Annotated in this window: 50 protein-coding genes and 1 pseudogene (2 of these 51 only partly in view); 43 read left to right on the forward strand and 8 right to left on the reverse strand. The window is 66.1% G+C overall.

The window, feature by feature from the left end:
* The 17 genes from ACFXNW_RS05765 to ACFXNW_RS05845 form a co-directional block, all read left to right on the forward strand.
* Positions 1-821, forward strand: the 3' portion of a protein-coding gene (locus ACFXNW_RS05765; protein WP_379416134.1) for an ABC transporter ATP-binding protein. Its footprint begins 943 nt before the window's first position; only the last 821 of its 1764 coding nucleotides appear in the window; its start codon lies beyond the left edge, outside the window; it ends in the stop codon at positions 819-821.
* A 252-nt stretch (positions 822-1073) separates the two neighbouring features.
* Positions 1074-3224, forward strand: coding sequence for a GNAT family N-acetyltransferase (locus tag ACFXNW_RS05770; RefSeq protein ID WP_379416136.1), 2151 nt, complete (start codon positions 1074-1076; stop codon positions 3222-3224).
* 12 nt (positions 3225-3236) lie between these two features.
* Positions 3237-5054 (forward strand): IucA/IucC family protein, encoded by a 1818-nt coding sequence (locus ACFXNW_RS05775; RefSeq protein ID WP_379416138.1) that lies wholly within the window; start codon positions 3237-3239, stop codon positions 5052-5054.
* Entirely contained in the window at positions 5051-7405 is a 2355-nt protein-coding gene (locus ACFXNW_RS05780; protein WP_379416139.1) for a penicillin acylase family protein, read from the forward strand. The genes ACFXNW_RS05775 and ACFXNW_RS05780 overlap by 4 nt, the downstream gene beginning before the upstream one ends.
* Before the next feature lie 106 nt (positions 7406-7511).
* A complete protein-coding gene (locus ACFXNW_RS05785; protein ID WP_379416140.1) occupies positions 7512-9056 on the forward strand; it encodes a pyridoxal phosphate-dependent decarboxylase family protein in 1545 nt (514 codons plus the stop codon).
* Positions 9049-10362, forward strand: coding sequence for a lysine N(6)-hydroxylase/L-ornithine N(5)-oxygenase family protein (locus ACFXNW_RS05790; protein ID WP_379416141.1), 1314 nt, complete (start codon positions 9049-9051; stop codon positions 10360-10362). The genes ACFXNW_RS05785 and ACFXNW_RS05790 overlap by 8 nt, the downstream gene beginning before the upstream one ends.
* A 124-nt stretch (positions 10363-10486) precedes the next feature.
* Positions 10487-10738: an acyl carrier protein gene (locus ACFXNW_RS05795; RefSeq protein ID WP_379416142.1), complete on the forward strand. Its 252-nt coding sequence runs from the start codon at positions 10487-10489 to the stop codon at positions 10736-10738.
* Between the two features lie 52 nt (positions 10739-10790).
* Complete coding sequence (locus ACFXNW_RS05800) at positions 10791-11273, forward strand: hypothetical protein (protein ID WP_379416143.1); 483 nt, start codon at positions 10791-10793, stop codon at positions 11271-11273.
* A gap of 60 nt (positions 11274-11333) precedes the next feature.
* A complete protein-coding gene (locus ACFXNW_RS05805) occupies positions 11334-12797 on the forward strand; it encodes a condensation domain-containing protein (RefSeq protein WP_379416145.1) in 1464 nt (487 codons plus the stop codon).
* Between the two features lie 105 nt (positions 12798-12902).
* Positions 12903-16391, forward strand: coding sequence for an amino acid adenylation domain-containing protein (locus tag ACFXNW_RS05810; RefSeq protein ID WP_379416147.1), 3489 nt, complete (start codon positions 12903-12905; stop codon positions 16389-16391).
* Between the two features lie 19 nt (positions 16392-16410).
* Positions 16411-17820: a condensation domain-containing protein gene (locus ACFXNW_RS05815; protein WP_379416148.1), complete on the forward strand. Its 1410-nt coding sequence runs from the start codon at positions 16411-16413 to the stop codon at positions 17818-17820.
* The gene (locus ACFXNW_RS05820) at positions 17813-18964 is read left to right on the forward strand and encodes an acyl-CoA dehydrogenase family protein (RefSeq protein WP_379416150.1); all 1152 of its coding nucleotides are present in this window, start codon (positions 17813-17815) and stop codon (positions 18962-18964) included. Before ACFXNW_RS05815 ends, ACFXNW_RS05820 begins: the two co-directional genes overlap by 8 nt.
* Entirely contained in the window at positions 18961-20241 is a 1281-nt protein-coding gene (locus ACFXNW_RS05825; protein WP_379416151.1) for a wax ester/triacylglycerol synthase domain-containing protein, read from the forward strand. Before ACFXNW_RS05820 ends, ACFXNW_RS05825 begins: the two co-directional genes overlap by 4 nt.
* Before the next feature lie 109 nt (positions 20242-20350).
* The gene (locus ACFXNW_RS05830; protein WP_379416153.1) at positions 20351-21991 is read left to right on the forward strand and encodes a long-chain-fatty-acid--CoA ligase; all 1641 of its coding nucleotides are present in this window, start codon (positions 20351-20353) and stop codon (positions 21989-21991) included.
* Between the two features lie 101 nt (positions 21992-22092).
* On the forward strand, positions 22093-22830 hold the full coding sequence (locus ACFXNW_RS05835) for an ABC transporter ATP-binding protein (RefSeq protein WP_379416154.1): 738 nt from the start codon (positions 22093-22095) through the stop codon (positions 22828-22830).
* Positions 22830-23618 (forward strand): ABC transporter permease, encoded by a 789-nt coding sequence (locus tag ACFXNW_RS05840; protein ID WP_379416156.1) that lies wholly within the window; start codon positions 22830-22832, stop codon positions 23616-23618. Before ACFXNW_RS05835 ends, ACFXNW_RS05840 begins: the two co-directional genes overlap by 1 nt.
* 134 nt (positions 23619-23752) lie before the next feature.
* Entirely contained in the window at positions 23753-24334 is a 582-nt protein-coding gene (locus tag ACFXNW_RS05845) for a Uma2 family endonuclease (protein WP_379416158.1), read from the forward strand.
* A 50-nt stretch (positions 24335-24384) separates the two neighbouring features.
* On the opposite strand, the gene ACFXNW_RS05850 is transcribed toward ACFXNW_RS05845, so the two are convergent.
* Entirely contained in the window at positions 24385-24771 is a 387-nt protein-coding gene (locus ACFXNW_RS05850; RefSeq protein ID WP_379416159.1) for a cupin, read from the reverse strand.
* Between the two features lie 11 nt (positions 24772-24782).
* On the reverse strand, positions 24783-26225 hold the full coding sequence (locus tag ACFXNW_RS05855) for an MFS transporter (RefSeq protein WP_379416160.1): 1443 nt from the start codon (positions 26223-26225) through the stop codon (positions 24783-24785).
* Between the two features lie 68 nt (positions 26226-26293).
* Here ACFXNW_RS05855 and ACFXNW_RS05860 point away from each other — a divergent pair, with 68 nt between their 5' ends.
* Positions 26294-26965 (forward strand): TetR/AcrR family transcriptional regulator, encoded by a 672-nt coding sequence (locus tag ACFXNW_RS05860; RefSeq protein WP_379416162.1) that lies wholly within the window; start codon positions 26294-26296, stop codon positions 26963-26965.
* Positions 26966-27073: 108 nt separating this feature from the next.
* On the opposite strand, the gene ACFXNW_RS05865 is transcribed toward ACFXNW_RS05860, so the two are convergent.
* The gene (locus ACFXNW_RS05865; protein WP_379416163.1) at positions 27074-29119 is read right to left on the reverse strand and encodes a M13 family metallopeptidase; all 2046 of its coding nucleotides are present in this window, start codon (positions 29117-29119) and stop codon (positions 27074-27076) included.
* Between the two features lie 300 nt (positions 29120-29419).
* Between ACFXNW_RS05865 and rplN the strand changes: the two genes are divergently transcribed.
* The 7 genes and pseudogenes from rplN to rpsN all read left to right on the forward strand — a co-directional run.
* Positions 29420-29788, forward strand: a complete 369-nt coding sequence (rplN, locus tag ACFXNW_RS05870) for a 50S ribosomal protein L14 (protein ID WP_379416165.1) — start codon at positions 29420-29422, stop codon at positions 29786-29788.
* 1 nt (position 29789) lies between these two features.
* Entirely contained in the window at positions 29790-30107 is a 318-nt protein-coding gene (gene rplX, locus ACFXNW_RS05875; protein WP_379416167.1) for a 50S ribosomal protein L24, read from the forward strand.
* Between the two features lies 1 nt (position 30108).
* Positions 30109-30672 (forward strand): 50S ribosomal protein L5, encoded by a 564-nt coding sequence (gene rplE, locus ACFXNW_RS05880; protein ID WP_379416168.1) that lies wholly within the window; start codon positions 30109-30111, stop codon positions 30670-30672.
* A gap of 4 nt (positions 30673-30676) precedes the next feature.
* Positions 30677-30862, forward strand: a complete 186-nt coding sequence (locus tag ACFXNW_RS05885; protein WP_014981705.1) for a type Z 30S ribosomal protein S14 — start codon at positions 30677-30679, stop codon at positions 30860-30862.
* A 331-nt stretch (positions 30863-31193) separates the two neighbouring features.
* The gene (locus ACFXNW_RS05890) at positions 31194-31454 is read left to right on the forward strand and encodes a hypothetical protein (protein ID WP_379416170.1); all 261 of its coding nucleotides are present in this window, start codon (positions 31194-31196) and stop codon (positions 31452-31454) included.
* Between the two features lie 2 nt (positions 31455-31456).
* Positions 31457-31819 (forward strand): hypothetical protein, encoded by a 363-nt coding sequence (locus tag ACFXNW_RS05895; protein ID WP_379416171.1) that lies wholly within the window; start codon positions 31457-31459, stop codon positions 31817-31819.
* A 17-nt stretch (positions 31820-31836) separates the two neighbouring features.
* Positions 31837-31926, forward strand: a pseudogene (rpsN, locus tag ACFXNW_RS05900) (30S ribosomal protein S14); the annotation flags it as partial.
* Positions 31927-32078: 152 nt separating this feature from the next.
* On the opposite strand, the gene ACFXNW_RS05905 reads toward rpsN, so the two are convergent.
* Both ACFXNW_RS05905 and ACFXNW_RS05910 read right to left on the reverse strand, forming a co-directional pair.
* Positions 32079-34577 carry a CHAT domain-containing protein gene (locus tag ACFXNW_RS05905; protein ID WP_379416173.1) on the reverse strand — a complete coding sequence of 833 codons (2499 nt, stop codon included), beginning with the start codon at positions 34575-34577 and terminating at the stop codon, positions 32079-32081.
* Positions 34578-34886: 309 nt separating this feature from the next.
* The gene (locus ACFXNW_RS05910) at positions 34887-35369 is read right to left on the reverse strand and encodes a hypothetical protein (RefSeq protein WP_379416174.1); all 483 of its coding nucleotides are present in this window, start codon (positions 35367-35369) and stop codon (positions 34887-34889) included.
* 72 nt (positions 35370-35441) lie between these two features.
* Between ACFXNW_RS05910 and ACFXNW_RS05915 the strand changes: the two genes are divergently transcribed.
* The 3 genes from ACFXNW_RS05915 (at position 35442) to ACFXNW_RS05925 (ending at position 37599) form a co-directional block, all read left to right on the forward strand.
* Positions 35442-36665, forward strand: coding sequence for a multiprotein-bridging factor 1 family protein (locus tag ACFXNW_RS05915; protein WP_379416176.1), 1224 nt, complete (start codon positions 35442-35444; stop codon positions 36663-36665).
* A gap of 329 nt (positions 36666-36994) precedes the next feature.
* Positions 36995-37249: a GntR family transcriptional regulator gene (locus ACFXNW_RS05920; protein ID WP_379416178.1), complete on the forward strand. Its 255-nt coding sequence runs from the start codon at positions 36995-36997 to the stop codon at positions 37247-37249.
* A 116-nt stretch (positions 37250-37365) separates the two neighbouring features.
* Positions 37366-37599, forward strand: coding sequence for a hypothetical protein (locus tag ACFXNW_RS05925; protein WP_379416179.1), 234 nt, complete (start codon positions 37366-37368; stop codon positions 37597-37599).
* Positions 37600-37762: 163 nt separating this feature from the next.
* Here the strand turns inward: ACFXNW_RS05925 and ACFXNW_RS05930 are convergent, their stop codons facing one another.
* Positions 37763-38026 carry a hypothetical protein gene (locus ACFXNW_RS05930; protein WP_379416182.1) on the reverse strand — a complete coding sequence of 88 codons (264 nt, stop codon included), beginning with the start codon at positions 38024-38026 and terminating at the stop codon, positions 37763-37765.
* Between the two features lie 169 nt (positions 38027-38195).
* A complete protein-coding gene (locus tag ACFXNW_RS05935) occupies positions 38196-38849 on the reverse strand; it encodes a Uma2 family endonuclease (protein ID WP_379416184.1) in 654 nt (217 codons plus the stop codon).
* 162 nt (positions 38850-39011) lie between these two features.
* Between ACFXNW_RS05935 and ACFXNW_RS05940 the strand changes: the two genes are divergently transcribed.
* From ACFXNW_RS05940 to map, 11 genes are all read left to right on the forward strand, one after another.
* Positions 39012-39782 carry an AAA family ATPase gene (locus ACFXNW_RS05940; RefSeq protein ID WP_379416318.1) on the forward strand — a complete coding sequence of 257 codons (771 nt, stop codon included), beginning with the start codon at positions 39012-39014 and terminating at the stop codon, positions 39780-39782.
* A 44-nt stretch (positions 39783-39826) separates the two neighbouring features.
* Positions 39827-40228, forward strand: a complete 402-nt coding sequence (locus tag ACFXNW_RS05945; protein ID WP_379416185.1) for a hypothetical protein — start codon at positions 39827-39829, stop codon at positions 40226-40228.
* A gap of 577 nt (positions 40229-40805) precedes the next feature.
* Positions 40806-41204, forward strand: coding sequence for a 30S ribosomal protein S8 (rpsH, locus tag ACFXNW_RS05950; protein ID WP_163823640.1), 399 nt, complete (start codon positions 40806-40808; stop codon positions 41202-41204).
* A 13-nt stretch (positions 41205-41217) separates the two neighbouring features.
* Positions 41218-41757, forward strand: a complete 540-nt coding sequence (gene rplF, locus ACFXNW_RS05955) for a 50S ribosomal protein L6 (RefSeq protein WP_379416186.1) — start codon at positions 41218-41220, stop codon at positions 41755-41757.
* A gap of 2 nt (positions 41758-41759) precedes the next feature.
* Positions 41760-42167: a 50S ribosomal protein L18 gene (rplR, locus tag ACFXNW_RS05960; protein WP_379416188.1), complete on the forward strand. Its 408-nt coding sequence runs from the start codon at positions 41760-41762 to the stop codon at positions 42165-42167.
* A 31-nt stretch (positions 42168-42198) separates the two neighbouring features.
* Positions 42199-42864, forward strand: a complete 666-nt coding sequence (gene rpsE, locus ACFXNW_RS05965) for a 30S ribosomal protein S5 (protein WP_379416189.1) — start codon at positions 42199-42201, stop codon at positions 42862-42864.
* Positions 42865-43044: a 50S ribosomal protein L30 gene (rpmD, locus tag ACFXNW_RS05970; RefSeq protein WP_040864898.1), complete on the forward strand. Its 180-nt coding sequence runs from the start codon at positions 42865-42867 to the stop codon at positions 43042-43044.
* 1 nt (position 43045) lies between these two features.
* The gene (gene rplO, locus ACFXNW_RS05975) at positions 43046-43489 is read left to right on the forward strand and encodes a 50S ribosomal protein L15 (RefSeq protein WP_379416190.1); all 444 of its coding nucleotides are present in this window, start codon (positions 43046-43048) and stop codon (positions 43487-43489) included.
* A 177-nt stretch (positions 43490-43666) separates the two neighbouring features.
* Positions 43667-44989, forward strand: coding sequence for a preprotein translocase subunit SecY (secY, locus tag ACFXNW_RS05980; protein ID WP_379416191.1), 1323 nt, complete (start codon positions 43667-43669; stop codon positions 44987-44989).
* Positions 44986-45531, forward strand: coding sequence for an adenylate kinase (locus tag ACFXNW_RS05985; protein ID WP_379416192.1), 546 nt, complete (start codon positions 44986-44988; stop codon positions 45529-45531). The genes secY and ACFXNW_RS05985 overlap by 4 nt, the downstream gene beginning before the upstream one ends.
* 32 nt (positions 45532-45563) lie before the next feature.
* The gene (gene map, locus ACFXNW_RS05990; RefSeq protein ID WP_379416193.1) at positions 45564-46364 is read left to right on the forward strand and encodes a type I methionyl aminopeptidase; all 801 of its coding nucleotides are present in this window, start codon (positions 45564-45566) and stop codon (positions 46362-46364) included.
* 124 nt (positions 46365-46488) lie between these two features.
* Here the strand turns inward: map and dtd are convergent, their stop codons facing one another.
* Positions 46489-46932, reverse strand: coding sequence for a D-aminoacyl-tRNA deacylase (gene dtd, locus ACFXNW_RS05995; RefSeq protein ID WP_379416319.1), 444 nt, complete (start codon positions 46930-46932; stop codon positions 46489-46491).
* 194 nt (positions 46933-47126) lie between these two features.
* Here dtd and ACFXNW_RS06000 point away from each other — a divergent pair, with 194 nt between their 5' ends.
* The 4 genes from ACFXNW_RS06000 to ACFXNW_RS06015 form a co-directional block, all read left to right on the forward strand.
* Positions 47127-47612, forward strand: a complete 486-nt coding sequence (locus tag ACFXNW_RS06000) for a hypothetical protein (RefSeq protein WP_379416194.1) — start codon at positions 47127-47129, stop codon at positions 47610-47612.
* 133 nt (positions 47613-47745) lie between these two features.
* On the forward strand, positions 47746-48063 hold the full coding sequence (locus ACFXNW_RS06005) for a hypothetical protein (protein WP_379416195.1): 318 nt from the start codon (positions 47746-47748) through the stop codon (positions 48061-48063).
* 18 nt (positions 48064-48081) lie between these two features.
* Positions 48082-48594 (forward strand): YbaB/EbfC family nucleoid-associated protein, encoded by a 513-nt coding sequence (locus ACFXNW_RS06010; RefSeq protein ID WP_379416196.1) that lies wholly within the window; start codon positions 48082-48084, stop codon positions 48592-48594.
* A 17-nt stretch (positions 48595-48611) separates the two neighbouring features.
* Positions 48612-57671: the beginning of a hypothetical protein gene (locus ACFXNW_RS06015; RefSeq protein ID WP_379416197.1), read on the forward strand. The gene runs 10146 nt beyond the window's last position; only the first 9060 of its 19206 coding nucleotides appear in the window; the start codon lies at positions 48612-48614; the stop codon falls past the right edge of the window.

Here is a 57671-nt window from a genome sequence, read left to right on the forward strand (position 1 = left end):
AACCTGTCACCGACGCTGCCGAGCAGCAGGCCGCGGAATCCGGCGCTGCCGGAGTCGAACTGCGCGGGGTGTCCTTCGGCTATGGGCACGACACCCCAGCGGTGCTGGACGGTTTCGACGTCGAGTTCCGTGCCGGTGAGGTCACTGCGGTGGTCGGCCCGTCCGGCTCCGGCAAGAGCACCCTGCTCGGTCTGGTCGCCGGGTTGGAGAAGCCGACTACGGGTCAGATCCTGGTCGGTGGCGTCGATCGTGGCGCCCTCGATCCGGCGCATCGTCCGGTAGTGACCAGCATGGTGTTCCAGCAGCCGTACCTGTTCGCGGGCACGATCCGGGAGAACGTGCTGGCGGGCAATCCAGGTGCGAGCGAGGAGGAATTGGCATCGGCGCTGCGGCTGTCGCGGGTCGAGGAGTTCGCCGATCGCCTGCCCGAGGGGCTCGACACCCTGGTCGGAGACGCGGGCACGGCGCTGTCCGGCGGTGAACGCCAGCGCGTTTCGATCGCACGGGCGTTGCTCAAACCATCATCGGTGCTGCTCGTCGACGAGGGCACCAGCGCACTCGACACCGAAAACGAGGCCGCGGTGGTCGCCGCGATCACCGACGACCCGCGGCAGCGCACGCGCGTGGTCGTCACTCACCGGCTGTCCACTATCGCCGGCGCGGCTCGGGTGCTCTTCCTCGAGGCCGGCCGCGTCGTGGAGGACGGCACGGTCGAAGAGTTGCTGGCTGCGCAGGGTCGGTTCGCCGAGTTCTGGGCGCATCAGCACGACGCTGCCGGGTGGCGGATCGCCTCGGATTCCACTCCGGTGGGCGCGAACTGAGCGACGGAGGCATCCGCCACCCGCCCCGGACACGGTTTTCGGGTTCCTCGCTCCGAGCCGACCCTGCCGGACGGCTGGTTAGTGTAGCCTAAGCTTGCCTGGGGTCCAATTCGAGAGCGGCGGTTGTTTGTCACAGTCGCAGCATGCTTGTCGTGCGGACACCTTTGGCTATGCTCTGTTGGCGAGTTAGTGCACCCTAATTTTTTAGGGTGCGCTAACCGGCGGAGTTCTTGATCTGCGGAAGGCGTTCTGATGGTGGTTGCTCGTCCAGAGCTGGGTACGGAGATCGATCTCCAAGCGGAGATCGGTTCGGTGCTCGGGATCCCATCCGACGAGGTCGATACCGGCGCCAACCTCATCGAGCAGGGTCTCGACTCGGTCCGCATGATGCGGCTGGTGGGCCGGTGGCGCAGTCTCGGCTATGACGCCGATTTGGCGCGTTTGGCGGCCGATCCGACGATCGATGCCTGGGCTGCCCTACTCGGCGAGTGCCGATCGGTCGACAGCGATTCCACCACTTTTGATTTCGATGATGCGGATCTTGCCGCCGCTTTCCCGCTCGCGACTACGCAGCACGCGTACTGGACCGGACGTTCACGCGATGACGCGCTCGGCGGCGGCGCCGCACATCTCTACGTCGAGTTCGACGGCCCCGCGCTGGATCCGGAGTGTTTCCGTGCGGCGGTGGCGGCGTTGCTCGAGCGCCATCCGATGCTTCGCGTCCGGCCGCTGCAGGACGGCACCCAGGTCATCGGGGCCGCGCCCGCGGACATGGTCGGCGTACACGACCTCCGGCAGAATTCGCCGACGTCGGTTGCCGACACCCTGGAACAACGGCGGCAGCAGGGTGCACAACGCAGCCTGCCGACCGGCGAAGCCGCCGTACTGCACGCGGACCTGACCCTGCTGCCCGAAGGGCGCGGACGGGTCCATCTGGCCGTGGACATGATCGCGGCCGACGCCATGAGTTATCGCGTGCTGGTGGATGATCTGGCGCGTCTGTATCTGGGTGAGGATCTCCCGGAACTCGGCGCGACCTTTCCGGCCCTTTCGGCGCGGCGCCGTGCGCGGGAAACGGATGTGGCCTGGTGGAAGGCGCGGATCGCCGATCTGCCCGGCCCGCCCGAACTTCCGGCGAACGCTGCCGGTGCCGATGCGGCGCCCGCGACGTTGCGCCTGCACCACCTGATCGACGCCGCGGGCAGGCAGCGGCTGGAGGAAGGCGCTCGTCAGCGTGGAGTGACACCCGCGGCAGCGATGGCAGCGGCGTTCGCCGAGGCCGTCGGCGCGTTCTCGGCCAGCAGGCGATTCCATCTGACGGTGCCGCTGCACGACCGGGACGCGGTGCACTCCGGCGTGGACGAGGTGGTCGGCGCATTCACTTCGACCATCGTCGTGGACGTGGACCTCGCCGAGGAACAGCCCCTGGCCGAGCGGGCAAGCGGTATGCGGACCGCGATGCACGAGGCGGCGGGACGGGGTATTGCCGGTGGCCTCGATGTCCTGCGCGAACTCGGCGAGCCGGTGCTGTCGCCGGTGGTGTTCACCAGTGCACTCGGACTCGGCGAACTGTTCTCGCCGGTGGTGGCCGAGGTGCTCGGCGAGCCGTCCTGGATCGTCTCGCAGGGTCCGCAGATGCTGCTGGACGCCAAGGTCGTCGAGGTGCCGGGCGGACTGCTGGTGAACTGGGGTGTACGTACTCCCGACCTGGCGCCGAAGACCGCACGGTCGATGTTCGACTACTACGTGCGCCTGCTCGATCTGCTGATCGAAGGGCAGTGGGACAGTCCCGCACCCGGCCCCGAGACCGTGAGCGCGCCGGTGTACCACTTCGAATCCCGGCCGATGGACATCGAGCGTGATGCCGTCGTCGCCCACGGTTGGCTCAACCATCCGAAGTCGGCGTACTGGGGCATGCTCGACAGCAGCGTGGCCGATGTGCGGGAACTGATCCGGGAGGCAGGCGCCGATCCCGATCCGCGCTTCGGTATGCGCATCGGCTATTTCGAAGGCGAACCGCAGTTCCTGTTCGAGCTGTACAACCCCGCGACGAGCGATCTGGCCAAGCCCGGCACCGGGTACGAGCACGATCCGGGCGATGTAGGTATGCACCTGCTGGTCGCGAGCACCGATCGCAGGCTTCCGGCGTTCACCGGGAACGTGATGCTGCACATCATGCGGACCGCGTTCTTCGAACTCGGTGCGCAGCGTGTCGTGGTCGAGCCGGATGTGCGCAACCTGGACGTGCAGGCGCTCAATGCCGCCGTCGGATTCGTGGTCGCCGGTGATTATCCGGTGGCGGACAAGGTGGCCCGGCTCAGCTACTGCACTCGGGCGAGTTTCATTCGCGTGACGGACAACGGGCGGTCTCTCGCAGCCGTCGATCAGCGTTCCAATCTCTGAGAAGGCAGCGTTTTGAGTAGTACCGAGGCTTCGGCCGACCATCGTTCGTTCTGGCAGACCTACAACGTCAGAATCGCGAAGAAGATCCTGTCCGAGTTCTGTCATGAGCGTTTCGTCAATCCGGTCGAACTGTCGCCGGGTCTGTACGTGGTCTATTCCGACGACGGCCGCACCGAGTACCGGTTCCGCGCCGAGGTCCTGTCCCTGGATAGTTGGAGCATCGACGAATCGTCGCTGCGGCGGGTACGCGACGGCGCCGAACTGCGGCTCGACTCGATCGACCTGATCATCGATCTCAGTGATTCCCTCGGCATTTCCCAGGAAGTACTGCCGGAATATCTCGAGGAATTCACCAATACGCTCGCCATCAGCACGAATCGCCCTGATGGGCGGCGCATCACGGCGGCGGAACTGGCGGAAGCCGATTTCCAGACGATCGAGCGGACGATGACCGAGGGGCACCCCTGCATCGTCGCCAACGCGGGCCGGCTCGGCTTCAGCGCCGACGATGTGGAGCGCTACGCACCCGAATCGGGCGGGCGATTCCCGCTGACCTGGGTGGCTGTACTGCGGGACAACACCGATTTCGCCGCGGTGGCCGGCCTCGACTACGACAGCCTGGTGCGCGAGGAGCTCGGCGCGCAGACGCTCACGCGTTTCGACGCCGTGCTCATCGCCCGAGGCCTCGACCCGGCGGCGTACTACTACCTGCCGGTGCACCCGTGGCAGTGGGTGCAGAAGATCGCGCGCATCTACGCGGTCGACATCGCCGAGCAGAAGATCGTGAAGGTCGGCGACGCGCCGGATCTGTACCAGCCGCAGCAGTCCATCCGGACGCTGTTCAATGTGTCGAATCCGGCCCGCCACTACGTGAAGATGGCGCTGTCGATCGTCAATATGGGCTTCACCCGTGGTATGTCCGCGGATTACATGCGCACCACGCCGCTGATCAACGACTGGGTCCGCGCCCAGGTGAACGGCGATCCGTACCTGAAGTCGCTCGGCTTCGAGATGCTGTACGAGGTGGCGGCGATCGGCTATCGGAGCACCACCTACAACGCCCTCACCGAGCCGGGTTCGGAGTACCGCAAGCTGCTGTCGGCGCTGTGGCGGGAGAGCCCGGTTCCGCTGGTGGACGACAACGAGCAGCTCACCACCATGGCCGCGCTGCTGCATATCGACCATCACGGGGAACCGCTGGTCGAGGCGATCATCCGGCGTTCGGGTCTACCCGCCGAGGAATGGCTCGCCAGATACCTGCGCTGCTATCTCCAGCCGATCATGTATCTGCTGTACAAGTACGAGTTCAAGTTCTCCCCACACGGCGAGAACTTGATTCTGGTGCTCGACGGCGGTGTGCCGGTACGCGGCATCCTCAAAGACATCGGCGAAGAGGTCTCCATTTTCGCGGCGCCGGAAGGTATTCCGGACACCTGCCGTCGCGCGGTGACCGAGGAAGCCGACGAGATCCGCAATATGGGTGTGCTCTCGGACGTATTCGACGATTACCTGCGCCATCTCGCGCTGATCCTGCATTCGCGCGGGCTGGTCGCGGATCAGGAATTCTGGGCGACTGTCGCGCGCGGGGTCATCGAGTTCCAGCAGCAGCATCCCGATATGGCGGAAAAGTTCTGCAGATGGGATCTGTTCGCACCGACGTTCAAGGCGATCCACATGAATCGTCTTCAGCTGTCGAACAACCGGCGCATGGTGAATCTCGGTGATTCGTATTCGACCCTGGTCGACGCCGACCACGAACTGGTGAACCCGATTGCGGGCCATCGGCCGTCGGCCGATTCGGCGCGCGCCGAGGAGGTGGCGGTCTCGTGACGACCGGCAACGCCGTGACGGCGGACCTGGAGATCATCCGGGACGCTCAGGGCATCCCGCATATCATCGCGGATTCGGCCGAGGGCGCGCTCTTCGGTCAGGGGTATGCGTGCGGCGTCGACCGCGCCTGGCAGCTCGAGTTCATCCGCCTGCGGGCCGAGGGCCGCAGTGCGGAGGTCTTCGGCGCCGACGGCGTCGGCTGGGACGAATTCGCCCGTCGCGCCCAGCTCGACCGGGCCGCCCGCCGGATCTACGAGGCGTCCTCGCCGCGTTCGCAGCGGTTGATCCGCGCCTACGTCGATGGCGTCAACGCCACGGTCGACACCGCCGACGCCATCGAGCTGACCGAACTGGGTCATCGGCCCACCCCGTGGCAGCCCTGGACTCCGATCTCGGCTTTCCTGTTGCACCACATCCTGTTCGGACGCTTCACCACGAAGCTGTGGCGCCTGCATGCGGTCCGCGCGCTCGGCGCCGACGCGTTGACGCTGTTCGACTGCGAGGGAGTGGACGCCACCTCGGAGACCGTGCCCGATTACCCCGACGAGGCATTCCTCACCGACCTGCTCGCGCGGTTCGCCGAGGATGCGCCGGGGACCGAGGCGCCGCGCGAATCGTTCGGTGAACCGCTGTCCGGAAGCAACGCCTGGGGTGTGGCCGCGACACGCACCGCGACCGGCGCGCCGCTGATCGCAGGCGATCCGCATCGCTTCCTGGAACTGCCAGGCGTCTACCAGCAGTTCCACCTGGCCTGCCCGGAGTTCGACGTCGTCGGATTCTCCTTCGCCGGTGTTCCCGGCGTCCCGCACTTCTGCCACTCCGGCACGGTGGCGTGGGGGATCACCAATGCCATGGCCGACTATCAGGACCTCTACCTGGAGCGGCTCAGCAGATCGGGCGCGCAGGTGCTCGCCGAATCGGCCGACGGTGTGCGCCCGGCCGATATCCGGCACGAGCAGATCCTGGTGCGTGACGGCGATCCGGTCGACCTCGAGATCATCAGCACCGGCAACGGCCCGGTGCTGTTCGGCGGCCCGGAGCAGTCCTTCGCGCTGACCCTGCGCAGCCCCATGCTGAACGACTCCGAGGTCACCTTCGACGCCGCGCTGGATGTGTTGTTCGCCAAGAACGTCGGCGATGTCGAGCAGGCCATGCGGGAGTGGGTGGAGCCGGTCAACCGGATCGTCATCGCCGACACCAGCGGGCGGGTGGCCCACCATGTGGTGGGCAAGATTCCGGTGCGCGCGCACGAGAACTACTGGCTGCCCGTCCCCGGCTGGGACGCGCGGTTTCAGTGGCGCGGTTACGTCACGCCCTCGGTGACCGATGACGGCTTCGACGCGGGCGTCTCCGACTATTCGGTGATCGCCAACCAGCGCATCGCGGATTCGCTTCCGCTGCAACCGGTCACCACCGAATGCGCGGCCTCGGCCCGCGGGGCGCGGATCGGCGAACTGCTCGCCGCCGATCCGGCCGTTTCCGTGGACGGCTGCGAACGCATCCACGGCGATGTCGCCAACGAACACGCCGACGTCATCCGAGGCCTGCTACCGGCGCTGACCGAACTGAGCCCGGCCGGTGACGACGTCCGCAGCAGGCTGCTCGCCTGGGACGGCGCCATGCGGGCCGACAGCACCGACGCCTACGTGTTCGCCGAAGTGCGCACCCGCCTGGTGCGCGCCATCGCCCGACATGAGGCCCTCGGCGGACTGTCGGTGCCACACCTGTTCTCGCCGGTGCTCAACCCGTGGTTCGTGGTGGAGACGCGGCTCGCGGCGGCACTGGATTCGGTGTTGCACCGGGCGCCCGGTGTCGGCGTGGATATCGACCGGCTGCTCGCCGAATCCGTCGAAGCAGTCGCCACGCATCTGGCCGAGCTGGAAACCGTTCCGACCTGGGGCAGCGTGCACGTGCTGCACCCGCTGCACGGTATGGATCTGGCCGGGATGTCGCCGAAGCACCCCGAGATGTCGGCGCGTGTGCGGCCGAGCAGACTGCCGCTGGGCGGTGATTCCGAATGCGTTTTCGCCAATGCGAGCGCCGTCGGGTTCTCCCATGCGTGCAGTCTGGGATCGGCCGCCCGATACGTCTGGGATCTGGCCGACCGCGACGCCGGCCGCTGGATCGTGCCGCTGGGCGTCAGCGGTGATCCGCGCTCGCCGAACTTCGAGGATCAGGCGCCGCAGTGGGCGCGCGGGGAACTCATTCCCATCCTCAGCGACTGGGCGAGCCTGCGCGCATCCGCCCCCCGGCGTGAGGTCTTCGACCGGGCCGCGACCTCCGAGATCGGTTCCGAGACCGCGGCCTACACGCTCGCGCGAACGGCGGTGGTGCCGCTACGGCCGGGGTAGCCACGGCGAGGTGATCGTGCGGTCGCCGCGAGCATGCTCGCGCGCGCAGACCATCTCGGCCGAAACAAGTTCGTTCTCGCAGTCATTCAACGTAGTGGGGCTTTCCGTGTCACATGAATCCACTTCCCCTTGGGGAAGGTCATCCAAGTTCGCCGATCCGGGCGAGGGTTGGACCGCCGCAGGTGGCGGTCTCGCACAGCTGGCCGCGGCGGTCGAGGACAGCCGCCACCACCGGTCCCCGCTGCCCTCCGGTGATCCCGCCGAGGTGCTCGACATCGTCGCGCAAGCGTTGGGGCCCGAGCGCATTCCGGACAGCGGGGTGGGCGAATCGGCCGCGTTGACGCAGCTGGCCGATCTGATCGCCGCCTACGGCCTCGACCTGACCCACAAGCTGTGCGCCGCGCATCTACAGCCGCCGCCGCTGACCGTCGCGGTGGTCGCCGATGCACTGGCCAGCGCCACCAATGCCTCACTGGACACCTACGACTCCGGCCCGGCCACGCTGGCCATCGAGAAGTGGACGGTCAGCGCACTGGCCGCGCTGGCCGGACTGCCCGACACCGCCGGTGGTGTCTTCGGCCCCGGTGGGTCCTACTCGAACCTGTTGGCGCTGCTGATCGCCCGTGACTACGGCGCGGCACAGCTCGGCATCGATATCCGCCAGAACGGTGTGAGCGCGCTGCCACGGCCGGTGGTGCTGTGCTCGCGGGTGGCGCATTTCTCGATCCACCGGGCCTGCGCCACGCTGGGTCTCGGTGAGGCGGCGACGATTCCGGTGCCGGTCGACTCCGAGCACCGGATGATCCCGGAAGCCCTCGATCAGCTGCTGACCGAACTCGCCGAGAGCCACACTCCGGTCGCGGTCGTGGCCACCGCGGGCACCACCGATTTCGGTTCGGTCGATCCGCTGCCCGAGATCGCCGAGATCACGGCCCGGCACAACGTGTGGTTCCATGTCGACGCGGCCTACGGTTTCGGTTCGCTGTTCTCCGACAAGCTGTCCGGTCTGTTGACCGGCATCGAACGCGCCGACTCGGTCACGCTGGACCTGCACAAGGTCGGCTGGCAGCCTGCCGCCGCCAGCGTGCTGCTGCTGGCCGATCAGGAGCGTTTCGCCTCGCTGAATCGTTCGGTCGCCTACCTCAACCCCGATGACGACGTGGAAGCCGGTTTCGGCGGTCTGCTCGGCCAGACTCTCCAGACCACCCGTCGCCCGGATGTGCTCAAGGTGGCCGCGACCTTCCTGGCCTACGGTCGCGACGGCCTCGGCGAGATGCTCGACACCTGCCATGAGCTGGCGCGCTTCGCCGAGCGCCGGATCGGTACCGAACTCCAGCTCGAGCTGGTGGCGCCGGTGACTCTGACCACGGTGGTGTTCCGCTACCGCTGCGAGGATCTGGATCTGGACCAGGTGAACGGTGAACTGCGGCGTCGCCTGATCAGCTCGGGCAAGGCGCTGATCGGGCGCACCCAGGTACGGGTGCACGGCGAAGGCGAGCCGCGCACCTGCCTGAAACTCACGCTGCTCAACCCCGAGTCGACCGAGCAGGACATCGATTCGCTGTTCGACGAACTGCTGCGCATGGGCCTGGAAGTGGAGTCGGAAGGTTTGCGCAGTGATCGCGATGAGATGGTGAATGTTCATGAGTGACATCCAGAAGGTCGACATCCTGGCGATCGGATGCGGTCCGTTCAATATCGGGCTCGCGGCCTTGGCTTCGACCGTCGACGACGTCGAGGTGCTGGTTGTCGACTCGGTCGAGGAGTTCCGCTGGCATCCCGGCCTCATGTTCGAGGAGGCCAAGCTCCAGGTCAGCTTCCTGTCCGATCTGGTCACCCTGGTCGATCCGACGCATCCGATGTCGTTTCTGGCGTACCTGGCCGACGTCGACCGGCTGTACCCGTTCCTGGTGCGCGAGGACTTCTTCCCGACCCGGCGCGAGTACGAGGCGTACCTGCTGTGGGCGGTCGGCAAGCTCTCGTCGCTGCGGTTCTCCACGACCGTGGAGGCGGTGCGCTGGGACGAGCAGGCACAGCACTTCGAAGTGTCGGTGACCAGCCACGGCAACGCCTCGGTGATCCACGCCGGCCATGTGGTGGTCGGGGTCGGCACCGAACCGGCCATCCCGCGCGAACTCTCGACCACCTCGTCCGCGCTGGTGCACAGCTCGCAGTACCTGTTCCATCAGGATGCCGCGCACAAGGCCGATTCGGTCACCGTGATCGGCTCCGGCCAATCCGGCGCCGAGATCGTGATCGATCTGCTCGAAGCGAACCTGCGCGGCGGACCTTCGGTGCAGTGGTGGACCCGCACCCCGTGGTTCGCGCCGCTCGACTTCACCAAGCTGTCGCTGGAAATGACCACCCCGGCTTATATGGATTACTTCCACAGCCTGCCGGAGGAGACCCGCGACCAGGTGCGCGCCGGCCACTGGCAATTCCACAAGGGCATCTCCAGCGAAACTCTGGCCCGTCTGCACGATCTGCTCTACCGGCGCAGGCTGCTGGAGAAGCTGCCGCCGGTGCAGCTGCGCAACGGTGTCGCGGTCGAGGGCCTCGATACGCTGGCCGACGGCCGGTTGCGTATCCGCGGCCGGCATCTGGATACCGGATCAGCGCTGGCACACACCGCCGACCTCGTCATCGCGGCCACCGGGTACCGGGAACGGGAGACCGATTTCCTCGCCCCGATCGCCGACCGGCTACGGCGCGATTCGCGCGACCGCCTCGTCATCGAGTCGAACCACGCCATCGCCGCCGATGCGGCACTGTCCGGGCGGATCTTCGTGGCCAATGCCGAGGCGCATGCCGTCGGTGTCTCGGCGCCCAACCTGGACATCGGCGCGGTCCGCAACGCGAAGATCCTGAACTCCGTGCTCGGCCGCGAGGTGTACCGACTGCAACGCGATACCGCGTTCACCAGCTTCGGCGTGACCGACGAGGAGGTGTTCGAATAGGACACCCACCGGCGCCCGGGTCCACTGGACTACGCGCCCACACCCGCTGACCACGCACCCGGGCGGTGCGCTTCCGGGGCCAAGCCTCGGCAGAAGTAATCGTTTCGTCTCTGAGGAGTACCCGATGTCCGATCACATCCGCGACACGCTGAACAGCATTCTGGAAGAAGATCTCGACCTGCCGCTCGCCGACGTCAGCCGGTCCTCGCTGCTTGTCGAGGATCTCGGCATCGACTCGGTGGCCTTCGCCATCGGCGTCGTCGCCATCGAGGAGCGGCTCGGCGTGCAGCTGACCGAGCGGGAGATGTCGGAGGCCGCCTCGGTGGGCGATCTGGAAGACCTCATTCGCTCGAAGGCCGAAAGCGTTGCGCCGTAGTCGCTGCTGTCGATCCCAAGTTTCTGTTTCACCCTGCTCAATGAAGGTTCTCATGACAAAACTCATCAAGGTCGCTGTCGTCTCGGTGCTCGCCGCTCTGCTCGGCTTCGGCCTGGCCCACCCGGCCGCCGCGGATGTCTCGATTCGCGACGCCACCGCCGCCGACCTCTACATCCGCGACGAGGTCCCCTCGCTGGCGCAGCTGGAGCGGTTGTACGCGGCGTTCTACAACCCGAACGTCTCCATCGATCAGAAGGTCGAGGTCAGCTACGGCGGCGACAAGGTCCGCCCGGTCGTCGAGCAGGCCATGTCGTTCAGTCAGGCCTACGATTTCTTCACCATCCAGGGCCGCGCGGTCGGTCCGGTGCAGATCGACGGCAACCGGCTCACCGTCCGCGGTGAGGGGCTCATCGCCGGCTTCCCGGCAACCTCGGCGACCTACTACCTGGTGCGCGACGGCGGCCTGTGGAAGTTCGACTGGAAGGCGTTCTGCCAGAACGTCGCCTGCGCGGGCGACCCGCAGTTCGACTACTGATTCGGCACGGCGGGGGTGATCCCCTCGCCGCAGAGCCGTCCCACCATGGCTAGGAGAAGCATGAACGTACTGACCGACGCGCAAATGGAACTCATGCGACGGCGGCTCGCCGACGCAGGCATCGCGGGCGATCAGGGCGCGACCGCCGCCGCTCCCGCGCGGCCCGAGCCATCGGACGGCGGCCTCGGCATCGCCGAGCGGCGGATGTGGAAGATCTACGAGCTGGACCCGGAGTCCATCTCGCACAACTACGGCGTCCTGCTGGAATTCGACGACTCCTACACCCTGGACGAGGTCGTCGCCTCCTACGTTCGGCTGGTCGACGCCTCCGAGGTGCTCAGTTCGGTCATCGCCGTCGGTGACGACGGCGTGGCGCGGCGCGAGCCCAAGCACTGGGACGGCCGTTGGGTCGTGCCGGGTCAGGTCTGGGAATGGGGCTCGATGCCCGAATCCGAGGAGCCCACCGAGGGGCGTTCACCCGAGCAGATCGTGCGGGCCGCCGCCACGGCGCTGTCGACCGCGTCGTTCCGTTTGCGGCAGGACCCGCCGATTCGCGCCCGCGCTTACGCGGGCGCACACGGCGGCGTCTCCATGGTGCTGGTACTGCACCATCTGGCCGGTGACGAGACCGCGCTGCCCCCGATTCTCAGTGAGCTGGTCGTGCGCGCGGGTTCGGCCACGGCAACTCCGTCCACGCCGCAGGCCCCGGCGCGTCCGGTTGCCGCACTGGAGCGAGCGGTGCGGCACGCGGTACAGACCTGGGCGGCCGAGGGCATTCGCTATCCGCTGTCCGGTGAGCTGCCCCAGACCACGCCGGAGCAGAGCTGGTTGTCAGTGATGGGGGAGGGGCCCGGCGCCTACCTCACCCGCCCCATCGGCCAGGCCGATGTCACGGCGCTCGCCGGTGTCGCCCGCGAGGTCGGCGCGACGCCCAATGCGGTGTTCATCGTCGTATCCGCGCTCAGTATCGCCGCGCTGACCGGCGCCGACGACTACGTGCTGCTGGTGCCCGCCGATAACCGGCAGCCGGGCGAGGCTGCCGACAAGGTGGGCTACTGCGGCAACGTGGTGCCCATGCGCTTCACCTTCGATCCGGCCGCGAGCACGAAGGACGCACTGCGCGAGGCGGTCTCGACGGTTTACGGGTCGATGGAATTCTCCTCCGTCGACTACGGCCCGATTCTCACCGCGCTGCGCGGTGACGGCAGACGCTTCCCGGTGGCCGAGGTGATGGCGCTGGTGAAGAACACCCCGCTGCGCGGTGTCCCGGTTCCGGGTGGCGCGCGCGTGACCTGCGAGACCGTCTTCAAGGGCGTCGTGCACTATCCGCTGGCGTTGGCCTTCGAGATCGGCGAGGACGAGCAGGTGCGCCTCGAGGTCGAGTACCGCACCGACATCCTCGACCAGACCTACGCAGAGCGTGCGGCGACGGTGGTCGCCGAACTCGTTGCGCGCGTGCCGGATGCGCTGGACCTGCCGCTGTCGGACCTGTTCGGCGCGCTCCGTGCGGCGGCGGACGCGTAGCAGCGGTGTCCATAGGGGCACACCCGGGTCATTTCGGGTGCGAGATTTCATGATGTTAAGCTAGGCAAGGCTAGCCTAACTAACAGGTTTGATCTGAGGAGTCACGTGTTTTCGAAAGACCAGCTACGTGCTGATGTCGCGGACCTGCTGGGTGTTCCCGGTGAGTCCATTGGCGACAGTGACGATCTGGTCCGCCTGGGCCTGCACTCCATGCTGCTGATGAAACTGTCCGGCAGGTGGCGTCGCCAGGGTTACCGGGTGCAGAGTTCACAACTGGCGCTGGAACCGACGATCGAGGCGTGGGCCGGGTTGCTGTCCGGCGGTGAGCCCGCCGCAGCGCCCGTCGCCCCGGCCGAATCCGCACCGGCTCCGGCCGAATCCGCACCGGCCGCCGAGGGTGCCGAGGGCGACGAATTCGCGTTGGCCACCATGCAGCACGCCTATTGGGTCGGGCGTCAGTCCGGGCAGGCCCTCGGCGGTGTCGCGGCGCACCTGTACGTCGAGTTCGACGGTGCGGGCGCCGATCCCGACCGCCTGGAACGCGCTGTCGTGCAGGTGGTCTCGCGACACGACCAGCTCCGGGCCGCCTTCGGTGAGGCCGGTGGGCAGCGCATCCTGGCGCAGCCGCCGCGGTCGGTATACCGCGTGGTTGATTTGCGTGCGGCCACCGACGCCGACGCCGAACTCGAGCGCATGCGCGACCGGATGAGCCACCAGCTCCTCGACGTTGCCACGGGCCGGGTGGTCGAGTTCGTGCTGACCCTGCTGCCCGGCGACAAGCATCGCCTGCACCTGGACGTCGACATGCTCGCCGCCGACGCCATGAGCTACCGGCGCATCCTCGACGATCTCGCCGCCGCCTACGAATCCGATGGCGCCCTGCCGCCGGTCGGCTACAGCTTCCGGCAGTACCTGGCCGAGCGCGGCGACCGCATTCCCGCCGATGAGCACGAGGCCGCCCGGCAGTGGTGGACCGATAAGCTGCCGAGCCTGCCGGAGACCGCCGAACTGCCGACGATCCCGGAAGCCAGGCGCACCGACCCCTCGCGCAGCGTGCGCTTCCACCACCGGCTCGAGCCCGAGGGCAAGACCCGGCTGTACGCACTGGCCCACGGCCACGGCCTCACCCCCGCGGTGACGTTGGCCTCGGTGTTCTCCGAGGTGATCGCGCGCTGGTCGGCGCGGCAGCGGTTCCTGCTGAACCTGCCGCTGTTCAACCGTGAGCCGGTGCACAACGAGATCGACCAGGTGGTCGGCGATTTCACCAACTCGGTACTGGTCGATGTCGACGCCCGCGCGAGCGAATCGCTGGTGGAGCGCACCCGCCGTTTGCAGCACGAACTGCACAGCTGCGCCGCCAACGCCACCTACGAGGGTCTCGACGTGCTGCGCGATCTGGGCAAACTGCGCGGTTCGGCGGTCACCCCTTCGGTGGTGTTCACCTCCGGCCTCGGTCTCGGTGAGTTGTTCTCCGAGCGCGTGACCCGCCTGTTCGGCAGCCCGGTGTGGATTCTGTCGCAGGGCCCGCAGGTCGATCTGGACGCCCAGGTCGCCGAGGTCGACGGCGGACTGCTGGTGAACTGGGACACCCGCCGCGACGCCCTGCCCGACGGCGTCATGGAGTCGATGTTCGCCGAGTTCCGCGCATTGCTCGACAGCCTGCTCGCCCCGGGCGCCGACTGGAACGCCCCGCTGTCCATCGCCCTGCCCGCCGCGCAGCTCGCCGCGCGCGAAGCCGCCGAGACCACCTCGGCGTCGATCGCACCGCGCAGCCTGCATGCGGAGTTCTTCGAACAGGCTGCCAAGCGCCCCGAGCGCGTCGCCGTCGTGACCTCGCAGGGCGAGGAACTGACCTATGGCACGGTCGCCGAGCAGGCGCTGTCGCTGGCGAAGGCGCTGACCACCGCAGGTGTGCATCCCGGCGATACCGTCGCGGTCATCGTGCCGAAGGGCCATCAGCAGGTGATCTCTGTGCTCGGCGTGCTCGCCGCGGGCGCGGTGTACCTGCCGGTCGGCACCGATCAGCCGGTCGCGCGTCGTGATCGCATCCTCGCGCGCGGCCTGGTGCGCGCCGTGATCACCGGTGCGACGGTCGAGGTGCCCGAAGGTATCGAGCGGATCGTCTTCGACGAGTCCGTCGCCGGCCCACGCGCCGAACAGGCCGTCGTGCCCGATCCCGACGCGCTCGCCTATGTGCTGTTCACCTCCGGGTCCACCGGCGAACCCAAGGGTGTGGAGGTCAGCCACCGCGCGGCCGCCAACACCCTCGATGCGATCGCCGAGGAATTCGGATTGAACGCCGACGACCGCACTATCGGTCTCTCGGCGCTGGAGTTCGATCTTTCGGTGTTCGATATGTTCAGCCCGCTCGCGCTCGGCGGTGCGATCGTCTGCATCGACGCCGACAAGGTGCGCGACGCCGCCGCCTGGGCGGAACTCGTCGCGGCGCACCGGGTTTCGGTGCTCAACTGCGCGCCCGGCCTGATCGGCATGCTGCTCGATTCCGCGACCGCCGAACAGCTGCGCACCCTGCGCGTGGTGATCACAGGCGGCGACCGCGTGGATGCCGGTGTGGCGGCCCGGATGCGGGCGCAGGTCCCCGGGCTGCGCTTCGCCGGTCTCGGCGGCACCACCGAGACCGCGATCCACTCCACCGTGTACGAGGTCACCGACGAATTCCCCGCCGAATGGACCGCAGTGCCGTATGGCCGCCCGATGTCGGGCGTGCACTGCCGAGTGGTGAACGATCGCGGCGAGGACGCCCCCGACTGGGTCACCGGTGAGCTGTGGATCGGTGGCGTCAGCGTGGCCGACGGCTACCGCGGCGATCCAGAGCGCACCGCCGACCGGTTCGTCACCGCGAACGGTATCCGCTGGTACCGCACCGGTGATCTGGCGCGCTACCTGCCCGGCGGCACCATCGACTTCCTCGGGCGCGCCGATCATCAGGTGAAGATCCGCGGTTACCGCGTCGAACTCGGTGAGGTCGAGGCCGCGGCCAAGACCCTGCCCGAGGTCGGCGAGGCGGTGGCGGCGGTCGTCTCCGGACGGCTGAGCCTGGCCGTGGTCGGCGCGGAGTCCGGGCAGGTGGTCGACACCGTCGCGGTTGCCGCCGCCCTGGCCGATCTGCTGCCGGAGTACATGGTTCCCGACGTCCTGCACTTCCTGGCACAGGTGCCGCTCACCAGCAACGGCAAGATCGACCGAGCGGCCATCCGTGCGGTGCTCGAACGCGAGACCGAGGGTCTGGCCGAGGCCGAGTATGTGGCGCCGGAGACCGCGCTGGAGGCGGCGGTCGCCTATATCGCCGCGCAGGTGCTCGAGATCGAGCGGATCGGCGTGACCACCGACTTCTTCGACGCGGGCGCCAACTCGATCCTCGCCACCACCTTCGTAGCGAATGTGCGCGGGCTGCTCGCCGTCGACGGTGTCGGGGTCACCGATGTGTTCGGCGCGAAGACGGTCCGCGGCTTCGCGGCCCGGCTCGTCGAACGCGAACAGGTCCCGGGCCAGCTCACCCAGGTGGCGCGAATCCTGTTGGAGGTCGCCGGAATTTCCGACCCGTCGGCCGATCTGGCCGCGGCGCGAGCCTGATCGGCGAGGGACGATCGACGTGGCGTCATTAGAGGACCTTCAGGCCGCGATGCGGGCCAGGCTCAGCGATGCGGGCATCGCGACCGCGCCAGGCGTTGCGCCCCGGCGCGATCCGGGCCGGGCGCCGCTGTCGTTCGCCCAGCGCAGCGTATGGGCGTACCAGCAGGACACGCCCGACAGCACGGCCCACAATCTCTGTCTCGCCTTCACTTTCACCGGCGAGGTGGACGGGCCCGCGCTGCATCGCGCGTTCCTCGCGCTTGTTCGCAGGCACGAAGTGCTGCGCACCACCTACCACGCGGACTCGGATGGCACGCCGTACCAGCGCATTCACGAGGATCTACCGCCGCGTACGCAATCGCTGGATCTACGTGGGGAGCCGGACGCGGACGGGCGGCTGCGCGCGGTGATGGCCGCCGCCGGCACCGAGCCGTTCGATCTCGCGGCCGAATCCTCACTGCGGCTGACCTTCGTCGAGCTGCCTGCCGACGATTCGGGGCGGCCGAAGACGGCCGTGGTGATGGCGTTGCAGCACATCGCCTGGGATGGCATGACGCTGCCCGTTCTCTCGCGGGACCTGGAACGCGCCTATGTGCGCGCGAAGGAGCGTCCGGGTTCGGAAACCGATGTCACGCCGCTGTCGTTGCAGATCGCCGATTTCGCCGAGTGGGAACAGAAGCGTTTCTCCGAGACCGATCACGCCGACGATATCCGTTTCTGGGAGCGGCAATTCGGCGGACTCGAACCACTGGGGCTGCCGTATGACCGGCAGCCCGATACCGTCTCCGAACGCGGCGGGCGCTGCGATCACACGCTGAGCGTGGCGGCCGACAAGAATCTGCGCGCGCTGAGCACGACCCTGCGCACTCCGGCCTTCTCGGTGTTCCTCGCCGCGTACTATCTGACGCTGCACCGGATCACCGGTCAGCGCGATATCGTCATCGGCACCGCGGTCGCCAATCGCGAGGAATCCGGCATGGAATCGCTGATCGGCAATCTCAGCAATTCCATCGCATTGCGCATCGGCGCCGACGACGTTTCTTTCGCCGATCTGGTCGCGCAGGTTCGCGCGGTCACCGACGCCGCGTTCGGTCACCGGAGCTTCCCCCACGACCACATCGCCGAGGCAGCGCGACGGGTCGGCGGGCAGACGAGGCCATACGAATCGCTGGTGCTTTTCCTGGAGCAGAAGATCGACGGCCCACAGCTTCCCGGCTGCACCACCACCTGGGAACTCGCGGAGAAGGGGTACGCCCTGCTCCCACTGATCGTGGAAGCGTTCCTACACGCCGACCACACCGATGTGCAGATCGCCTATCAGGTCGATCTTTTCGACGAGCAGACCGTTGTGCGCATTCATGAGGAACTCGACCTGGTCCTCGCGAACGCGGCCGCGGACCGGCAGGACAAAGGGCTCACCAGTGACTGACAATTCCTATGATGACGTGCTCGCCAAGGCCTTCGACGACCGTGTGGTCGCCTGGACCGAGCAGGCCGAGCTGGACAAGAGGTTCCCGCGCCAACTGCTCGAGCACCTCGGTGCCGCAGGGGTGTTCGCGCGCAAATGGGAGGATCGCAAGCTCACCGAGCTCGAGCACCACTTCGCGCTGGCCCGTCAGCTCGGCACGCTCGGCTCCGCGGCCATCGGCGTCGGGGTGAGCCTGCACGATTCGGCCATCGCCATCCTGCGCCGCTTCGGCCGCAACGACTTCCTGCGCAACCTCGCCGAGGAAGCCATCGCGGTGGAGAAGGTGCTGTGCATCGGCGCGTCCGAGGAGTCGGGCGGCTCGGATCTGCAGAACGCCCAGACCATGATCGAACCCGAGGGCGACGGCTACCGGGTGGTTGGCCACAAGAAGTTCGTCTCGCTTTCCCCGATCGCGGATTACATTCTCGTCGTCTGTCGCGATGCGACCAGCGGATCGGCCGGGGAGTCGGGCAGTGTCGCGCTCGCGGCGGTGCCCACCTCGCAGGTGCAGGTCGGCACACCGTACGAGAAGCTGGGCGCAGGCCCGCTGGACACCGCCCCGGTGACCATCGACACCTGGATCCCGCAGGAGGCGCTCATCGCCCGCCCCGCGACCGGTCTCGCCGTCATCAGCTGGGGCCTGGCCCACGAGCGCTACTCGGTGGCCGGACAGATCGCCGCGGCCTGCGAGGTGATGCTCGGCCTCACCCTGGCCCGAATGTACGACCGCACCCAGTTCGGTAAGCGGCTCTACGACCATCAGGCGCTGCGGCTGCGGATCGCGGATCTGCAAGCGCGCGTCGACCTGCTGCGCTATGCCCTCGATGGTGTCGCGGCCGAAGGCAAGATCAATCTGCGCACGGCCGCCTCGCTGAAGGCAACCTCGGCCAAACTCGGCGAGGAAGTGGCCTCGGAGTGCCTGCACATCTTCGGCGGCATCGGCTATCTGCAAGTCGGCCTGCCATTCGAACGCTGGTACCGCGATATGAAGCTGGCCCGTGTCGGCGGCGGCGCCGACGAGGTGCTGCTGGAGCTGGTCGCCGCGGCCATGAAACCCGATAACGAACGCTATGAGCAGATGCTCGCGAAGGTGGAACAGGCATGAGTACCGAGACCACGTCCGCCGTCACCGAGCTGACGCCGTCGGATCACACCTACCTGCATCTGGACACCGACAGCCATCCGATGCACTGGTCGATGCTGTTGGAGCTGGCGACCGGCGGCCCGCAACTGGCAGTCGCGGATGTGCGCGAGCGGGTGCGTGAGCGCAGCGAGCTGTTCGAGCTGTTCCGCATGGGCATCCTGAACGGCCGGTGGCGCAAACCGCAGGTCGTGCTGGCCGAAAAGGTCGACGTGGACCGGCATCTCACCGCCGCCGACTACGCCGACGAAGCCGATCTGCGCAAGCAGGTGGCGACCCTGCTGGAGACGCCGCTGCCCCGGCCACAGCCGATGTGGCACATCACCATGTTCACCCCGCGCGGTGAGGGCCCCCAGTTCTTCCTGCTGCGCGTGCACCACGCCGTATCCGACGGTATCGCCGGTGCGGCCTTCGCCGCGCTGCTTGCCGACGGCACACCGGAAGAACTCACCGAATTCGAGCGATTCGCGACCAGTCCGCGTTTCCGCACCCCGGCCGTCGACGCCGAGGTGCTGAAAGAGTCCAAGGCTGCCTTCAACGAGCAGTGGGCCGCGGGCCGTAAGGGCCGCGGTTGGCCGAAGCTCACCAAGTCCGGCGAACGCGAGTACGCCCTGTACAGCGCGTCCACCCGCGACCTGCGCCGCGCCGCCAAGAAGAACGGCGCGACCGTGCACGAGTTCCTGCTCGCCGCGATCGGCCGCACCGTGAGCATCGCGCCGCCCGCTGCTGCGACACCGGCCGAGGTCATCCGGGTGACGCTGCCCGTCACCAACGACCCGGCCTTCCGCCACACCGGTAACGCGGTGCTTGTCTCCCCGCTCAACCTCCTCGGCAACGAGGCCGATCTGGCGCGCCAGATCGAGCGGACCCGGTCGCAGCTGGCCACCATCGAGAAGCGTCGTCCCGAACTGGCCACCGCAGCCCCCGCCACCGCTCCCGGCCTCCCGTGGGCGATGCAGCGGATGATCGCGGGTGCGGGCATGGCGCATATGAGCCCGGATATCCATATCGGAATCAACCCCGGTTTCTCTCGGATTCGCGCCGTGCTCGGGCAGCAGATCGCGGCACTGACCCCGCTGTCGCCGCTGGCCGGCTATTCGCTGTCGGTGACCGCCCTGATCCTCGGCAACAAGACCTCCTTCGGCATCGTCATCGACCCCGCCGCACTGCCGGCGGGATACGCCGACACGTTCGTCGAGCAATTCGACCGCGTGCTCAACGAAGCGGCGATATCGGAATGATCCGGCCGTACGCCGACGTCGGCGGACACGAATTGCCGGAACCGAATCCAGTTCGACGCCGTGGTGCGCTGCGTGCGCAACCGCAGTGCGGGAAAAGAATGGAACACCAATGAGCAGAATTACCGAGTTGCTTTTCGAGCAGCCCGCCTCCGAGGTCAACGGCCTGTGGAGCGGTATCGAGTCGTCGGATCTGACGTTTCGATCCTGGGACCAGGTGCGGTCGGTGGCCCGCCGGGTTGCCGGCGGTCTGGCCGAAGCCGGTGTGGTGCCGGGCGACTCGGTCGCCATCCTTGCGGGCACGCCGGGCGATGTCGCCGTGACCGTGCAGGCCATCTGGATGCGCGGCGGGGCCTTCACGATGCTGCATCAACCCACCCCGCGCACCAACCTCGAGACGTGGGTTGCCGATACCCGCGCGGTGATCGAGATGCTGAACGCCCGCGTCGTCGTGGTCGGCGCGCCGTTCACCGAGGCGGTGCAGGGTCTCGATATCGGCGTCCCCTTCGTGTCGATCGACGAGCTGGCCGCTCGCTCCGAGGAACTGCCGCATGTGCCCACCGATGAGGAGGACATCGCGATCCTCCAGCTGACCTCCGGTACGACGGGTGTACCGAAGGCGGTCGCGATCTCCTACGCGAACATGCATCAGAACCAGGTGGCGATGACCGCGGCGGCCGGGGTCGAATCCGGCGACGTGATCGTGAGCTGGCTGCCGCTGTACCACGATATGGGCATGATCGGCATGCTGATGACACCGATGTTCGCGCAAGCCACATCGGTCATCATCACCCCGCTCGGTTTTCTCAAGAACCCGCTGTCCTGGGCCGAACTCATCACCCGCTTCGGTGGAACCCTCACCGCGGCCCCCAATTTCGCCTACTCGCTGCTCGCCCGCCGGTTGCGCCGCGCCGAGGACGGCGCATACGACCTGTCGTCGATGCGCGTCGCGGTCAACGGCGCGGAGGCCGTCGATGAGAGCACACTCGTGGAGTTCGTCGGCGAGACCGCACGTTTCGGCTTCCGTCCGGAAGCACTGATGCCGTCCTACGGCATGGCCGAGACCACGCTCGCGGTGTCGTTCACCGCCGCCGCCGAGCGGTACACCGTGGACGTCATCGACGCGGAGCGGGTCGAGGCCGACGGGGTCGTGCAGCGCGAGGATGTCACGCGCTCCCGCACCATGATGCGGCTCGGTGTGCCGGTCCCCGGGATCGAACTGAAGGTTGTCGACGACAACGGCGAGACGCTGCCCGCCGATCACGTCGGCAATATCCTGGTGCGCGGTGAGGCCGTGACCAAGCGCTACCTCGGCCCCGACGGCTACGTCTCGGCCAACGATGCCGACGGGTGGCTGTCCACCGGCGATCTCGGCTACGTCGTCGCAGCCACCGGTGAGGTCGTAGTGTCCGGCCGCAAGAAGGACGTCATCATCGTCGCGGGCCGCAACATCTCCCCGACCGTGGTCGAGCGGGCGGCGGGCGTCGTCCCCGGTGTGCGGCCCGGCAGCATCGCGGCTGTCGCCGTCCGGCTGTCGCATATGGCGAGGGAAGGCATAGCCGTCATCGTCGAATCCGATGTGGCGGCCGACGCCGATGAGAGCGAGCGCATCCGCAAAGAGGTGGCCCGCGCCGTCTACGACGATGTGGGTATCGCGCCCGCGGTGGTCACGGTCGTGCACAAAGGCGCGCTGCCCAAGACCCCGTCCGGCAAGCTGCGCCGTGCCTCGGCGGCAAGCCTTATCCCCGCCTGACGCAGATCCACACGCGCACCACCCGCGGCGACTCTTCGGCCACACGGAGAGTCGCTGCGTCGTGTGTGGCATCCCCAGCAACACCTACCAGGATTTCTCTCATGATCAGCGTTCACGGCGTTTCCAAACGCTTCGGCGAGAACGTCGCCGTCGACGATGTCAGCTTCGAGGCCGAAGCGGGCTCGATCACCTATCTGCTCGGGCCCAACGGGGCAGGCAAGACCACGCTCATGCGCATGATCGCAGGCCTGACCCGGGCAAGCTCCGGTTCGGTCCGCATCAATGACAAAGGGCTGCTGGACTTCCGGGATGCGAGCGGCGAGATCGGGTTCAGTCTCGGCGCGTTCTCCCGCAATCCCAAGCACACCGCTCGACAGCATCTGCTCTGGCAGGCGCGACTGGGCGGCGTGCCTGCCGTAAATGTCGGGCGGGTGCTGGAACGGGTCGGACTCGAAACGGTGGCGCGCCGCTCGGTCGGCAAGTTCTCCTACGGCATGTTGCAGCGGCTCGGTATCGCGTCGGCGCTGCTCGGCGATCCGCGCACGCTGGTGCTCGACGAGCCGGCCAACGGTCTCGATGTCGAGGGCACGCTGTGGTTGCGTGAGCTGGTCGTCGGCCTGGCAGCAGAAGGCAAATGCCTGCTGATCGCCTCACACAATCTCACCGAAGTAGAGATCACGGGTGACCGGATCGTCGTCATGGGCAAGGGAAAAGTGCTCTCCGATACGAGCAAGGACGAACTGGTGGCCAAGGGATCCGGTCCCCGCCGCCTGGAATCGGCCTACATCGACCTCACCCGCACCAGCGTCGAATACTCTGCGGGCGGGGGTGAGCGCTGATGCTCGGCACCTACCTGGCGCGATCGGTGCGCAGTGAACTGGTCAAACTCTCCTGGCGGAATCCGCTGTGGTACACGGTCGTACCGCTGGCGATCCTGATCCCGGTACTGATCAACTTCGGTATCGCGAAGGCCACCGAGGCGCAGTCCTTCAACGGCAGCGGCGGCATGGAGACCAACAACTCGACCTACTGGATCCTGATCTTCGCGACCTTCATCCTGATGTCGGGCGGAGTGAGTTCGCTGTGCGCGGAGTTCAAGGACAAGACGGTCGAGATCGCCTTCGGCATCCAGCCGCGGCGCTGGCTGCTGCCGGTGGCCAAGCTGATCGTGTTCGGCACGATCACCGGCGTGGTCGCACTGGTGACCACCTTCCTCCTGCTCGGCGGTTTCCCGCGGATCTTCCCGGAGGTCTGGGGCAAGGTCGACGCGTTCTCCGGCGAGGGCATCCGCCTGCTGATCTGCGTGCCGGTCTTCGCCATCCTGATCTGCGCCCTCGGCCTCGGCCTGTCGGCCCTCATGCCCAAACCGGGACTTGTGGTCATGGTCGTGCTGCTGTGGAAGTTCGGCGTCGAAGTATTCGTCACCTTCATCCCCGGCGACCCTGGCATCCTGCTCCAGCGCCTGTCCCCGTTCAAGAACGGCGAACTCGGCGTCGGCCAGATGTCGACCATCAAGACCCTGTTCGGCGGCGAAACCGGTTCCCTGCTGTACTTCGGCGCGATCTGCGTCGCGATCTTCGTGATCGGCACTGTGCGGCTCGCGGTGGGGGACACGAAGACGGAGTAGTTCCGCGGCGGCGCACGCCGACCGCCCTCGTCGCCGGGCTTCTGTCCCGGCGTCTTCGGCAGCCTCGCGGTCCGGGCTGTCGCGAGGCCGCGGAGAGCTGAGCCTCGGTTGGCACCAGCCAGTAGGCTTCGGTCATGACGATCAATCCGTCGTACGACCTGCCGCATGAGATGACCGAGGAGCAGTACCGACTGTTGCCCGCGGACGTCGCCCGCGAAATCGAGGTCGTGCACGGCCACGTGATCATCTGCGAGTCACCCGTGCCCGAGCACAACCGAGTGGCACGGCGCCTAGCCGGAGCGATGGAACAGCTCCCCAGCACCGAGCCATGCGTCCGGGTCGAGACGGACATCGACATGGTCCTGTGGCGGGTGCCGAAGTTCACCTTCCGACGCCCGGATGTGATCGTCTACCGGTGCCTGCCCGAACGCGGTGCGAAACCGGAAGCCAGCGATGCACTGATCGTTGTCGAGGTGTCCTCACCATCCACGGCCGCAGAAGATCTGCTGGATAAGAAGGTCCAGTACGCCAGGGCAGGCATCCCGCTGTACCTGGTGATCAGCCTCGACCCGAAGTTCGAGATCGAGGAAGTGCGCGAGTTCCGGCTCGACGCGCATGCCGCCGAGTACCGATTGCACGGCCTGCATCGCGACGGGTTCCTCAGGTTGGAGCACGTCGTGCTCGGTGAAATCGCATTCGAGGACCTGACCCGCTAGCGGGCGGCTGCGGCCCCATTCCGCAGCCGCCGCCGGTTCAGGTGTGGTGCTTACCCCACGACGGGCTCCAGCTTGCTACCTGCGCGCACGCCTATCGACATGATGTCGCTGGGCTCGTCCAAGGTCAGCCGGTGCCAGCGGCCGCGCCCGACGATGGTCGCGGTACCTGCGGTGAGGTGCACGGTGCTCTCCGGCTCGCCGTCGCGTTCCTGCCTCAGGTGCAGGCGCAACGAGCCGGACAGGCAGCAGACAGCTTCTTCGGAGTCGGGATGCATTTCCCAGTGGTCGGCGTGCAGGTCGGCATCGGTTTCGACATGGAAGACGCCGAGGTGCCAGCCGTCCGAGCCACCGGCCATTCGGCGCTCGCCCTCGCCGACCTTGCCGTCCGGGTGGAAATACAGTGCGCGAGCGAACATATCGATCGGTGCGATGGTCATCGGGATTCCTTTCATCGGGTGACCGGCGAGAGTTCGTCGCCGGAGTTTTCGGTGGCCGCAGCGGCGCCCGTGCGCTCAGCGGGGAGCACGATCGCGGCCACTGCGGCAGCGGCGAGGAACAGCAGTGCGGCAGTGCCGAGCGCTGAGGCGTAGCCGCTGTTGAGGGCGGAGGGATCGGCCGGGTCGGTAGTTCGGCTCGCAGCCAGGGTCGCGAGCACGGCGACGCCGACGCTGCCGCCGAGCTGGCGGGAACTGTTGAACACCCCCGAGGCCATGCCCGCCTCACGACCGGTGACCCCGATCGTCGCCGCGCCGGCGACCGGCGCCAGACACAGGCCCATACCGAGCCCCGAGACGATCGACGGCCCGAGCACATCGGTCAGCACGCTGCCGTCAGGGCTGATCTGGGCGAACCAGCCGAAGCCGAGTGCGGTGACCACGCCGCCGAGGATGAGCCAGAACCGCGGCGAACGGCGCGATCCCGCCTTGGTGACGAGCACAGTTCCCGCGATCACAGTCAGCGAGAACGGCACAAAGGCGATACCGGTCGCACCCGCACTCAGGCCGAGTACCTGCTGCATGTACAGCGACATCAGGTAGAACGTGGCGAATTGACCTGCGGCGGCCAGAAATACGAAGATATTTGCCCCGCTCACCCAGCGGTTGCCGAACAGTTCCAGCCGGACAAGCGGCGACGCCGCGCGCCGTTCGACCACCAGGAAGCAGCTGAGCAGTGCCACGCCCGCGGCGAGGGTCGAACCGGTCGCCGGGGACAGCCAGCCATAGTGGTCGGTGCGGACGACGCCGACCAGCAGCAGTCCGATGCTCACGGTCGCGGTGATCGCGCCGAGGTAGTCCAGCGGTTCTCGCTCGCTCCGGCGCATATCGGGCGTCACGCCCGCCGCGACAGCGAGTAGCGCGACCGCCACGATCGGCACATTGATCAGCATGACCCAGCGCCAATCGGCGTATTCGGTCAGCAACCCGCCGAACAGCACCCCGCTCGCACCGCCCGCGGCATTGACCGCGCTCCACACCCCGAGGGCGCGCAGCCGGGCGGGTCCTTCGGCGAAGGTGGTGGTGAGCGTGGCAAGTGCGGCGGGTGCCACCGCCGCGGCGGCAACTCCCTGCACCGCCCGCGCCGCGATCAGCTGCCAGGGCTCCTGCGTCAATCCGCCCGCCGCCGAGGCGATGCCGAACACGATCAATCCGCCGGTGAAGATCCGCCGTCGCCCGAACAGATCGCACGCCTTGCCGCCGAGCAGCAGGAACCCTCCGAAGGTCAGCGCGTAAATATGCACCACCCAGGACAGATCCAGCGGCGCGAAGCCGAGATCGGTGCGGATAGCGGGCAGTGCGACATTCATTACCGCCATATCCAGGGCAACCATGAACTGTGCGACCGCGACGGCGGTCAAGGCGGCGCCGGGTCGGCCCGAGTTATTTTTATACACGTACAAAAACTAACCGCAGCGAGCGAGGCTGTCCACACCTACGGTTGTGGATAGGTCAGGATGGGGACATGCCGAAGACGTCGTCGCAGCCCGCCCGCACCGGCCGTCCGCCGAAGATCTCCCGGCAGGACATCGTCGCGGCCGCCAATGCGGTGATCGATACCGACGGCGTCGAAAAGCTGACGATGCGCAGGCTGGCCACCGAATTGGGCTGCACCGCGATGGCGCTCTACCATCACGTGCGCGATAAAGAAGATCTGCTCCGGCTGTTGCTCAACGACTACGCCGATCGGGTGGAATGGCCGCAACTGCCGGATGATCCGCGCGCACGAATCATCGTGGCCGCCACTGCCATGCGCGATGTGCTCGCCGCGCGACCGTGGATCGTCGAGATTCTCGTTGCCGACGACCTACTCGGTGTCTCTGCGCTGTGGGTGGCCGAAAGCATTGTCGCCGGTGCCATGGACTGCGGCCTGTCAGCCGATGAGGCGGTGCGCGCCTACCGGGCTATCTGGCACTACACCGCGGGGGAGATCATCATCCGGGCGCGCTCCGCCGCCCGCGCCGCTGAAGACCGCCCGACCTACCGGGAACAGATCTTTGCCGACCTCGACCCAGGGGAGCTACCGCGGTTGGCCGAGATCGGCCCCCGCTTCCTGACGCTGGCCGCCGAGGACACCTATGCGCAGGGTCTGGACGCCCTGGTCAGCGGACTGCTCCTGAACCGTTCCGTGCACTGACAGTGCTGCTACCGCACGGCCGACCGGTGCGCCGGAACCCTCGGCATATGCGGCCGCCTGCTCGATCGTCCGCGCCGGCGATGCGGCGCGGACATCGATCATCGGAACTCACAAGCTGACGCGCTGGTCCTTCGGCAGGAACAGCTCATCGCCCTCCTTCACCCCGAACGTCGTGTAGAACTCCTCGATATTGCGCACCACCTGATTGGCGCGGAATTCGTTGGGAGAGTGGGTATCGGTAGCCAGCAGCCGCTCGGTGACCTCGCGGGTCTGCATGTCGCGCCAACCACGCGCCCAGGACAGGAACATGGCGTGGTAGTCGGGATTCTCGACGCCACGGCGCTTTTCGGCGATCCGGAACGCCGCGAGCGCGATCTGTAGACCGCGCAGATCGGCCAGGTTCTCGCCGACGGTGAGTTCGCCGTTGACGTGCTGCTCGGGATCGAGGCCCTCGGGCACCAGCACGTTGTACTGGTCGATCAGCTGCTGGGTCTTGGCATCGAAGGCGGCGCGATCGGCCTCGGTCCACCAGTCGCGACGGTTGCCGTCGCCGTCGAACTTCGAACCCTGATCGTCGAAGCCGTGACCGATCTCGTGGCCGATGGTCGCACCGACGGCACCGTAATTGACCGAGGCTTCGGCGTCCTTGTCGAAGAACGGGGGCTGCAGATAGGCGGCGGGGAAGGCGATCTCATTGGTGGAGGCCATGTAATAGGCGTTCACGGTCTGCGGCGACATCGCCCATTCGGAGTCGTCGACCTTCGTGCCGAGCCGGTCCAGAGCGCGCTTGACCTCGAAATCGTTGACCGCGCGCAGTGATTCGATAAGTTTGCCTCTGGTGATAGTGAGCTTGGAGTAGTCCACCCACTTGTCCGGGTAGCCGATCTTGGGGTTGATCTTGTCCAGCTTCTCGATCGAGGCTTTCCTGGTCTCCGGTGACATCCACGTGGAGTTGGTGAAGTTGTCCCGGTAGGCGGCGAACAGGTCGTCCACCATCTCCATGGCCCGTTCCTTGGCCTCCGGCGGGAAATGCTTGTCCACGTACAGCTTGCCCAGCTGCTCGCCCAGATTCGAGTCCACCGTGCCGACCGCGGACTTCCACTGCTCGGGGCGCTCCTGGAGCCCCGCCATCAGCCTGCCGTTGAAATCGAAATTGGCGTCGGAGAACGCCTTCGGCAGGAACCGTGCGTACTGGCGCAGCAGGGTGAGCTTCAGATAGTCGCGCCACAGGGCGATATCGGTCTCGGCCCAGATCTTGCCCGCCTCGGTGACGAAGGAGGGCTGATTGACCACGATCTCGGCGAACAGGTCTTTCGGCAGGTCGAGCGTGGAGGAGGACAGCCACGGCTCCCAATCGAATTCTGTGGCGAGCGCCTTGGTCGCGTCCCAGCTCATCCGGTTGTAGGTGGCGTCGGTGTCGCGGTTGCGGACGTTGTCCCAGTGCGCGGCGGCGATCCTGGTTTCCAGATCGAGGTTGCGCTGGGCCAGGCCCGCGGGGTCGGGCAGGCCTGCCGCCGCGGCGAGGCGCTCGTTGAAGGTCCGGTACCCGGCCAGCTGCTCGGCGTACTCCGGCTTGCGGTAGTACTGCTCGCTCAACCCGATGCCGGACTGGCCGACCGAGGGAATGTAGGCGTCGGAATTCTTGCGATCGATGCTGATGCCGATCCCGATCAGCCCGCCGATCGGCAGCGCGCCCATCACCCCGGCCAGCTCGGCCTTGGTTTTCGCGCCATCGATCTCGGCGAACATCGGTTCCATCGGCGTGAGGCCGAGCTGCTCGATCTCGTCGAGGTTCATCCTGGCGTCGAACAGATCGCGGATCTGCTGCGCCTCCGAACCCGGTTCCGGGTCGGAGATGGACTCGATGATCTCGCGCAACTGCAGCTCGGTGCGGTCGTTGGCCTCGCTGATCGCGCCGAAGGCGACCTTGTCCGGCGGCAGCTGGTATTCGCGCAGCCACTTGCCGTTGACGTGTCGGTACAGATCGTCCTGCGGCCGGATCGCGGGGTCGGAGCCGGCCATATCGACCTGCTTCAGCGGCTGCGCCGCCTCGTCTTCCGAACAGGACACCAGCAATGCCGCGGCAGGCACCACCCCAAGGGCCACCAAGAACGCGCGGCGGTCCAAGACGAACGGACGACCCGACGATGTCACAGAGCTTCCTCTCCCCGATCAGACAATGCGTGCGGCCCACGTCGTCAACGATGTGAACCAGCTCGCACGAGGCTACCGGCGTCAAGCCCGGATGGCCCGGTTTGGGGATGACCTGGGCTTTCACCTACACTAGACCGGTTGCCTGCGGCAGCTGTGCCCGCAATCCGGCCGCGAACCCCCGGTGGTTGGTCCGTCAGGATCGAAGAAACCGCTGGCAGGCGCGCGTTCGGGTGGTAACGCGACCACGCCCGTCGGGTCGGAAATCCGGCGTGCTTTTACATCCAGGTCAAGGAGGCTGAAGTGATTCAGCAGGAGTCGCGACTGCGCGTCGCCGACAACACGGGAGCGAAGGAAATCCTTTGCATCCGCGTTCTCGGTGGCTCGTCGCGTCGCTATGCCGGTATCGGCGACATCATCGTCGCCACCGTGAAGGACGCCATCCCCGGCGGCAACGTCAAGCGGGGTGAAGTCGTCAAGGCCGTGATCGTGCGCACCACCAAGGAGCGCCGTCGTCCGGATGGTTCCTACATCCGTTTCGACGAGAACGCCGCCGTGCTCATCAAGGCGGACAACGATCCGCGCGGCACCCGCATCTTCGGCCCGGTCGGCCGTGAGCTGCGTGAGAAGAAGTTCATGAAGATCGTCTCGCTGGCTCCGGAGGTGCTCTGACATGAAGGTGCACAAGGGTGACACCGTGCTCGTCATCTCGGGCAAGGACAAGGGCGCCAAGGGCAAGGTCATCCAGGCCTACCCGGCGACCGAGAAGGTCCTCGTCGAGGGCGTGAACCGGATCAAGAAGCACGTCGCGAACTCCGCCAACCAGCGCGGCGCCTCCTCGGGCGGCATCGTGACCCAGGAAGCCCCGATCCACGTGTCCAACGTGATGGTCGTCGACTCCGACGGCAAGCCGACCCGTATCGGCTACCGGACCGACGACGAGACCGGCAAGCGGGTTCGGATCTCCCGTAACAACGGGAAGGACATCTGACATGACCACGACTGAAAACGTGCAGCCTCGGCTGAAGCAGCGCTACCGCGCGGAAATCAAGGACGCGCTCAACAGCGAGTTCGACTACGCCAACGTGATGCAGATCCCCGGCGTGGTGAAGGTCGTCGTGAACATGGGTGTCGGTGACGCCGCCCGCGACGCGAAGCTGATCAACGGTGCCGTCAAGGACCTCGAGCTGATCACCGGCCAGAAGCCGGAGATCCGCAAGGCCACCAAGTCCATCGCGCAGTTCAAGCTCCGTGAGGGCATGCCGATCGGCGCGAAGGTCACCCTGCGTGGCGACCGCATGTGGGAGTTCCTGGACCGCCTGGTCTCCATCGCGCTGCCGCGTATCCGCGACTTCCGTGGTCTGTCGCCGAAGCAGTTCGACGGCAACGGCAACTACACCTTCGGCCTGAGCGAGCAGTCGATGTTCCACGAGATCGACGTGGACTCCATCGACCGCCCGCGCGGTATGGACATCACCGTGGTCACCACCGCGACCAACAACGAAGAAGGCCGCGCGCTGCTCAAGCACCTCGGCTTCCCGTTCAAGGAGAACTGAGCATATGGCTAAGAAAGCACTGGTCAACAAGGCCAACGCCAAGCCGAAGTTCGCGGTCCGCGCCTACACGCGCTGCCAGCGCTGCGGCCGTCCGCACGCGGTCTACCGCAAGTTCGGCCTGTGCCGCGTGTGCCTGCGCGAAATGGCGCACCGCGGTGAGCTGCCGGGCGTGCACAAGAGCTCCTGGTGAGCGCGTACGCCTAGGCGAAAACTGAACGAGGGCATGGACTCCACGGAGTCCGTGCCCTCGTTTCGTTCGATTGCATGCCCGGGACAGCTGGAAACATGGCTCCGGAGTGATTACACGGGACGACCGACTGGCTCGGCCCCGGTTGCGCTGGCTCGGCCCCGGTTGCGTGCCCACTAGGCTCCAGGCGCGACCACTTCGCCGACCCAATCGGCGGGAACCCGGGCGGGACATCGACGCAGTTCAGGATTCGAGCTCGAACGAGGGATGTGGATCGGGAACGGGCGACTGGAATCCGGTATGAATCGCTTCATACTCTGGGTATGATTGCAGTATGAAGCGTGTGACGATCTCTGTTCCCGACGACGTAGCCGAGGCTGCTGCCGCTGCGGTGAACGCCGGAGAGTTCGCGTCGGTGTCGGCATATTTCGCCGCTGCCTCGGGCAAGCTGGGGGACTGGCTGGCCGCACGGGCCGCGCTGGACGAGATGATCACTGAAGCGGGTGGGCTCTCGGACGCGGATCGGGCAGCGGCCGCCGAGATGATGACTGAGATCGCGCGAGAACGTGCGGCTCGCAAGCAGGATGTCGCGTGATCGTGTTCGACGCGGGCGCGCTGATCGCTCTCGAGAAACGACAGGGCCCGATGCTGGCGATCATGGATCAGCTGCTCCGTAACGCCGAGGCGATAACCATCCCCTCCACGGTGCTGGCGCAAGTGTGGCGCAATGATCCTCGGCAGCATCGGCTCGCGACTGTGACCCGATGGGCCGACATCGCCGACCTCGATGTTGCCTCTGCTCGGGAGGTCGGCACGTTGCTCGCGGAGTCCGGTACGCGCGATGTGGTCGATGCGCATGTCATCGTCACTGCTCGTACGGCGCATGCCGACCGGATTATCACCAGTGATCCAGAAGATCTGACGGCATTGGATTCGACTATTCGATTGTGGACCATATAGTCGCGACTTCGGAGTTCGTCTACCGCAAGTTCGGCCTCTGCCGCGTGTGCCTGCGCGAAATGGCGCACCGCGGCGAGCTGCCGGGCGTGCACAAGAGCTCCTGGTGAGCTCACGCTGAGCGCAGTCGCCTAGGCGAAAACCGAACGAGGGCACGGACTCCAGGAGTCCGTGCCCTCGTTGCGTTCACAGCACCCGACGACCGAATACGGCTCAGCTCCTAGGACATGCTGCAGCACCGTAGGCAGTCCATAGGCCGGTTTCAGCTACGTCGAGCCGCCATGAGTGCGTAGGCACCGTGATCGTGGAAGGCCGGAAAGGCAAGCGTGTCAAGGCCCTCCAACGTGCTTGTTGATTCTGGAGGTTCAATGCCAAGTTCTGACAGCAGCGCTTTCAACTCTTCAACGGTGAGCTCTTGTAGTCGCCGTACGGCTATGAAGAAAGCACGCTCGATATCGTAGGAGCAGTCGGGTAATGACCGGTACAGAAGAAAACCGAATGTGAAAGCGACGATATCTCGAACAGGCCAGAGGGTTCCGATTACGACAGTTGTGCCAGCGTAAAAGAATGCTGATTGCAGGCTTAGGTGTTCATCCTGCCGATCGAAATTTAGCGATAGTCCAGATTGGCAGGAACTCAGGACGCAGGCGTGGAGAGTCAAATCGAGTTGAAGTATTTCGCGTGCACTCAGGCTTCCGCCATGAAGGATAACCGATGAATCCAGTGGATCGGCGCCAGCTTGGGAATGTCCGGAGAAATGGATAGCGTCCAGATTTTCAATTTCTCGGACGAGGTCTACCGAGGTCCCAGTAATGGTTGAACAATCCAGGTGCGGAAGTGAAGAGCGTATTACCGCCTCCTCCTGCTGCGCCCAGAATAGCGCCGCTGTGCCCGCCACATCATGTGCTGAGCAAATTCCAAATTTTTGAATGGATGACGAACCGGGGTGCCAGTTATTGGAACACGCCGTTAGAGAAGGGGCAACGGCAGCTCGAGTATCCATAGTTCTAGCAAGGCTTTCTAGATACACCTGCGTCGCAATAGGGAAACTTTGATAGTACCCTCCGGGTAGAATGGTTGGGTTTCGATTTCCGGTGATCGTTATGATCCACTGGGATATCGGTTTGGTCGCGTCCATAACTTTCTGGACCGCTGCTCTTGTCTTGCTTGAAGCGTTCCTCAGCTGGGTACTCAGCAAGCCATCGTAGCTGGAAAAAAGTTCGGCTAGGTTGGCGCCGGAGAGGCTCTCAAATCTTTCTCCGACTGTTGTTTCTGCGGTGCCGTCGAAGTATCGAGCGATGCAGTACGTTGCCTTCGGGCTGTGTGTTAGATGTATCCAGACTCGCTGCGGATCTGAGACTTCTGGGATCGCGCGGTATCGCGTCATCCGTCCAGATGTCAATCCACGAGATTGCTCCAAAATCTGGAAGCTCCAGTGCCAGTCTTCGCGTTCGGCGAGTTCGCACGCGATAAATCTAAATGAAACTGGATTGCGGCGAAGGAACCGCTCGATATCGCGCTCACTCCACTTGTTCCGAATGTACTGCATACTCCGGCATAGGAGTACAAGAATACGGTGGTAGGTCTCGGAATGCGCCGGACATTGACCAACGATCTTCCTTGAACGTATGAAGAACAGCTCGACCTCTCCCTGCTCGAAGGTCGAGATCAGCGTTTCCAAAAGTTGTTCGGATGGCTCTGTGTGGCCGAATATTGAGGCGCTTAGCTCGTACGCTTTCCAAATAAGATGTGCGTAGTTGCCGCTGTTGGCATTGTATCTGCTGAGTTCTGATTGTATGCGTTCGAGTACTTCGCTAGGACTAGAAAGTTCCGGGTCTATTGGCGTTGGATCTACGGGGGAATTCGCCCAGTCGGGAATTGATTCAAATCCGAAAGCGGCATGGTTTGAGTGCAATGCGTTATATATCAAAACTGGATCAGAGCCAGCGGTGTCCAGATACGGAGACGGGAGGTTGTCCAGGTTGGACAGGATCAACTTCTTGATGTTCTGCTTTCGCATCGAATCCCACCAGTCGATGAGGACCTCTGCCGTGTTCGAGAGAAAGTAATACTCGAATGATTCGCCCTGGTCGTGGCGCTGGAATACGCGCTCTGCGCTCCGAAATCGCTTGTGGGCGAGCTTCAACTTATCTGGATCGGAGTTGGCTAGCATTCGTTCACACAAACCGATATTTGCCTCACTGTACGCCCAGTCGACGGTATTCTTGCTCTTGAGCGATTTTCCTCGCTCTAGAATTTTACGGGCCCGAGCCAATTTTGCAAAACTTGGATTGTGCATCTCAAGAATGAGTAGTGAGGCATTTGTGAGCTCTATTCCAGCGGCTCCTCGGTTTCTGATCCTGAGATACTCGTCGGCGCATCGCTCAAGCAGCTCTGCGCCGCGTTTCCGGGCTTCGTCCCTATTCGGTACAATCAGATACTTGAGTATTTGCCCCAAGCGAGATTCGCACAGTATTTCATTGTCGTCGATATTGTACCTTCTGGCGATTCCGGCGCATCTACCGTACAGCTCGGACATACGAATTGCTTGCTCTGGCGTTAGGCGTGTGTCCTGTGCCGTGTCAGCGCGACGTAGTAGTCTCGCGGCTATTTCTATTGCTGAATTCTTATTCTCGAAATCCATCCTGGCGTACGTGTCTTTGTTTGTCTCGTACACCGTCATAATAACGTTGATAGTTTCTTGAGATTCGGTCGGCGCTTCGGTTGCATTCGGTGTGGGAACAGGCGTGTTGTCAAGCACTGCGTCTCCTCGTCGCGATGATTACGTTGAGCGGATGCACCTGCTGCGCGGTGTTGTGCGCGCAGGTGCCGTCTAGGTGATTCTGCGGCCTTTATCGGTCTGGAACGGCCGGGTTCGAGCAGACGAGAGCCAGCAATCGAGGGGCGCGCGCTCCGGGCCGGTCAGAGCACCCCCTCAGGGGAAGCGGTGCAAACGCTATGCCTGTACCCGTCCGCGGGCCTAGACGATGCTTGCCTGCGGAGGTGTACTCGAAGCGACGCCACCGCAGTGCGGATTGCATGGACGGATGAGTTTGGTCGAGGTATCCGTCTATGTGCGTTTGGAATTCGGCGGCCACACCACCGTTACTTTCCGGCCGGTCTTGCTGGCGTAGCCCACTGCATCTGCTGTGCCACCGCGACCGTCCGGGGGGCTTCCATCCCAGACCACGATGAGCCGGTCACTGCGGTTGATGAGCTCCTTGCTGGCGGCAAAATACGCATCGGGACCTGAGGCGGCGAATGGAAGCTCGTGTACAGCTCGAGCATTCGCGATGAACTCGTCGACACGCCTGCGGTCGGCGGGTTCGCGGATTCCCGATACGTAGTCCGCTGCGGGAATCACGGCTTCGATGGCGCCGCCCAGTTCGAGTACGATCTGGGCGAAGATCTGATCTGCACCCCGTCCCAGGCAGGTGATGCCGACGAGGCCGGTGCTCGCATAGGGGCGCAGGACGGCGCGTATCTCATCGCCGACAAGCGCCTGAGTCGCTGCGCTGAGGTTCGAGTGACCGGTGATTCCGATTGTCGTCATTGCGGCTCTTTCGCTGTCGGCGTTAGTCTGGCCGCCTACTTTCTACGCTGTGCATCGCAAAGGTGGATCATCGTGGACTTCTCGGGGTTGACTACGGGCGAGCGTATCCGTCTCCGGCGCGAGGGGCGTGGGATGAGTCGCGCCGTGGTGGCGGGGCTGGTCGGGCGCAGCACGGATTGGCTGAAGAAGATCGAGCGAGACGAGCGCCAGCTGCGATCGCTGCCTTTGCTGCTGCAACTGGCGTCCGTGTTGGGGGTATCGGATCTGTCCGAACTGACCGGTGAGAGTCCGGTGCAGGTGGCGGCATGGGCGAAGGTTGGGCACCCAGCGGTCCCGGAAATCCGGCGGGCCATGCGGGAGGTCTCCTTCGGTGCTGTGGAGTCCAGTCAGCTGACGCCGAACGAATTGCATCGTCGAGTCGACGCGGCGTGGCTGCTCTGGCACTCGTCTCCCCGGCAGCGAACGGAAGTCGGCGCACTCCTTCCGGGCCTGATTCGGCACGCGCACGCGTGCGTGCGGGCGAATGAGGGCGTGGAGCGTCGACGTGCTGGCGCTGCGGCCGGAGACCTGTATCGACTTGTGCAGAGGCTTCTCGCCCACATCTGCGAACCTGAGCTGCACGCGCTAGCGGTGGAGCGTGGTCGAGCGATGTCCGAGGAAGCGGATACTCCACTTGCACGCGCATCAGCGGCATGGTCATCGGCAGTCAGTCTTTGCGCGTCCGGGCACTACGAGGATGCTGTTCAGCTGGTGGACGTGGGCACGGACGTTCTCCGACCACTGGTCGAGAACGGTTCGCCGGCGGCCATGGGCGTGTATGGCGCTCTTCAGCTCGAAGCTGCGGCGGCGTACGGGCTGGCGGGGCGCGACGGGGACGCGTTCCGATACCTCGACGCGGCTGAAGTGACTGCGAGGCGTTTGCCGGAAGGCTATTGGCACCCCCAGACAGCATTCGAGCGCGGGAATGTGCAGATCCTGGCTGTCATCGTCAACAGATCTCTGCGTAAGCCGGGCACTGCGATCAGTACCGCAGGCCGGATCGATCTTCCGGCAGTGCCCTCAGCGATGCGCCGGTCTCGCCTGCTGCTGGAGACTGCCGAGGCCTTCGCCGACCGTCGCGAGATTTCGACGGCTGTAATGTATTTGGACTCAGCCGCGAGGGTCTCGACCGAGGCCGTAGCCCTCATTCCGTGGGCACGTACCCTCGCCGATGAATTGGCTGCGAGCGCAACAGGTGTGGAACGACGACAAGCGACCGAGCTGGCTGCGCGGTTCAAGTCCGTCGTTCTGGCTTGAACAGTGGGGGACAAGCAGTCCCCGATGGGGTGATCCAGCCGTCATAGCGTCGTGCAATGACCGCACGAACAACATCCGAAATATGTCCGGCAGCACCGTCATTCCTGAACCGTTCGATCGGATTCGTACGCTCTGGTGGGGTACTCCCACGGCGATCGCCCGCCCGGCGCGATCCCGGAGGTTCATTACACGACCGCTCGGCCGATGCTCGGCCATGGGCGACTGATCTGACGACCTTGAAACGATTGTCGACTGCGCTCCGTGAATGGTCTGGGCCATCATCCCTCGACACTTCAAATCAGGGACACTTGGCGGCCAGGACAGTACCCTTGATCGTCGACTGCACCCGCGTGGTCATCCTGGTCCAGCTGGAGCCGGGTGATGAACTCGGCATCGAGAAACTGGCAGCGGCGGCAGATCTCACTGTGCGGACTGTCCGCCGTGCCTTGGATGACCTGGTGGCCGCTGACCTTGTGGTGCCGGTACTGGGGAAGCCTCGCTGGAAGCTGACCGCATACGGTGCCTCGTGGGTGAAGACCTCAGAAGGCCGGCTGATTCGCGAATTCGGGCGGAGCAGAAGGTGAAGCCACGCGCGCTCGGATACCTGAGGGCAGATAGGTCGGTGCCGAATCAGCGGCGCGACGAAGTGCAGATCCGAAGCCTAGCAACGCGTTATGGATACTCGCTGTGCAAGACAATCGTGTTCACTGCCTCGACTCCGGACCCGATCCAGCAGCTGATCGACGCCGTTCGCCGCGCAGCCGCCGAAGCGGTATTCGCCCCGGACGATTCGCATTTCGACGGCCTTGTCCCCGTCGCGCTGGTCGCGGTCGCGGATGTGGTGACTGTGCGGCCGGAGGAAACGTTCGCCCGGTGGTCTACCGGCGAGATCCACGGGTCGGACGGAGTATCGATCAAGCGGTGGCAGCGGTAGCTGCCACTTCTGGTCGGAATGAGGTCGTGTTCGTAATCTGCAGGAACCTGATGAGGGCACAGACTCGTGGAGTCCGTGCCCTCATTGTGTTCGATCGCGTGCCGGGCGCTGTCCTGGTCCAATCGCGATGCCCACACGAACAGGGTGTCGTGCGGGTTTGCGATCACCAGGGCAGGCAGCCAGCCAGCTTGAGGCGGGTGGCCAGGCCCGAACCGACGGTGGTGCTCGATCCCTGTCCGGTGGTCAGGGCCAGCAGCACATCAACGCCGAGTCCGGCGCCGATGGAGCAGCCGAGCAGATTGATATCGATCGTGATCCGCTCCTCGGGTGCCCCCGGCAGTGGCTCGTCGGCGTGGGCCGGGCTCGCCACGGCCACGGTCGCCGCCGCCAGTGCCGCAGCGGCGATGCCTGCTTTGATGGATCGCACCTAATCCTCCTCGTATGCGCCATTCGGCGCGGTTGCGTGCCGGGCGAAGTCTGCGCTCATGCGGTACTCCGCCGTCCCGGATCGGCGGCCGCTGCCTACTTGTTGACCGGGGCGGCAGGGCGAAAACCTCGAGTGGTGCAGGCCTCGTCGCGTGGGGCCGCCGCATCGATCAGAATTCGAGTTCGGCCCATGGGATGTGGATCGAGAATGGGTGCTCGGCGACGATGGCGTCGGAATCCTTGGGCGACCAATTCCCGGTGAGCAGGTAGTTCGCCGGATGCAGCGGGCGAACTCCCGCCGGCAGCGTGCCGTGAGTGGATTCCAGCGCGTAGGCGTGCACCATGGCGATCGCACTCTTCTCGCGTTCGAGTGTCACCTCCCAGTACCACGGGATGCCTGCCCTTGCGTAGCGGGCCTTCTTGGCTTCCATATCGGTCTGGGTATTCGACGGGGAGAGAACCTCGCCTGCAAGCAGGACATCGCTGGCACGGATGTCTTGGTAAGGAGCGTCCAGGCAGCGATAAACCAGGAAGTCGGGTGTGACGAAGTCCGACTTCCCGGATTCGCCGAAGAAGACGTTGGTCTCGAAGTCGACTCGCCAGCATCGCTCGGTGTCCCCTGCCATCCCTTCGCGCGCGCAGCGCTTGAATGCACTGGTCAGCGCGAACGTGAAGGCTTGATGCTCGGCCGGCCCGCGGCGTAGCCACACCACGCGTCCATCCCATAGCTCGATCTGGGCAGCGATCTCTTCGGGGAGCTGCTCTAGCTCCTCCCAGGTCATGTACTCGGGCAGGTCAGGACGCTGACTCCGCGGGCTCGACATGGCCCAATCATAGATTGGCACTCAGGGTGTTTCTGCTGGATATTGCTAGGAACAAGGCAGACTCGTGCACGGAATCCGAGCGGCGAACTATTGCTACTCTGCGAGCATGGCGATTCATCTGCTCCGCAGGGGTGTCGCATTGCCGATCGGGGCGCAGCTGTGATGCGCACACGGTTCGGTGCCGCGTCCGGTGGTTTCATCCGGCAGGTTCGCCTCGATGCCGATACCCCGATCGACCGCTATCCCTTCGACCTACCGGTTGTCGAAGAGCTGGCCCGGCTGGATGGTCTCGATATCGCTCCCGGAGTGACGTTTCTGGTGGGCGAGAACGGCTCGGGAAAGTCGACGCTGATCGAGGCGATCGCGGTGGCTGCGGGGTTCAACCCGGAGGGCGGCAGCCAGAACTTCCGGTTCGCGACCAGGGCGACGGAGTCGTCGCTCGGCGATCACCTGATGCTTTCGTGGGGGTTGTCCAAACCGCGCACCGGGTTCTTCTTGCGTGCGGAGTCCTATTACAACGTCGCCTCCGAGATCGAACGGCTCGGACCGTCGCTGGTGCCCTCCTACGGCGGGGTCTCGCCGCACGAGCGTTCGCACGGGGAATCCTTCGTGGACCTCGTGGTCCATCGATTCGGCCCACACGGCCTGTATCTGCTGGATGAACCGGAGGCCGCATTGTCGGTCAGCGGGTGCATGGCGGTGCTCGCGCGACTCGCCGACCTGACCGATCAGGACTGCCAGGCCATCGTGGCTACCCATTCGCCTGTTCTGCTCGCCCTGCCCGGAGCGACCATCTACGAGATCGGCGACGACGGAACCATCGGCCGCGTCGAGTACGACGAAGCGCTGCCGGTCCGGCTCACCCGGGACTTCCTCGCCGCCCCGGAGAAATTCCTGCGGCACCTGCTCGGCGACGAGACCGCGCCCGAGTGATTCGGGGCATGACCGTCGATGCCGCTCGGCTCTACCGTCGGTGAATGAGGATCGTTGCTTCGGGGGCTGTGCTCGCGGGGGTTGCGATGCTCGCCGTGCTGGGTGGATCGGGCTCCGCAGTTGCGCAGCAACCGGCTGACTTGCAGGTGAAGGCCGGATGCGGCTATCCGATGAACCACACGGTGGTGGTGCGCAACCACGGCCCCGGGCCGGCACACGACGTCACCATTCGCTACTGGTCCGCATTCGGCCCGGTGGGTGAGCGCCACGAGCCGGTCATCGAATCGGGCCGCGCCGCCGTCTACGACCTCGGCCCCATGCGCACCCTGGAACTCGCCGCAGTCACGGCCACGAGCTCGACTCCCGATGCCGTGCCCGGCAACAACCAGGGGATCTTCCCCACCCTGCACCTTCGCATTCACCCGATGCCCTGCTTCCTGTGGTGAGCGGCCGGGCATGAGGTGATCGCGGGAGGTTCACGTCGTTCTGCAGTCGCGTCGTTTCTGACGTCTTTGGTCAGAATCTCGTCGACCCGGTTGGCCAGAGTCGGATCACCGCTAGCGAATCTGCGCAGCAGTAGTGGCTGAGCGCGACGTCGTAGTCGCATGGCGCCGAGGCGGACGGGTTCAGGGCTCTGCGGGTCAGGCGGTCTCGACCTGGGCGACCGATCGGTGTCCATATGCGCAGGATATGCATATATATGGCCAGAATCGTTCCGATCGAATCGAGGGACGCAAACTTATACATGAACGGCTTCGCTTGCGGAGGATCGCGAGTGTGCGGCGTCCGGCTCCGACTCCGATTTGGTCGTGACCAGGCCCCCGTCTACACTAGACCGGTTGCCTGGGCACCTCTGTGTCCGCATGCGGTCTGCGCGTGTGGACTGCTCGGGCGATACGAACTCATCCGGTCGGCAAGTGCAGGCCGGACCAGCCGAATTGTTGTAGGCCCACGATCTGCAGGCCCGAAAGGGTCGCGGGTGCTGTATGGGAACCGCAGCGAGAAAGGTGTCGAGGTCGAACTATGACCATGACTGATCCGATCGCAGACTTCCTGACGCGTCTGCGCAACGCCAACTCGGCGTACCACGATCAGGTGAAGGCTCCGCACTCCAAGCTCAAGGCGAACATCGCCGAGATCCTGAAGCGCGAGGGTTACATCGCCGATTACCGCACCGAAGACGCGACCGTGGGCAAGAGCCTCGTCGTCGATCTGAAGTACGGCCCCAGCCGTGAGCGCAGCCTGCAGGGCCTGCGTCGCGTCTCGAAGCCGGGTCTGCGTGTGTACGCGAAGTCCACCAACCTGCCCAAGGTCCTCGGCGGCCTCGGCGTGGCGATCATCTCCACGTCGACCGGTCTGCTGACAGACCGTCAGGCGGCCAAAGCCGGCGTGGGCGGCGAAGTCCTCGCCTACGTCTGGTAAGGGAGGTAGAGACATGTCGCGTATTGGTAAGCAGCCCATCGCCATCCCCTCCGGCGTCGATGTCACCATCGACGGCCAGGACGTCGCAGTGAAGGGCCCCAAGGGCCAGCTGTCACTGACGGTGTCCGAGCCGATCACCGTCACCAAGGGTGACGACGGTCAGCTCGCGGTCGGCCGTCCCGACGACGAGCGCCGCAGCCGTGCACTGCACGGCCTGACCCGCACCCTGGTCGCCAACATGATCGAAGGCGTCACCAAGGGCTACGAGAAGAAGCTCGAGATCGCAGGCGTCGGTTACCGCGTCGCGCTCAAGGGCCAGAACCTCGAATTCGCCCTCGGCTACAGCCACCCGGTCGTTGCCGAGCCCCCGCAGGGCATCACCTTCGCGGTGGAATCGCCCACCAAGTTCTCGGTGGCCGGTATCGACAAGCAGTTGGTCGGCGAGGTCGCCGCCAACATCCGCAAGTACCGGAAGCCGGAGCCGTACAAGGGCAAGGGCATCCGCTACGCCGGCGAGAACGTTCGCCGCAAGGTCGGAAAGACGGGTAAGTGATCATGGCGCAAACCGAGAATCAGAAGGCCAAGCGCATTCCGCTGGGCAAGGATGCTTCCACCCGGCGTCGGCTGTCGAAGACCCGCCGCCACTTCCGTCTGCGCAAGAAGGTCGCCGGCACCACCGCGCGTCCGCGTCTGGTCGTGCACCGCTCCTCGCGGCACCTGCACGCGCAGCTGGTCGACGACTCGATCGGCAAGACCATCGCCGCGGCCTCCAGCATCGAGGCCGATGTGCGCGCACTCGACGGCGACAAGACCGCCAAGGGCAAGAAGGTCGGCGAACTGCTCGCCGAGCGTGCCAAGGCAGCCGGTGTCGAGGCCGTCGTGTTCGACCGTGGTGGTCACGACTACCACGGTCGCATCGCCGCGCTGGCCGATGCCGCTCGTGAAGGCGGGTTGAAGTTCTGATGACTGCAAACATTTACGGAAGGAACGTCTGATGCCGGGACGTCAGAGGCGTGACGGCGGCAGCGGACCCGCCGGACAGCAGAATGGTGCCGCCGGTGGCGGCGACAACCGTGACGGCCGCGGCGGTGGCCGCGATCGTCGCGGCGGTGGTGACCGTCGGGACCAGCAGGCCGACAAGAACCAGCTCGAGCGCGTCGTCGCGATCAACCGCGTCTCCAAGGTCGTGAAGGGTGGTCGTCGCTTCAGCTTCACCGCCCTCGTCATCGTCGGTGACGGCAACGGCCTGGTCGGTGTCGGCTACGGCAAGGCCAAGGAAGTTCCCGCGGCCATCCAGAAGGGCGTCGAGGAAGCACGCAAGAACTTCTTCCGCGTCCCGATGATCGGCTCGACGGTCACCCACCCGGTGCAGGGCGAGGCGGCGGCCGGTGTGGTCATGCTGCGTCCGGCTTCCCCGGGTACCGGTGTCATCGCCGGTGGCGCCGCGCGCGCCGTGCTGGAGTGCGCCGGTATTCATGACATCTTGGCGAAGTCGCTCGGTAGTGACAACGCCATCAACGTCGTGCACGCGACGGTTGCCGCTCTCAAGATGCTGCAGCGCCCCGAAGAGGTCGCGGCCCGTCGTGGCCTGCCCCTCGAGGACGTCGCTCCGGCAGGCATGCTGCGTGCGCGCGCTCAGGTGGCTGGAGGTGCCAGGTAAATGGCAGATCTCAAGGTGACCCAGATCAAGAGTTCGATCGGCGCCAAGCAGAATCAGCGGGACAGCCTGCGTACCCTCGGCCTGCGGGGCATCCGCAAGACGGTGGTCCGTGAGGACAATGCCCAGAACCGTGGGCTGATCAACGTCGTGCGCCACCTCGTAACAGTTGAGGAGGTCTGACATGACCATCAAGTTGCATCACCTGCGTCCTGCCCCCGGCGCCAAGACCGATAAGACCCGTGTGGGTCGCGGTGAGGGCTCCAAGGGTAAGACCGCGGGCCGTGGTACCAAGGGCACCAAGGCTCGTAAGAATGTCCCGGCCGCCTTCGAGGGTGGGCAGATGCCGCTGCACATGCGGCTGCCCAAGCTCAAGGGCTTCACGAACCCGTTCCGGGTCGAGTACCAGGTCGTGAACGTCGGCGCCATTGCCGAGCTGTTCCCGCAGGGTGGCGAGATCGGCAAGGACGAGCTCGTCGCCGCCGGTGCGGTCCGCAAGAACCAGCTGGTCAAGGTTCTCGGCGAGGGCGAGATCGCCGTTGCCGTCCAGATCAGCGCGGACAAGTTCTCCGGCTCCGCCAAGGAGAAGATCACCGCGGCCGGTGGCACCGTCACCGAGCTCGGCTGACGTTAGGAATTCCACAGCGGCACCGGACGAGTGAAGAACTCGTCCGGTGCCACTGTTAGAGTTCAAGTGTTGTCTGCCAAGACTCGTCATGGGGTCGGCGTCGAGGGACCGGGTGTCACATTCCGCCCCACCGCCGAAAATTCCATGGCATGACCATGTCGTTCGCCAGGAGGATCTGTGCTTTCCGCCTTCGTATCGGCCTTCCGGACTCCGGACTTACGGCGGAAGATTCTCTTCACGCTGGGGTTGGTCGCGCTGTACCGTGCCGGTGCCGCGTTACCGTCGCCCGGCGTCGATTACCAAGCGGTCCAAGAGTGCGTCGACTTGGTCTCCGGCGGTGAAAACGCCGGTATCTACCAGCTGATCAACCTGTTCTCCGGTGGTGCGCTGCTGCAATTGTCGGTCTTCGCGATCGGCATCATGCCCTACATCACCGCGAGCATCATCATCCAGCTGCTGACGGTGGTCATTCCGCGGTTCGAGGAACTGCGGAAGGAAGGCCAGGCCGGCCAGACGAAGATGACGCAGTACACGCGTTATCTGTCGATCGCGCTCGCGGTTCTGCAGGCCACCGGTCTGGTCGCGCTCGCGGCCCGCGGTCAGCTGCTGCAAGGCTGTCAGCAGGACATTCTCGCCGATACCAGTATCTTCGGCATGATCATCATCGTGCTGGTCATGACGGCCGGTGCGGCCTTGGTCATGTGGTTCGGTGAGCAGATCACCGAGCGCGGTGTCGGCAACGGTATGTCGCTGCTGATCTTCGCCGGTATCGCCGCCCGCATCCCCACCGAGGGCAAGGCCATCCTGGACAGCCGCGGTGGCCTGGTGTTCGGTCTGGTGTGTCTGGCCGCGTTCGCGATCATCGTCGCGGTGATCTTCGTCGAACAGGGTCAGCGCCGGATTCCGGTGCAGTACGCCAAACGCGTCGTCGGCCGCAAGATGTACGGCGGATCGTCGACCTACCTGCCGTTGAAGGTGAACCAGGCCGGCGTCATCCCGGTGATCTTCGCGTCCTCGCTGCTGTATCTGCCGAATCTGATCGCGCAGCTGACCGGGTCGCAGAACAACCCTGACCCGAGCTGGTGGCAGGACATCATCCAGAAGTACCTGGTGAATCCGAGTAACCCGGTCTACATCGCGATCTACTTCGGCATGATCGTGTTCTTCACCTACTTCTATGTGGCGATCACCTTCAACCCGGAGGAACGCGCTGACGAGATGAAGAAGTTCGGTGGCTTCATTCCGGGCTACCGGCCCGGTAAGCCGACTGCCGATCATCTCAATTTCGTGTTGAGCCGCATCACCCTCCCCGGCTCGATCTACCTCGGCGCTGTGGCCGTCCTGCCGAACCTCTTCCTCGATATCGGCAATTCGGGCGGTGTGCAGAACCTGCCGTTCGGCGGCACCGCCGTGCTGATCATGGTGAGCGTCGGTTTGGACACCGTGAAGCAGATCGAAAGCCAACTGATGAATCGAAATTACGAAGGGTTCCTCAAGTGAGAGTTGTACTGCTCGGACCGCCGGGTGCAGGCAAGGGCACGCAAGCTGTTCTGCTGTCGGAAAAACTCGGCGTGCCACACATCTCCACGGGGGACCTGTTCCGCGCGAACATCAGCCAGCAGACCCCGCTGGGTCGCGAGGCACAGAAGTACATCGACGCAGGCGACCTGGTGCCCAGCGATGTGACCAACCGGATGGTCGAGGCCAGGGTGGCCGAGCCCGACGCGGTGAACGGTTTCGTGCTCGACGGTTACCCGCGCACGGTCGACCAGGCCGACGCGCTGGAGAAGATCCTCGGCGATATGGACAAGAAGCTGGACGCGGTCCTCTGCTTCGTCGTGCCCGAAGACGTGCTGACCGAGCGCATGCTCTCGCGCGGCCGCGGCGACGACAACGAGGACGTGATCCGCAACCGGCTCCGGGTGTACCGCTCGGAGACCGAGCCGCTGCTCGAGCATTACGACGGCCTGGTCGTCACCGTCGACGGTGTCGGCGAGATCGACGAGGTCAACTCCCGCGCCCTGGTCGCGCTGGGACACTGATCATCCACTCGACGATGGAGCACTGAGGCGCCATGGTTTTCGGCCGCAAGCGCAAGAAGGTGGTGCCGTTCCGCACGGCGGGTGAAGTGGACGCGATGGCGGCCGCGGGTGCGGTCGTCGGCCGCGCCCTGGTCGCCGTGCGGGCCGCTGCCGTGCCCGGCGCCTCGACGCTCGACCTCGACAAGGTCGCCGAGCAGGTCATTCGTGACGCCGGCGCGGTTCCGTCGTTCAAGGGGTATCAGGGTTTCCCCGCTTCGATCTGTGCTTCGGTCAACGACCGGGTGGTGCACGGCATCCCGTCCGCCGAGGAGGTCCTCGCCGAGGGCGATCTGGTGTCGATCGACTGCGGCGCCATCCTCGACGGCTGGCACGGCGATTCGGCGTGGACCTTCGGCGTCGGCGAACTCACCGAGGCCGACCGGCTGCTGAGCGAGGCCACCAGGCTCGCGATGGAGTCCGGTATCGAGGCGATGCTGCCGGAGAACCGGCTCTCCGATGTCTCCCACGCCATCGAGCTCGGCACCAGGGCCGCGGAGAAGGCGCACGGCCGCGCCTACGGCATCGTCGACGGATACGGCGGCCATGCCATCGGCCGCGAGATGCATATGGAGCCGTTCCTGCCGAATGAGGGCGAGCCGGGCAAGGGCCCGCTGCTCGTGGTCGGTTCCGTGCTGGCGATCGAGCCGATGCTGACGCTCGGCACCAGCGACACCGAGGTGCTCGACGACGACTGGACCGTGGTGACCGCCGACGGTACGCGGGCCGCGCACTGGGAGCACACCGTCGCCGTTACCGAAGACGGGCCGCGCATTCTGACTCCGCGCCCCGAGTAGTACCCGAGTTTTCGACGAGGCCCGCGCGATTGCGCGGGCCTTCGTCATGCCTCGAGAAATAGGTGTTTGCCGAATTCGCCTGTGCGACAACGATAGTTCGACGCCATCCGAGGTCGCTTCGGTGTCAGCCTTCCAGGAGGAGGGTGACCGGACCGTCGTTGGTGAGGTCGATGTGCATATGCGCACCGAAGCGGCCGGTGGCTACGGTGGCACCGAGGGCGCGCAGCGAGTCGGCGAAATGGTCGACCAGCGGTTCGGCCACCGGTCCTGGCGCGGCCGCGGACCAGGACGGACGCCGCCCCTTGCTGGTGTCGGCGTACAGGGTGAACTGGCTGACGACCAGGATCGGCGCGTCGAGGTCCGCGGCACTGCGCTCACCGTCGAGGACGCGCAGTCGCCACAGCTTGTCGGCCATGGCTGCGACATTGGTCTCGGTGTCGTCGTGGGTGATGCCGACCAGCGCCACCAGGCCATGCGGCGCTGCGTGAGCTCCGGGATCGATCCTTCCGACGGTCTCGCCGTCGACGGTCACCTCGGCCGATGTCACACGCTGCAACAGGACTCGCACGTCGGCCATCATTGCAGGCCGGTCGGGGCACCCGCCGTTCATGTCCGCGACACCGGGCATTCGACCGCACCCGGCATCGTGATCGCGGCAGCAGCTCAGACCAGGGCGCCTGCTCCGGTGGAATGGTCTGCTGTTCTCGGACGCGACACCGTGTCTGCGGCCATGGACCGGAGCGGGGAACGAGGAGGTGCGCGGTGCTGGTGGCCTACTGCCGTCGGTGGAACTTCCGCCGTGCGCGGGCGATGGACGTGCTGACCGCGGACCAGGCACGCGAACTCGACGCGGCAGGGCAGTGGTACACCGTCGTCCTCGGTGAAGAGACCGCACCCGGAGCGATCCTCGAGGTGGCCCGCGGCAACCGGCACATCACCACGAACTTCCTCGACGAACAGGGCAGGCAAGCCTTGGCCTACGACTTCCGTGCTGTCGACGACGAGCGCATGTTCATGGGGGTGGTCACCCGCTGGGGATTCGGAACGGCCGACGCGCGCAGTATTTCCGAAGCCGACATGGTCGACGTGCTGGCCTATCGCGCCGATGGTGTGGTGCGGCGTACTGTGCGCGACGGTCGCGAACAGCAGCGGCGCGTCACCGACTTCCACGATGTGCGCGTCGACCTCAACTGGGAGCCGGTCCCGGCGTTCGGCGACTGGACCTCGATCGCCCGCCGGGATCGCTGAGGTCGGCGTACCCGCGTGCCACCGCGGCGCCACCTCCGATTCAACTAGGCGCAACGCGTGATTCGTGATCGGCTGCCACAGTCGCAGACGAGCAGACGGAGTGCGGGGCCCGCACGGGCGGTGAGGAGCGAGCATGGGTGCCGACAAGGTCGATGTCGATCCCGACGATTTCCGTCGCGCCGCGGAGAAGACCGGTGGGGTGCGCGACAAGGTGCAGGGCATCCTCGACGGGCTGCAGACCTCGATCGCCTCGCGTGGCACGCCGTGGGGCAACGACAAGATGGGTGCGTCGTTCACCGACGGCGAGAACGGGTATTTCGCCGCTCGCGAGAGCTTGACCGGCAATCTGGACAATGTCGTCAACTCGTTCAACAACTTCCGCAGCGGCCAGGCGCAAACCGTGATCGCGTTGAACAAAATGGAACGCGGCAACGAAGACAGCTTCCAGTGATCGGGAGCCGCTGAGCCGATGGCGAACGAACAAGCGAAGGCCCAGCTGGCCGGTCTGGTCGACGAGGTCACCCAGCAGTTCCGGGAGATCGCGCGCATCCAGGACGAGCGCAATCAACTCACCGCAAGCGCGACCGTCCGGCGTAAGCGTGTCACCGTCACCGTGAACGCCGACGGCGCCGTCATCGAGACCAAATTCGGTCCGAATATCGAGGAGCTGACCTACCCCGAGATCGCCGCCGCCGTCACCGAAGCGGCGCAGAAGGCGACCGCCGAGGTGATGCGCAAGGGTCAGCAGCTGATGAGCCCGCTCGACGACAGGCGGGCGCGATTGCCGAAACTGTCCGACCTCATCGACGGTATGCCGGACCTCACCGGGCACCTGCCTACGCCGCAGCGCGCGTCTACCGCCTCGCCTGCCGCGCGCAACCGTGCGCTGGTCGAAGATGGCAGCACCGCACCGGAATTCGACAATGCCGAGGTGTTGAACAAGCCGGACGAGGACGGTGGAGTCACCGCTTCCGGCTGGTGAGCTGACCTGGGCGCGCGATGGCGATTGATTTTCCCAGCGTCCTGGGATGGGTTGTCGGCAGCGAGTGGCCCGACGGCAACGAAGACAATATGTGGCTGCTCGCCGAGGACTGGCGCAAAGCTGCCAAGGACCTCGAGGACGTCATCGCCGACGTCCGCGCGGCCAAAACGGCGTCTCTGAACGCCTACCCGGCGGGTGAGGCGCCAGCGGAGATCGCCAAAGCCTTCGATTCGATGCTGTATGCGACCGAAGGTCATGACAAGGGTTCGCTCGAGCAGTTGATCGAGGGACTCGAGAGCATGGGCGAGTCCGCCGACAAAATGGGCACCGAGATCGAATATGCCAAGCTCATGTTCATCTCGTCGCTGATCCTGCTGGCGGCCGAACTCGCGGCGGCCTGGATCTTCCCGCCCACTGCACCGGCGGTGCAGGCCGCGGCCATCGCGCTCACCCGGATCGCCGCGCGAGTCATCTCCCAGCGCGTCATGGCTGCCATCCGCAGCATGGTGCTTGCGCTGGCCCGCAAGAAGTTCCTGCAGTTCATGGTGCGCCACGTCGCCATCGACACCATCATCGGCACCGGCCAGGATCTCGGCATCCAGGCCTATCAGGTGTCGCAGGGGCACCGCGACAAGGTCGACTGGACCCAGGTCGGCGTGACGGCCATCAGCTCCGCGGCGGGCGGTGCCGCGGCCGGGCCGCTCGCCAACCGCATCAGCCGTGGGCTCGGTGGGCGATTCGGCCCCGACGGCACCATGATTCGCCCGCCGCGGGTGAACAACGTCATGAACGGGATGATCACCGGCGCGGGGGCGGGACTGGCCGGGGCGGTGGCGGGCTACGGCGCGAGTCTCGGTGCGCAATTCGGGTTCGATTGGGCTCAGCACGGCTGGGACAAGGCGAACGAGAATCTCGGCAATGCGCTGAACAACTTCGATCCGCGGGTCATCACGGCAGGTGTCTCCAATGGCGCGATGAGCGGTGCGAACAAGGCGCGGGCGAACCAATTCTGGCAGAACCATCGGCCCGGCCTGTTCAACGGAAACAGTTTCCAGACCCGGATCGATGCGGTGATCTTCGGTGGAAGCGACCCCGGCAGAGGTGGATTCGGTCCTGGCGGGACGAATCCCGGCCCCGAACCGACACGGCCCGGCGGAACTGGTCCCGGCACCGGGCCGTCGACACCTGGTAGAGCCGACCCCGGTGCAACACAGCCCAGTGGCGCGGGGCCCAGCAATTCGGGCAGCGGTCCGAGCAGCGACAACCGTTCGGCCGATCGGCCGGGAAGCTCGGGTGAGGATGGCTCCTCGCCTGCTCGTGGCAGCGACGACCACCGCACCGACGACGGTTCGAGGCCGGCGCCAGGCGACGGCGAACGGCGCGGCGAAGGCGGCGACTCGCGGACAGACGCCGCCGACGGCGGTCGCGGCGAGAACGAAGGTCGCGGCGATTCGGGCCGGGCCGCAGACGCGTCCCGTGGCGACGGCGGCGATGGGGCGGGCGATCGCTCTGGTGAGAGCCGAGCGGGTGCCGCGCAGTCGGGCAATGACGGTGTCCCGGCCGACGGCGGGTTGCAGGCGCAGCAGCGAGCCGGTGACGACGGTGTCATCGGGTTCCACGGAGACCCGGGCATCGTGCCCGCGCAGCACGGCGACGGTGGAATCTCGGACGGGGAAGTCCAGACCGGTGAGCCGATACCGGCCGCAGCAGCGCCCGCGCCTGCGACACCTGTGACCGGTGCGCCTGCCCAGAACCCGGCGCCCACTGCGGGGCAGTCGCAGTCCGGTGGCGAAACACGCAGTGGGGCTTCCTCTTCCAGCCCTTCGCGAGCTGCTTCGCCTGTTGATAGCCGGGTGCCATCCGGGGATGCGCCGGTGGGTTCCGGAACGGACCGGACATCAGCGGGCGACGTCGACAGCCCGGGTACTCCTCGCGCTGGAGACCCCGAGGCCGTCGCCCCGGCACCAGACGAGCAGGCCGCGCCTCCGGAGGGGCGGGCCGGTGCCGCCGATCGGGCGGGCGTCGTCGGCGATACTCACCAGCCCGGCCTTCAAGCCGGTGCCCGCGGCGACGCGGACGCCGTCCAAGGCGAGCCCGCGGGCCGGTTGGAGCCGGGCAACGCCGACGAATCCACGCCCCCACCGGCCCCGATGTTCGTCATCCCGCCCCCGGATCTCTCGACTCCCGGTCCGGGTCGCGACGACAACCGCGGCATCAACCGCATCGGCCAGCGCGACGAAGCCCCGGTCACGGACCGGTCGGGCGATGCCCCGCGCACCCCGCGCACGGATGCCGGGCGACCGGAACGGCCCGAGGACATGCCTGCCGCGCTCTGGGACCGGATCGGCAACGGCCGGACGGCCAACGAGTCGAGCGATCCGATCAACCCCGCGCGCGGCGGCAACGATCTGCCGCTGAGCAACGGGCGCCGGATGGATTCCTATATTCCCGATACCGAAATCGTCGCGCGCAGAGACATCCAGCTCGCCGAGGTCACCCCGCAGACCGCTCGCGCCTACCTGACGGATCTGGCAAGCAGCCACCAGCCCGGACTTACCATCCGCGATACTCCGCACAGCCGCGCCGAGCTCCCCGGCACCGATCTGACCCGGCCGATCCGCGGCGAACTCGTGCTGGAAGTGCCGCCACAGCACACCGATCCGCCGCCCGCGGTGCTCGCGGCCGCAGAGCGGCTCGGTATCACCATCCGCGATACCGACGGCCTCATCTACCAGCTGGTAGACGATGCGGGCGCGCATCACGCAGGCGACGCCTCGCGCCGGGGGCGGTGCGCCGAGTTGGCGCTGCGCCTGCTCAAAGATCTGATCGGAATCGACGCGATCACTCCGCCGACGCGTCTGATCGGCCCGGACGGCATGTCGGCCGCGGAGGTCGAAGCGGCGGCAGGCGGACGGCTGCGACCCTTCGACGGTCACCAGTCCATCGCGGACCGGCTGCTCGCGCTCGGCGACGGCGCCTCGGCGCTGGTGGTGGACAACTATGCGGGCGCCACCGACCGATATCGGGTCGGCGCGCACGCGTATGCGCTGGTCAATGAGAACGGCACCATCGTGGTGCGCGACCCGGGCGCGGGTCGTGTCGAGGGCTTCCCGCCTACGTTGCCGCGTGAGGTCCGTGAGGTGCGCGCCGTTCTGTACGGTGCGGACGCCACTCCGGTCGAACCGCTCGGTGACACCGTGCCTGCGGGCACCGAGGGCGATTCCGGCAATCGGGTCGGGCAGCCGGGTGATACGGCTCCTGCGGCGCGTCAGCCGCATCCGGCCGGCGAGCCGGTGCCGGCGGGCATGTTCGTCGGCAACGACGGATTCCTGCACCGGACAGGTGATCGCGCCGACTCGTATCGCGATCCAGATGGCACCTGGCATCACAAGATCGACCGGCCGAACACGTTTCGTGACAAGAATTTTCAGCTGCGCGGTCCCCACGGATGGATTCCGGATGTGCTCGTCGCCGCCGGGTATCTCCACCAGGCGCAGCGAGGCCCCGAAACGACCTATCAGGTCACAGACCCGGAAATCGGTGACCAGCTGGCGCAGGCCTCGGCCGACCGGCTCGCGTTGCAAACCCAGCGGGACCTCGTGCGGGTCGCGATGCGCGGCCCGATGGCGTCCTTCGGCATCACTGATATCCATGATCTCGCGCCGAAACGGCTCGGCGCCGAAATGCAAAGCCAGCAGCGCAAGATCCTGGCCGATCAGTCGCTGTCGGACACCGATCGGGCACAGCGACTGAAAGATCTGCACGACCTGCGTACTCGAGCCGACAAGTACAACACGCTCGGCCGGCAGATGGTCGCCACCTCCAAACTGCTCGGCGAGCTCGGCGGAACCGCCTTCGCCATGGATCCGGCACTGCGTCCGGGCGCTGTCCAGATCACTCCGTTCGACGGCGCCTTCGACGGTGCGAACGTCGTCGATATCGCGGTCCTGGTGCCAGGGACAGACGGCAATCCGCCGAAACTGGTGGTGGTCGAGGCCAAGGGCGTCGGATCGATCCTCGGGGGTTCGAAAACTGCCAGTGCACAACAGGGTTCACCAGAATATCTGCGCCGCACCGTTGCGATCGACCAGAACCTGGCCACGATACTCAGCGAAACTCCGGAACAGATGCGGGCTCGCGGCATCGATCCCGATAGCCCCGAAGGCCGCGAGCTGACAGCGGCCAGAGAAGAACTGCTGCGCGCCCACCGTGACCGCACCCTGACATTCGAGTACCACCTCGCGCACACCTCCGAGACCGGCGAGGTCACGGTGAGCAGGTTCCGGCTCGACCGGTCTGGCGTACCGGTCGATATCGATGTGGTCGGTGGGATCGATGCGGCGACCCCGGCGGCGGACCGGGAGGGCTCGACCACCGACCACGTGGGCGGTGGGCCGGGTCGGGCGCGGGGGGCCGATGGCGCTGTCCGCCGTGCCGACGACGACGCCCGGATCGGGCAGCGCCCCGATTACCTCGGCGACACCGACAGCCGCGACAACGCCGACGGGCTCTCCGACGGGGACCAGACGCCGTCGAACACGACACGCGATACCGGCCCGCTCGGTGGGCCGAGCGCCGACGAGTGGACGGCCCTGCCCCCGGCCGAGGTCGGCGAACGCATGCGTGACCAGCTGAGGCGGTTGCTCGACAACCCCGATCTGGAAGTATTCGGCTTCGACCGCCCGGAACTGGATGCCGACGTGGCGCGTGAATTCGCCAGGGCCATGGTCGATATGGCCCGACGTCACCCGCAGGTCGATGTGCGCCGCATCGGCATCGGTGATCTGTCTGCCGGCCTGATCGGATTGACCCGGCCCTTCACCGATCCCGCCACCGGTGCGATGCGCGCCGACTCGATCACGCTCAGCAGCCGCTACGCCGCGGACGGGACAGCGTTCCGGCAGTGGATGGGCGAGCGCGTCGACGCAGGCCGGTTCCACCCGTCGGTTATGCGTCGCCCGGTGTATGCCGCCGCCGTGCACGAGTTCGGGCACGCGGTCGACTACGCGGGCAGGCGCGCCGCGCGCCTGGCACTCGACGACGAGCTCATCGAGCTCTACGTCAACAACCGGCTGGGCGCGGGCACCGTCGACAGCTACGACGACTGGCTGCGTAGTCAGCTCACCGGCTACAGCTTCGACAAGGCCGGTGACCTCGATCCGGGTGAGGCGCTGGCCGAAGCCTTTGTCGATGTCGTGCTCAATGGACGCGGCAACGTCAACGACGCGGTGGGCCGGGCCTATGACCTGCTGACGGATACCGCGGTCGGTGGAAAGGATGCCAGGCGCGGGGATTCGCTACCGGGCGATGCGGATCGGCTGGGGAATGCCGAGGACTCGGACCGCATGTCCACAGGATCGGGACCGGAGCAGTTGCGCCCACCCACCGAGGACGTCGGCATCGCCGACCTCGATGCCGACATCCTCGGTGTCACCGGCACGGACGAATGGTCGAACCTCGATCCGCCAGAAGTGGGGGAACGGCTGCGGGATCTGATGCGCGAGGCGACAGGCAATCCCGATTTCGACGTCTTCGGCTTCGATCTACCGTGGCTCAACGCCCAGGTGGTGCGCGAGTTCGCCAGGGGCATCACCGATATGTACGCACAGCATCCGCAGGTGGATCTGCGCTCGGTCGGCATCGGCGAGCTCAGCTACGGTGTGCTCGGCGAAACCGCCGGCCGGATCGACCACACCACCGGTGCGGTCTTCTCCGAGTCGATCACCCTCAACTACGACCTCGCCACCAGCGCATACGGATTCCGTGAACAGGCTCGCGCCGGCATCGCCAACGGCCAGTTCACCCAGACGATTCTGCGCCGGCCGGTGTACTTCGTCGCGGTGCACGAGTACGGCCACGCGCTCGACTACGGCGGTGGTGGCGCAGCCAGGCAGCAAGCCGAAGGGTTGCTGCTCAGGCGGGCCACGGAAGACCCGAACGGCGATTTCGGTGAATGGTTGCGCCAGCTCAGCGGTTACAGCCTCGACGACGACGGCATGCTCCGCCCCGGGGAGGCTCTGGCCGAGGCGCTCGCTGAATATGTCGTCGGCGGCCCGGCCAACGCGAACACACCGGTACGCATTCTGCGCGACCTGTTGATCAGTTCGGCCGAGAACCCGTCGGGTGCGAGCGATCCAGGAGTTGCCGGATCCGATCGGATAGATGCATCTCCTCGTTCGCCCGGCGATTCGGATCCGGCAAACTCCGCACCGCCTGAGGGTTCGGATAGCGACGGTGCGGTCGATCCCGATGCGATAGACCCGCCCCCTCAGGTGACCATCGACGTCGATGGTCAGCAGGTGCGGGTCGACGTCCGCCCGGACGGCCCGGACCGGTGGCGAGTAGTCCCCGAGCGCGCCGATCCCGATGCCGTCGACACCCGGTCGCGGATGCGTCGCGAATGGGATGCGGTCCGGGAAATGATGCCGGGGCGTGAGCCGCAGCCGAAGTCTCCTTCCGGCTCTCCGGTGGGCGACTCGGCCGGTCAGGCTGCTATCCGCGATGGCGTCACCGGTGCTGCGGATCTGATGGGTCCGCCGCCACCGACGGCACCGCCTCCGCCGCCGTCCGATATCCCGCGTTTCGATGCGCCGCCCGAGGCGGGCCCACCGGATCCGACGCTGCTGCGGCTCGCCCAGCAGGCCCCGGTCTGGTTCCAGAACCGTGAGATGATCCCGATCTTCGGTGAGCTGTCCGGACGCATGCGCGATGTCGCGGGTGAGCACCTGCCGATGCGGACACCGGACGGCGAGTATGAGCCGGAGCTGACCGACGCGGACCCGGATGCCGCTCGCCGGCAGATCATCTCGGATCTCGACGTCGAGCGCATCACCCCCGAGGAAGCGCTGCGCAAACTACGGAAGGTATTCACCGGCGCGAATGCCGAACAGCGGCAACGGATCATCGATGCTCTGCGCGACCGCGACCTCATCACCGCCGAGGAAGCCGAACGTCTCGCCGACGAACCACCGGCCGGCACCCAGCAGGCCGAACCCGCGGACCCACCCCCGGAAGACGAATCGCTCACGGATGCGGCGCGCCGCCTGCTCGACGTCGAACTACCCGACGAGAGCCACCAGACCCTGCGCGACCTCATCGACGAGCACCAGTACCGGGTGGTGCGCGCGGCCGCCGCGATCGAGGGCCTCGCCGCCGCCGCTCAGCGTCTCCACGAGGAGCAGACCCTCCCGTTCACCAGAGCGGATTTCGACGGCACCACCGATGACGGCGCACCGGGACTGGATCGAAGGCCGGACCCGGCCCAGCTCGATGGGCCGCAGCGGCGCCCCGATGACGACACCGATGATTTCCTCGACGATGACGACTACCTCGACGAGTACGACGACAACGACGACGGCCCGCGCCCGAACCGTTTCGCCGAACCCGATCCGGCAGGTCGTGCCGTCCCGTTCGTCGGCGCGGTCAGCTTCATCGACCAGAACCCGATGGGGCGCTTCCGCAACGAGATCATCGCGGCATTCGGCCATCATCTAGGCCTGCTGGACACCGTGCCGATCGGCAACGGTGCCGATCCGCTGCCGGAATGGGGCGACGGCGACGAACTCGGCCGCGACGAAGGTCTGCGCAAATTCTTCGAACACGCCCTGCGCCGCGACCAGTTGCGCGATGAGCTGGCCACCTGGGCGGCCATGCGTGACCTCGATGTGCGTCAGCTCGCCCGCGACCTGGTGGACGACACCCTGAACGCGTTGCGGGACGCCAATATCGCGCGTGCGGATCGAGTGGCCGAATTCGCCGACTCGGCGCGCCAGCGTTTCCCGGAGGCCGATGAGGGTGAACTGGTCGGCGATTCGCTCGGTGATCAGGCCGTGCGCATTCCGATGCCGGACGGTCCGGACCGCTTGGTCATTGTCGACGGCGACCGCAGCAGGCATCAGGTGCTCGCGGACACGCTCGCCGCCGACCCGCAGCTCGTCCGCGACCTCGCCGACGGTCGCCTGATCGTCGACTACCGGGCCGCCCGTACCGATTGGACCGGCCGCACCCATCTCGATCCCATCGACACCCCGCACGTCCTGCACCGGCAGGAAACGGTCGACGGCCGCGAGCTCAACGTGACCTTGGTCCGCGAGGATGACGGCCCATGGCGTGCGGTGCCCGAATCGGACGCGCCACCCACCGCGACATCCGAAGACGCCGAACCCGCGACCACCGCACCGCGTCCGCGGGAGGAGGTCCTCGCCGACCTGATCCGGGTGATGCACGAACTCGGCCTCGGCCCGGCCGATGTGCATCCGGACGTGATCGACCGGACCGTCGCGGATCAGAAGCTCGACAATGCGGTGCGGGCCGCGCAGATCGAAGGCCTCGCCGACTTCACCCGCTCGGCCAACGACATCCAGACCTTCCACGAGGTCGGTGACGCCCGCAGCAGGCTGGCCACCAGGCTCGGCATCCCACAAGCCGAGCTCACCGGCGACACGATGGCCGCCGCACTCGGCGACACCACCCAGCGCCGGGCCCTGCGCACCCAACAGCTCACCGATCTTGCCGCCTACGCCAAACAACTGCGCGAAGTGAACTCGGCGGCGGTCGACGCCGCCCGTGACCGGCTGGCGGAGCGACTGGTGCTCGACGATGCCGCGCGGCGCCTCACCCGGGCGACGTTCGCCGAGCGGGCCGGCGTCTCGCGCACGATCGCCGCGCTGCTTCCGCCCGGACGGGTCGACGGTCCGGATGGAAAGCGTGTCTTCGCCGTCGACCCGACGGGTCTGTCGCCGAGGAAGCTCCACAAGCTGATCCGGATGCTGGAACGGGCCGGGCACCGCGATCTGGTGAACTCCGCGCTCACCGAATACGCGAACGCCCTGCTGAACGTCGATCCCTATGCCGGTGTGGCGCGCGGTGACGTCGGTGCCGATCCGCGCGTTGTCGACGGTAGGTTCCCGATGCACGATCGGGACTCGATGACAGCATTGCGCGAGATCATTGCCGATGCGGTGCGTACCTGCGGGGCAGACGATTTCGCGCGCGCTGTCGCCGACGCGGCTCGTCGACCCGATAGCGGGCCGCTGCCCAGCAATGATCCGGCACGACGACCGACGGCCAACCGCGAT

Source organism: Nocardia sp. NPDC059180, assembly GCF_042754945.1.
Lineage (GTDB): Bacteria > Actinomycetota > Actinomycetes > Mycobacteriales > Mycobacteriaceae > Nocardia.

What these genes read in the sequence shown, in the direction of transcription:
- ACFXNW_RS06010 (WP_379416196.1), top strand. Translation starts at nt 48,082, where the DNA reads ATGGCGAACGAACAAGCGAAGGCCCAGCTGGCCGGTCTGGTCGACGAG.
- ACFXNW_RS06005 (WP_379416195.1), top strand. Translation starts at nt 47,746, where the DNA reads ATGGGTGCCGACAAGGTCGATGTCGATCCCGACGATTTCCGTCGCGCC.
- ACFXNW_RS05825 (WP_379416151.1), top strand. Translation starts at nt 18,961, where the DNA reads ATGAGTACCGAGACCACGTCCGCCGTCACCGAGCTGACGCCGTCGGAT.
- rplF (WP_379416186.1), top strand. Translation starts at nt 41,218, where the DNA reads ATGTCGCGTATTGGTAAGCAGCCCATCGCCATCCCCTCCGGCGTCGAT.
- ACFXNW_RS05830 (WP_379416153.1), top strand. Translation starts at nt 20,351, where the DNA reads ATGAGCAGAATTACCGAGTTGCTTTTCGAGCAGCCCGCCTCCGAGGTC.
- map (WP_379416193.1), top strand. Translation starts at nt 45,564, where the DNA reads ATGGTTTTCGGCCGCAAGCGCAAGAAGGTGGTGCCGTTCCGCACGGCG.
- ACFXNW_RS05935 (WP_379416184.1), bottom strand. Translation starts at nt 38,849, where the DNA reads ATGTCGAGCCCGCGGAGTCAGCGTCCTGACCTGCCCGAGTACATGACC.
- ACFXNW_RS05890 (WP_379416170.1), top strand. Translation starts at nt 31,194, where the DNA reads ATGAAGCGTGTGACGATCTCTGTTCCCGACGACGTAGCCGAGGCTGCT.
- rplO (WP_379416190.1), top strand. Translation starts at nt 43,046, where the DNA reads ATGACCATCAAGTTGCATCACCTGCGTCCTGCCCCCGGCGCCAAGACC.
- rplX (WP_379416167.1), top strand. Translation starts at nt 29,790, where the DNA reads ATGAAGGTGCACAAGGGTGACACCGTGCTCGTCATCTCGGGCAAGGAC.
- ACFXNW_RS05770 (WP_379416136.1), top strand. Translation starts at nt 1,074, where the DNA reads ATGGTGGTTGCTCGTCCAGAGCTGGGTACGGAGATCGATCTCCAAGCG.
- ACFXNW_RS05945 (WP_379416185.1), top strand. Translation starts at nt 39,827, where the DNA reads ATGAGGATCGTTGCTTCGGGGGCTGTGCTCGCGGGGGTTGCGATGCTC.
- ACFXNW_RS05845 (WP_379416158.1), top strand. Translation starts at nt 23,753, where the DNA reads ATGACGATCAATCCGTCGTACGACCTGCCGCATGAGATGACCGAGGAG.
- ACFXNW_RS05940 (WP_379416318.1), top strand. Translation starts at nt 39,012, where the DNA reads ATGCGCACACGGTTCGGTGCCGCGTCCGGTGGTTTCATCCGGCAGGTT.
- ACFXNW_RS05840 (WP_379416156.1), top strand. Translation starts at nt 22,830, where the DNA reads ATGCTCGGCACCTACCTGGCGCGATCGGTGCGCAGTGAACTGGTCAAA.
- ACFXNW_RS05850 (WP_379416159.1), bottom strand. Translation starts at nt 24,771, where the DNA reads ATGACCATCGCACCGATCGATATGTTCGCTCGCGCACTGTATTTCCAC.
- ACFXNW_RS05790 (WP_379416141.1), top strand. Translation starts at nt 9,049, where the DNA reads ATGAGTGACATCCAGAAGGTCGACATCCTGGCGATCGGATGCGGTCCG.
- ACFXNW_RS05910 (WP_379416174.1), bottom strand. Translation starts at nt 35,369, where the DNA reads ATGACGACAATCGGAATCACCGGTCACTCGAACCTCAGCGCAGCGACT.
- ACFXNW_RS05795 (WP_379416142.1), top strand. Translation starts at nt 10,487, where the DNA reads ATGTCCGATCACATCCGCGACACGCTGAACAGCATTCTGGAAGAAGAT.
- rplR (WP_379416188.1), top strand. Translation starts at nt 41,760, where the DNA reads ATGGCGCAAACCGAGAATCAGAAGGCCAAGCGCATTCCGCTGGGCAAG.
- ACFXNW_RS05800 (WP_379416143.1), top strand. Translation starts at nt 10,791, where the DNA reads ATGACAAAACTCATCAAGGTCGCTGTCGTCTCGGTGCTCGCCGCTCTG.
- rpmD (WP_040864898.1), top strand. Translation starts at nt 42,865, where the DNA reads ATGGCAGATCTCAAGGTGACCCAGATCAAGAGTTCGATCGGCGCCAAG.
- rpsH (WP_163823640.1), top strand. Translation starts at nt 40,806, where the DNA reads ATGACCATGACTGATCCGATCGCAGACTTCCTGACGCGTCTGCGCAAC.
- ACFXNW_RS05860 (WP_379416162.1), top strand. Translation starts at nt 26,294, where the DNA reads ATGCCGAAGACGTCGTCGCAGCCCGCCCGCACCGGCCGTCCGCCGAAG.
- ACFXNW_RS05805 (WP_379416145.1), top strand. Translation starts at nt 11,334, where the DNA reads ATGAACGTACTGACCGACGCGCAAATGGAACTCATGCGACGGCGGCTC.
- rpsE (WP_379416189.1), top strand. Translation starts at nt 42,199, where the DNA reads ATGCCGGGACGTCAGAGGCGTGACGGCGGCAGCGGACCCGCCGGACAG.
- ACFXNW_RS05885 (WP_014981705.1), top strand. Translation starts at nt 30,677, where the DNA reads ATGGCTAAGAAAGCACTGGTCAACAAGGCCAACGCCAAGCCGAAGTTC.
- rplE (WP_379416168.1), top strand. Translation starts at nt 30,109, where the DNA reads ATGACCACGACTGAAAACGTGCAGCCTCGGCTGAAGCAGCGCTACCGC.
- ACFXNW_RS05835 (WP_379416154.1), top strand. Translation starts at nt 22,093, where the DNA reads ATGATCAGCGTTCACGGCGTTTCCAAACGCTTCGGCGAGAACGTCGCC.